A 56,488-nucleotide genomic window follows, 5' to 3' on the forward strand; every position below is an offset into this window, starting at 1 on the left:
GGTTTGAAATCTGACGGGGCTTGACGACAGTGGCGGGAAGTAGGCACCCTCCTATATGCTTAGCGGAAAGCATGGAGTGGACACAATGGCATCAGATATGCAAACTGAGCGTTTGTGGTCGAGGCTGGCAGCAATCCATCAGAGAGTGCAATGGATGGCCGACGAAGAGGCTAGGTCGGCGTGGGTAAACGGCCCTGCTGCGCAGGGCATGTACCTTGATGAGAAAGAACGCCTTATCGATGAGGCTGAGCGGGTTCTTGATGCCTTGGAGGCAATCCATACCTAAAGGCCCCAAAGGACAGAAGCGCCCCGCCGACGTGATCGGCGCAGCCATCATGGTGGCGAAGATCGCCACGGGTGAGATTGAGGAATCGACCGAACTGGATGACGGCGTCACGGATCGGCTGTGGAGCATGGAAGATATCGTTGCGCTGATCGATGCGCGGGCGGAGGCGCCGAAGCGGCCCTTATCTTATCGAAAATCCACCCTATCCGATTGATATCTTAGGTGGTTCGCCCATCGTTCTAATGTTGGCGTTGACTCTTCCGAGAACCTACAGCATGTTGTGGGTAGGTGATCGCCACCCCTTTTTCACCGAGTGCCCTTGTGCCCTGAAACGGGCGGGGTGCATCGGGCTCCTCGGAGTGACAGGCTCAGTCCTGTTCGCTGGAAAGAGGAGAAAGCGATGGTGGGGTATTTCCGCCAGAAGCTGGTGCACGTTCGTGCGTACACCAGGCTCCGGTTCGGGCACCTTGAGCATGTCAGTGCTCATTGGCGTTCGCTGCCGCAGCAGCTTCAGTTCAACTTCTAATCAGTAACGTTGGGCTAGGTGGCGATCACCACCATCACCGAAGTGATGGTGTGCATTAACACCACCTACTGTCAACCACATAAAGACATCTTTATGTATGAATGTCGCTCCTCGGCGAACCCGGTTCGTTTGGTGCCCTGGATTTCAAACTGAGACACTGCCCCCACAGCGCTCTCCTTGACTTGGGCTGGTTTCGCCGTAGAGTCTCCCCCCTTTTCGGTTTCGTTGCAAGAGAGTGCGCCATGGTCGCCATCACCCTGCCCGACGGGTCCGTCCGTCAGTATGATCACCCGGTGACGGGTCTGGACGTGGCCAAGTCCATCGGCCCCGGTCTGGCCAAGGCCGCCCTGGCCATCACCGTCGACGGCGAGATGAAGGACCTGGCCACCCTGCTGGACCGCGACGTCCGGCTGTCGATCATCACGGCCAAGAGCGGGGCCGAGGCGCTGGATCTGCTGCGCCACGACGCCGCCCACGTCATGGCCGAGGCGGTGAAGGAACTGTATCCCGAGACCCAGGTCACCATCGGCCCCAGCATCGAAAACGGCTTTTACTACGACTTCGCCCGCCCGACCCCCTTCGGTCCCGAGGACCTGGAGAAGATCGAGAAGCGCATGGCCGAGATCGTCGACCGCGACGAGGCCATCACCCGCGAGGAATGGGACCGCGACGAGGCGGTGAAATTCTTCCAGTCCATCGGCGAGGCGTACAAGGCCGAGATCATCGCCTCGATTCCCGCCGACCAGAAGATCGGGCTCTACCGCCAGGGCAAGTTCATCGACCTGTGCCGCGGCCCGCACCTGCCGTCGACGGGAAAGCTGGGCAAGGCGTTCAAGCTGATGAAGCTGGCCGGCGCCTATTGGCGTGGCGATTCCAGGAACGAGATGCTGCAACGCATCTACGGCACCGCCTGGTTCGACAAGAAGGAGCTGGACGCCTATCTCCACATGCTGGAAGAGGCGGAAAAGCGCGACCACCGCCGCCTCGGCCGCGAGATGGAGCTGTTCCACCAGCAGGAGGAAGCGGTCGGCAGCGTGTTCTGGCATCCCAAGGGCTGGCAGCTCTACCGCACCGTCGAGAGCTATATGCGCCGCCGGCTGGAAGCCAACGACTACCAGGAGGTCAAGACGCCGCAACTGGTGGATTTCTCGCTGTGGGAGGCCTCGGGCCACGCCGACAAGTTCTCGGAAAGCATGTTCACCATCAAGACCCAGGACGAGCGGCACCTGGCGGTCAAGCCGATGAACTGCCCCTGCCACGTCCAGATATTCCGCCAGGGCATCAAGAGCTACCGCGACCTGCCGCTACGCATGGCCGAATTCGGGTCCTGTCATCGCTATGAGCCGTCGGGCGCACTGCACGGCATCATGCGGGTGCGCGCCTTCACCCAGGACGACGCCCACATCTTTTGCACCGAGGACCAGATCACCTCGGAAACCATCGCCTTCTGCCAGTTGCTGAAGGAGATCTACACCGATTTCGGCTTCACCGACGTGCGGGTCAAGTTCTCCGACCGACCGGCCAAGCGGGCCGGCGCCGATGAGACCTGGGACAAGGCGGAATCGGCCCTGCTGGAAGCCTCCAGGGCCGCCGGGCTGGAAACCACGCTCAATCCCGGCGAGGGCGCCTTCTACGGCCCCAAGCTGGAATTCGTGCTCAGGGACGCCATCGGCCGCGACTGGCAATGCGGCACCTTGCAGGTGGATTTCGTGCTGCCCGAGCGGCTGGACGCCTCCTATGTGGGCGAGGACGGCGGCCGCCACCGGCCGGTGATGCTGCACCGCGCCGTGCTGGGCTCGTTCGAGCGCTTCCTCGGGATTCTCATCGAGAACTTCGCCGGCCGCTTCCCGGTATGGCTGGCGCCCGTCCAGGTGGTGGTCGCCACCATCGTCTCCGAGGCCGACGATTTCGCCCGCGAGGTCCAGGCCACCCTGAAGGCCGCCGGAATCCGCGCCGAACTCGACCTCCGCAACGAGAAAATCAATTACAAGGTTCGCGAGCATTCGGTCGCCAAAGTCCCGGTCATGCTGGTGGTCGGCAAGCGCGAGGCCGAAAATCGTTCGGTGGCCGTGCGCCGACTGGGCAGCCAGGACCAAGAAATTCTTGCGCTGGATCAGGCAGTGGTTAAACTCACAGCCGAAGCGACCCCTCCCGCCTGACGGGGCGGGTCGCCGCAATGATCGGATCGCCCCGGCCTGCCGCCCTGCCGCCAGGCCCATTCGGCATCCCTGGACCAAGGAGAGTGTTACATAGCTAGGCCACCGATGCAGACGCCGCCCAAGAACGACGGGCCCCGCGTCAACCGCGAGATCGACGTGCGTTCCATCCGCCTGGTGGGCGCCGATGGAGAAATGATCGGAGTCGTGACCCTGCGCGAGGGTCTGACCATGGCCGAGGAAGCCGGGCTCGATCTGGTCGAGGTTTCCCCCAACGCCGATCCGCCGGTCTGCAAGATTCTGGACTTCGGAAAGTTCAAGTACGAGGACCAGAAAAAGAAGAATGCCGCCCGCAAGAAGCAGAAGGTGATCGAGGTCAAGGAGATCAAGCTCCGCCCGAACATCGACGAGCACGACTACGACGTCAAGATGCGGAGCATGAAGAAATTCCTCGAGGAAGGCGACAAGGTGAAGGTCACCCTTCGCTTCCGCGGCCGCGAACTCGCCCACCAGGATCTCGGCATGAAGGTGCTGGAGAAGGTCAAGGACGACCTGGAAACCCTGGGCAAGATCGAACAGGTTCCCAAGATGGAAGGCCGGCAGATGGTCATGGTGATCGCGCCCCGCTGAACCGGCGGGCGCGATTGGTTCGACCCCGGCGTTCGCCGTCTACATCCCCCCTGCATCCAGGTGGTTGTCCACCCATGCCCGGAAATCGCGAGGGAAGCGATTGTCTTCGCCGCGACGGCTGCTATCATCGGAACGGGCTGGAGGGCCGTGAATGACCGATGACATTCCAACCACGACCATGTTTTTTTTCGGCACCCTGATGGACCCCGACATTCTGGCCATCATCCTGGGACGATCACCGCAAAAGGCGGAATGCGAGGCGGCGTTCCTGCGTGGCCGGCGGCGGGTGCATGTGGCCGGCCGCCCCTATCCCATGCTGGTCGAACACGCCGGCGGCCGGGTCGAGGGGGTGCTGGTCCACGGGTTGGGGGATCGGGACCGCGCCCGTCTGGCATATTACGAGGGCTGGGAATACGTCACCGAGCCGGTGACGGTTCGCACCCTGTCGGGAAAGACCGTCGCGACCGAGATGTTCACCTGTTCGTCCGGCATTCTTCCCGACACCCACGACTGGCGCCTTGACGTCTGGCAGCGCAAGCACAAGCCGGCGGCCGTCACCGCCGCCACCGAGACCATGACCCGCTTCGCCCGCGTCTCGGCCTGAAGCCGCCGCCGACGACCGGCCGCGATCAGTCCCCGGTGCTTTCGCGCACCAACCGGCGCAACGCCTCGATATCGGTGATCTCGACCTCGCGCCCATGGGTTTCCACCCCCACCGCCTTCAGGCGGTTCAAGGCCCGCGACAGGCTTTCCGGTGCGATGCCGATGCGGCTGGCCAGCACCGCCTTGGTCAGGGGCAGCCGGACCCGTTCCCCGCCACCGGCCTTGTCGGCCTTGGCGGCCAGGGCCAGCAGGAAGGTGGCCAAGCGCTGGCTGGGCGACTTGCTCTTCAACTCGCTGATCTCGTGGACCAGACCGGCCTGACGGCGCGACAAGCCGGCCAGCAGGGCAAGCCCCAGCGAGCGGTGGTCGGCCAGACGCTTGAGGAATTGCGGGGCCGGCACATGCACCAGCCGCGACCCGGCCGCCACCTCGCAATTGAGCGGAAACACCCCCGACGAGAAGATGGCGGCCTCGGCGAAGGAGCAGACCGGGTCGAACACCTCGATGATGGACTGGTCGCCGGTCTCGGTCAGGGCGAACAGGCTGACCCGCCCCTCCAGCATGACGAAGAAGCGGTCGGCCTTGTCGCCCTGGCTGAACAGCAATTCCGCCTCGGGATAGGAGACCATGTGGGCGCCGTCCAGCAGCATGGACAGGTCGGCGGGGGCAAGGCCGGCCAGCAGCGGCGCCAGGGACACCAGATCCAGATCGGAGGCGGCCAAGGTTCCCATGCGGATCATCCCGTTTCATCCTCGGCGCAGAAATCGCGCAGCCGCTCGATCCTGGCGATGACCACCAGATTGTCCGGCCGCGATTCCACCCCCAGCCTGCCCAGCTTGGCCAGGGCGCGGGACAGGCTTTCCGGCTTCATACCCAGTTGATCGGCCACCAGACGCTTGTCGTAGGGAAAGCGGAGTTCCGCCCGCCCGGTTTCCGCCTCGACCATGGTGAGGAGAAAACTGCCCAGCCGCTGGGCGGTGGTCTTCAGCTTCAATTCGGCGATCTGGCGGATCAGCATGCGCAGGCGCAGCGACATGGTGGCCAGCATGTGCAGCATGATGTCGAACCGCCCTTCCAGGCGGGCGCGGAACGCCACCGCCGGAATGGCCAGCAGGGAGGCCTGGGTCAGCACCCGCGCCGTCATGATGTAGCGGCCCGAGCCGAACATGGCGGCGTCGCCCAGCACCGCGTTGCGCCGCGCCACCTCGACCACGCTGCGCCGGCCGCCGGAATCCAGCGACAGCTCCACATGACCGTCCAGCACCACGTAGAAGAATTCGACGGGCTGGCCCTCGCGGTACAATTCGTGCTCGTGATCGAGGACAAGCAGCTCGGCGCCGTCCAGCAGCCCGCGCACATCCTTTTCCACCAGCCCCGTGAACAGGGGGACGAACTGCAATTGCAGCAGCACATCCCGTTCCAGCCCCTGCATCGCCACGCTTTCCATCGCCTCAGCCGGGCAAACCGTACGACGAAGACGCCCGGCGTTCCAGCGGTTTATGGCCCAACCGCCCGCAGGGATATTCCTCAGGCCACGACGCGGTTGCGGCCCTGGGCCTTGGCCCGGTAGAGGGCGGCATCGGCGCGGGCCAGCACCATGTCCACCGAGGTTTCCTCGGCGTTCCGCTCGGCGACCCCCAGGCTGGCGGTCAACCGCAACGCGGGCAGGTCGCCGCCCAGCGGCAAGGCGATGGCGGCAATGGCCTGGCGCAGGCGCTCGGCCACCTCGACAGCGCCGGCCAGCGGCGTTTCGGGCAGCAGGACGGCGAATTCCTCGCCGCCGATCCGCCCCAGCAGATCGACCTCGCGCAGCCTGGAGCGCATGGCCTCCGCCACCGCCCGCAAGGCGCGGTCGCCCATGGCATGGCCGTGACGGTCGTTGACCTGCTTGAACAGGTCGACGTCGAACATCACCAGCGAGACGAAGTTGCCATAGCGCACCGAACGTTCCATTTCCTGCTCGGCGACGGTGAAGAAGGCGCGACGGTTGAAGGTGCCGGTCAGGTCGTCGATGGTCGCCATCTGGCGCAGCTGGTGCTCCATGCGCTTGCGCTCGGTGATGTCGGTGATGATTCCGATGGTGCCGCCCTTGCCGGGGCAGACCTCGGCCAGCCGCCCCTTGCGGATCATCACGGTCAACGCCTCGTCGCCGATGTCCAGCCCGGCCTCCAGCGCCACCGTGGCCGCCTCCTCGCGCCCCAGCAGCGCATCGGTGCGGCGGTCCATCTCGTCCAGGGCCTCCGGCACGCGATCAGCGTTCCCCGACAGGCCGAACATGTCGCGGAATGCCCGGTTGCACATCCGCAGGGTGCCGTGGGAATCCTTGAACCAGACCGGCTGGGGCAGCATGTCCACAAGGTTCTCGGCGAACTGCCGGGCCTGATCCAGTTCGCAGGTCCGATCCTCCACCCTCTGCTCCAGGGTGGCGTTCAGCGTCTCGATGGTGGTGAGACTGCTCCAGGACCGCAGGCCGCCCACCAGGGCGGTGAACAGCTTCTGGGCGGTCAGTTCGGTCTTGCCGCGATAATCGTTGATGTCGTAGGCCAGCATGACGTCGCGCTCGGGCGCCTCGCCGGGCTGGCCGGTGCGCAACACGATGCTGATGCGCCGGTTGCCCAGATCCTCGCGGATGTGGCGAACCAGGGCGAGGCCGGCGTCCGGGGTCTCCATCACCACGTCCAGCAGAATCACCGGAATATCGTCGGCCGAGCTGTCCAGGATCTCGCGGGCCTCGGCGGCGGAATAGGCGCTGACCACCTGGAACGGCCTGTCCATGAACGACTGATCGCGCAGCAGCACCCGGGTCATGGCGTGGACGTCGGGTTCGTCGTCCACCACCAGTACCGTCCACGGCCTGGCGGCCGCGTCCTCGGCCCGGACCCGCCGTTCCCGGCGGAGCAACATCTTTCCCCTGGCGGGGGTCTTCGGTTCCCGGCTGGTGGGTGAGGCCAATTCAGGCATGACTGTCCGCCCCCTCTTCTTGGGCATCATCTCCCGTCCCACCTATGAATTTTGGCATAAGGGGCAGAGGCGCTCCACCCACCAGTTGCGCCGCTCGGTAACAAACATTCACATTTTTTAATGCAGGGGCGTCGTCACCAGCGGCAGGGTGATGACGAAGCGGATGCCGGATTCGGCGGAACCGCCCTCGACGGCCACCGATCCCTCCAGCGGCCCGGTGACCAGATTGTAGACGATGTGCAGACCCAGCCCCGACCCGCCGCTTCCCCGCCTGGTGGTGAAGAACGGATCGAAGATACGGCCGCGGTTCTCCTCGGAAATACCCTTGCCGTTGTCGGAATAGACGATCCGCACCCGTCCGGCCTCGGGCTGGTCCACCTGGATGGCGATGGCGCCGATGGTGCCGGGATCGAAGGCGTGGATCAGCGAATTCATCACGAAGTTGCCGAGAACCTGGGACAGGGCGCCGGGATAGCTGGTCATGGCGATACCGCCGGGACAGTCAATGGAAACCGCGTGCCCGGCCTGGCGCAGATGTGGTCCCAGGCTGGCCATGGTCTCACGGATATAGGCGCCCAGATCGAACTTGCGCCGTTCCGAGGTGGTGCGGTCCACCGCCACCTGCTTGAAGCTGCGGATCAGTTCGGCGGCGCGCTCGCAATTGGCAAGGATCAGGTTGGTGGTGTCGGTGGCGGTGGCCATGTAGCGTTCGAAATCGTCGACGCCGATATCGTCGGCCTCGAACAATTCGCGCATCCTGGCGGTGGAATCGGCCAGATGCGAGGCGCACGACAACGCGATGCCGACGGGAGTGTTGATTTCGTGGGCGACACCACCGACCAGGGCGCCGAGCGAGGCCAGCTTTTCGGCCTGGACCAGGGATTCCTGCGCCGCCGTCAGGCGGTCCAGCGCTTCCTCCGCCTCGGCCTTGCGCCGGCCCAACTCGTGATTGACGGCGGCCAACTGGGCCTGGAGACGGTCGCTGACCTTCACCAGCCGCCGCTGTTCGCGCACGCTGCGGCCATAAGCCTCAATCAGCGCGTCCAGGCCGTCGCGGACCGGCTGCGGCGATCCGGCGACATCGCGGCGAAGGGCCTCGGCCTGTTCGAGGGTCCTCTCCTCGGCATCGAACAGGTTGAACTCGGCCATCCTAGCCGACGGGGACCAGCTTGAACGAGACGTGCTCCAGATCCTCGCTGAAATCCTCGCCGAATTCCTTCATGGTGTCGTCGTCGGGGGCAAAAAACCAGGAAATGGTCACGGCGGCACCGGCGCCGGCGGCGTTGTCGAGCATCTGGAACATATTCATCAGCGCCTTGGCGCTGGAGCTGTTGAAATAGGTCAGGTCAAACTCGACCTCGATCGCCCGGCGGCCGGCATCGGCGAGGAACCCTTCCAGGGCGGCGAAGACGGGGCCGAACACGGTCGAGGCGTCCTCGGGATAGGATTCCCCCCTGAGGCGCAGGACCCCCCGCTCGAAATCAAAATCCACCTCGGGCGAGCGCTCGGTGGCGGCAACTTTCAGATTGTCCATGACCATCTCAGATGGAAACCTTCATGCAGAAAAAGAACAGATCGTCATCGATCGGTTCGAAATCAAATTCGATGGGCTCGCTGGCCCGCCGGGCGATCTCGATCAGTCCGATGGTGGCCCCTCGGCTCTGTTCCTCGGGCGCTTCGCGCAATTGCTCCTTGTAATAGGCCTTGATGGCGTCGCGATCCATCCCCCGCAGCCGTTCCAGACGCTCGCGCAGCCTGGGGACGTCGCCGGCCAGCACCACGTTGGCGCAGACGATGAAGAAGCGGTCGGCCTCGGTGCCGATGGTGACCATGCCCGACGAAAGCTCGACCGACTTTCCCACATGGCCGGCCAGACGATCGGCGGAATAGCGGATGATGTTCTGGGCTTGCTCGACGAACACCGAGAAGACCTTCTTGACGGTGGTGACGTCGGCATCCTCGATGGTCATTTTCTGGCGAAGCGCGTTGCCGAGCGAGTAGAGAATCTCCTCGGACATGTAGCCGGAGAACGAGAAGATGATGCCGCGCTGGTCGAGGTCCTGCTTGAACGATCGGTAATGCTTGGCCAGCATGATCAGCACCTATGCCATGTCGGGACGACGGTAACACCTGCGCGGGGGATGGCTCAAGCCGTCATCTTCGCCGCCGCCGGGACCGGACGCAGGCGGACGGTGAAGCACGACCCCCGCCGGACTTCGCTTTGCACGCTGACGCAGCCGCCATGCATCTCGACGATCTGGCGCACCATGTGCAGCCCGATTCCCGATCCCGGAATGCCGCTGGCGTTGGCGGCACGATGAAAACGTTCGAACACCCTGGCGATGTCGTCGTCGGGAATGCCGATGCCCTGGTCGGCGACGGCGAAGGCGATGTCGCCACCGTCGTGGCCGGCGGTGACCGTCACGCGGCTGCCTTCCGGCGAATACTTGACGGCGTTGCCGATCAGATTGTTGATGACCAGCGCCACCATGCCGGGATCGCCCCAGACCATCAGCGGCGCTTCCATCTCGGCGTGGTAGGCGTGGCTGGGCGAGGCGACGCGATGGTGAGCCAGGGCGACGTTGATCATGGAAGACAGGTCGAAGGCCTTTTCGTGCAGGATGATCCGCCCGCTGTCCAGCTGTTCGTCGGCGAGACAGGTATCGATCAGGCCCAGCAGCCGCTGGACGCCGCCCCGGATGGTGTCGATGCGGGCGACGCTGCCGGGATCGACCTTCTCGGTCCTGAGCCGGAGCATCTGCGCCGAGGAATCGATGATGGCGAGCGGCGTGCGAAATTCGTGGCTGACCATGGACAGGAACTGGCGCAGCTGGTCCTTGGCCTCGGTCTCGCGCTTCAGGGCGTTCTCGGTCCTCAGCTTGGAGCGAGACAGGGCCTCGGTGCTGTCTTGCAATTGACGGGTGCGTTCCGTCACCTTGCGTTCGAGCCCGGCATTCAGCTCGGCCATCTCGCGGTTGAGCGTCTCGATGGTGGTGATGTCGCGCCAGGCCCGGATGGCTCCCACCAGGGCGGTGAACAGTTTCTGCGCCGTCAGTTCCGATTTGCTCTTGTAGTCGTTGACGTCGTAGGACAGCACCACGTCGCGCTCGGGCGCGTCGCCGGGCTGGCCGGTGCGCAAGATGATGCGGATATGCCGGTTGCCCATCTCGTCGCGCAGGTGGCGAACCAGCCTGAGGCCGGCGTCGGGGGTCTCCATCACCACGTCCAGCAGCATCACCGGAATTTCGGGAGACAGATCGAGGATGGCCGCCGCCTCGGCCGCCGATTCGGCGGCGATGCACTTGAACGGGCGGCCCTCGAATTCCAGGTCGCGCAGCACCACCTGGGTCATCTCGTGAACCTGACGGTCGTCGTCGACCACCAGGATTTGCCAGGGGTCGCCACCGACCTTCCGCCCCCCCTTTGGAGCGCGGTCGCGCAGCACAAGCTTGCGGGAAGCGGCCATGGGGCTCAGCGCAATCCGACGGCGGCGGCGAAGGCGTAGCCGATGCTGTGAACCGATTCGATAGGCAGGACGCAGCCGAGCGCGGCCTCGCCCTTGGCCCGCAGGCGCCGCACCATGGAATCCACCGAACGGTCGGAAGGGTCCCAGCCGCGCTTGCCCAGCGCCTTGAATATCTCGTCGCGCGAGACGGGCTCGCCCGGACGGGTGACCAGCAGCGACATGAACACCCGTTCATTGCCGGTCAGCTTCACCGCCTTGCCCTCGGGCGAAATCAAGGTCCAGCTCAACTGGTCATAGATCCATTCGGTCGGGGCGGCGGCATCGGGGAAATCGGTCTCGACCGATCCGGTCGCGGCCACCGCCCCCACTCGCATGCGGCGGGCCAGGGTCCGGACCTGCGCCTCCAGTTCGCGAAGCTCAACCGGCTTGACCATGTAGACGTCGGCCCCGACCTCCAGCCCCACCACCCGGTCGACGTTGAGCCCGCGCGCCGTCAGCATGATGATGCCGATGTCGGAATGGGAGCGCAGCCGGCCGGCGATGGAAAAGCCGCCCTCGCCGGGCAGGTTGATGTCGAGGATGATGATGTCGATGGTCCGGCCGTCCAGGGCCTCGTCCAGTTCCTTGCCGTCGCCGCAGCCGACCACGTCATGCCCGCATGCCGACAGGTACTCGACCAAATCCGTACGCAGAGGCGCCTCATCTTCGACCACCGCGATCCGAGCCATGCCTCAACCTCCGCTGCGTATGGGTACGACATGAACCATAAACGATCCAAGGCGTATATTAACAAGTGGTGGCGGAGTGTGACGAGATGTATTCAGGGCGCGAAGCTGACGGTGGCGACGGCGCGCCCTATGCGGTCCTCGCCCCAGAACGACGGCGGCGTCGGCGCCGCGCCGGCGGCGGTTATGGCGGTGCCGGAGCCGGGCTGGTCCAAGACGACGCTGCCGGCCGGGCTGGCGACGACGATGGCGCCTTCCAGCAGCAAGACGTTGAGAAGACTGTCCAGAGGCCCGCCCCAGAAGCGGGTGCCGCGCACCCCCACCGAGGCCAACGGCGTACGCACCGCCAGCGGGTGGCCGGGCAGTCTGCCGACCATGCCGGTTTCCAGCAGGAACGATCCCCGGTCGAGATGCAGCGCCGCCTTGCCTTCGTTCCGGGCGGGAATCCAGGAGAAATCCTCCACCACCATCTCGGCCTCGTCGGACAGCGTCAGCTCCATGCCGTCGGCGAAGCGGACCAGCAGCCGGGCGGCGGGACCGGTGCGCAGCCGGTCGCCCGTCCGGATGACGCCGCCCGCCGCCAGGACGCGGCCGCCGCCGGCATCCACCGCCTCGGCCCGTCCCTGCACCCGGACGACGTTGCCGGCGGACTGGGCCTGGGCCATGGCGGGAAAAAGCAGCAACGCCACGACCACGGCCAGGACCGGAACTCTCATCGCCATCACTCCCGCCGGATTGGTTCCCGTCTTTATCTCGTGGGCGCGGTGACCGAGATCAAGATACGGGACGGCGGTTTCCGATCATGGCGGACATTGCGCGAATCGGGATTGGCAGAATTTGACTTAGGCCAACGAATTGGGGATGATGCGCACGGAGCAGGAATGCACATCCGGTCATCGCGGCGGGTGAACCACGGGGAGCATCATGGCGAAGTCTGTGCTGATCGTTGAAGACAATGAGTTGAACATGAAGCTGTTCAACGATCTGCTCCAGGCCAATGGCTATGCCACCCTTCAGACCAAGGATGGCCGCGAGGTGGTGGACATCGCCCGCAAGCACCGGCCAGACCTGATCCTGATGGACATCCAGCTGCCGGAGATTTCCGGACTGGAAATCACCAAGATGCTCAAGGATGACGCCGAGCTGAAATCGATCCCGGTCATCGCCGTCACCGCCTTCGCCATGAAGGGCGACGAGGAGAAGATTCGCGAGGGCGGCTGCGAAGGCTATATCGCCAAGCCGATCTCGGTCTCCAACTTCCTTCAGACCGTCGCCCGCTTCCTCGGCTGAGATCCCCGTCCGGGGCCACGGCCATCCCAGCGGAGTCGCCATGCGTGTGATCGCCACGGTTGGCCTGACGGCAAGGCTCGCCACCATGGCCCTGCTGGTGGCCGTTCTCGGCCTGGACGCCCACGCCTCTCCGGTCCACCATACGGACGCCCGCCCCGACGCCGCCTCGGCGCCGCTTCGGGTGCTGTCGCGCATCCAGGCCGACATGGAGCGGGTCGCGGCCGGCGCCTCGCCGCGGCGGTTGCCGCCCGGCACGGCGCGCGATCCGCTGGAACGGCTGGTGGACGCGGTCGACGCCCTCCGCCGCGACCGCCCATTGCTGCTGCGCGACCATGTGGCCGCCATTCGGGCGGAAGCCATGCGGCGACTGCCGGCGGAAAGCCCGCTGCTGGCCGCCGCCGGATCACCGGAACGCTTGCCGCCGCTGGCCGGCCTGATACAGGCGATGCGGCTGGCGGACGCGGCGCTGGCCGGCGAAACGTCCGCCATCTCCCGATTGCGGCTGCCCTGCCCCCTGGTGACGGGACGCGCCGCCCACTTCGCCGAGGCCGTCCGGCATCCGGAAACCGGGACCGGAGCGGTGCTGTCCTGCCCGGTGCCTGAGAGCGCGTCGAGGGATTTCGCCCTTATGGAACGGCTGGCGGGCCGGCCCGGCGGCTTCGCCGACCTGCCCCCGCCGCCCTCGCCGTCCCCGCCCGGCCATGACGACCGCCCGCCGCCGCCGCCCTGGGACCATGCCGCCGCCGTCCGCTTCATGGCCCAGAATCCCGAAGGAGCGGAAACGCCGCTGCGCCTCGCCATGCTGGAATCCCTGACCGCCCGCCTCGACCTTGCCCTGTTCCTGCATGCCTACCGCGAGCCCTCGCCGGCCCGCGACGACGAAATCCGCTCGCTGATCGGCGGCGTCGAGCGGGCCGCCAGCCCCAAGGCCAGTCCCGCCATGCTTCGCCTCGCCGGCGCGATCACGCCCTATGACGGCAGCGACGCCTCGCTGCTGCCGATCCTGCGGCTGGCCGCCTATACGCGGGTGGCCGACGTGGCGTCGGGCGATTACCGTTATCCCTATCCCATTCCCTGCGGCGTGCTCCAGCGCCGCCCCGCCCTGGCGGCGGCCCGCGGACATGGGGCGCCCCCGGCCGAAATCGACGAACGGCCCGACTTCATTCCGGCGCTGTCGGGATGCGCCGCCGGACGGGGCAAGGTGGACGGCTTCCCCGAGGCCGCCTTCGCCGCCTTCCTGGATGCCACCGCCGAGGCAGACGGCGGGCGCGGCGCCAGCCGCTCGAAATGGCCGCGCTACCCGATGCGCATCGACGATCTGGAACGCATGGAGCGGATCATCCTCGATCCCGCCGCCCTGCTGGCCGAGCCCGAGCCGCCGTTGGACCACCCCTATCAAACCTGGGCCTACGGATCGTTGGGCAATCATGCCGCGGCCGGGCGGCTGCGCCACCTGTACCAGTCCGCCCTGACCGCCCTGGCCGCCTATTACCGCTCGCTGGGGCTGGCCGAGGCCGAGGCCGCCGCCGCCGGCCGAAGGGCTCTGTTCGGCGCCGCCCGGGGCTCGGCTTGCGGAGCGGCGCCGCCGCCCCGTTCACTGCGGCGGCTGGTGATGGACGGCGCGCCAGTGGCGGAGATCGCCGCCATCCTCGACGGCGATGGCGTCGAGGATCTGAAGCCCTTCGCCGATTGCGCCGTCTTCGCCCCCTTCGATCCCCTGCTGCATGTGGCGGCGGGGCATCCGGCGGCGCTGGCGCTGCTGTGGGAAGCGGCGGACACGGTCTCGCCCGAGGCGGATCGCGAAGGATTACGCCACATCCGCCGGATCGACGCCGTCAATCATTTCGGCAAGACCGCCCTGATGGCGGCGGCCCAGGCCGGACGGATCAATTCGGTGCGGTTCCTGCTGGATCGCGGCGCCCGCCCCGACGCCGACACATGGCAGGAAACGGGGGATGGGCGCGGCCTGACGCACGGTTCCCGCACCGCCCTGATGTATGGGGCCGCCAACGGCTCGCTGCCCCTGATCCGGATGCTGGTTGAGGCCGGCGCCGACCGCTTCCAGGCCGACGCCAGGGGATTGCGGGCGGTTCATTACCTGCTGGGACTGGGGCCGGGACCGGCCAATCCCGTCCTGTCGCCGGCCGAACGGGCGGAAGCGGCAAGGTTGCTGTATTAGGGTGGATTCGCTTGCCGTCAGTGCTGGCCGGCGAAGGCGCAGCCGCCGCAGCCCATGGGGGTTCCGCAGGCCGGGGCCGGAGCAGGGGCCGGACGCGACTTGCCCACATTGGGGGCCATGATCGCCTTGGCCACATCCTTGTCGCCGCATTCCGGACAGGTCAGTTCGCCCGCCGCCTTGCGGGTGTCGTACTCGGCGCTGTTGGAGAACCATTCGTCGAAGTGGTGATCGTGCGAGCAGCGCAGGCTGTAGAGAATCATCGCCATCCTTCCCGAAGAGGAACCGCCCCGTTATAGCGGAGCGGTTCCCGCCGACGCAACGGCGTCAGAAATCACCACCGTCGAAACCGCCGTCGAAGCCGCCGTCATAGCCCATGTCGTCGGCGACGCCGGTGTCGAGCTGAGGATCGTGCCCCCCGCCGGTATCCGCGACCGGATCGACCGGGGGCGGCGCCGCGGCCGCCTGGCCGCCGCCACCGCCGAACATGCTGGAGATGCTGTTGGCCAGCAGCATGCCGCCGGCCACGCCCACCGCCGCTCCCGCCGCCGTGCGCAGGAAGCTGCCGCCAGCCGAGGGCTGACCGCCGCCGCCCCAGGGCGATTGCTGCTGTTGCTGCGGCCGCTGCTGCGGCACCGAGGGAACCGAGCCGCGTCCCCAGGGATTGTTGCCCGGCTGCCGCCCGAAAGCGGCCGGCTGGGACTGGGCCTGGGGCTGGGGCGCCGGGCGGCGTTCCAGCTCGACGATGCGGGCGTCGCGCTCCTTGATGGCCATCTCCTGGACCACCACCGCCTCCACCAGATTGTAGGCGGAATCGGGAATCGAGCGCATGCGCTCGGCGATGAGCGCCTCGGCCTCCGGGTCCTTGGGACCGCCGGCCAGCCGGGAGAGGCGGTCGAACACGCTTTCGATCAGTTCACGTTCCTGGGGTGTCATGGTCAGCCTTCATGGGTTGGCGAAACGCGATCAGGATGTAGGGCGGTTTCCGGCAAAGTCCAAGGCCTCGGAAAAAATCGGCGATGCCGCTTGACAGAACCGCCGCCGCCGCCTAGATGGTTGGCACTCATCGACGGAGAGTGCTAACAACTCGCCGTCCGATATGAAATCGTTTTACGGAGGTTGTAAGGAATGAAGTTCAGACCGCTCCACGATCGCGTGCTGGTGAAGCGCCTCGACGCGGAAGAGAAGACCGCCGGCGGCATCATCATCCCCGACACCGCCAAGGAAAAGCCGATGCAGGGCGAAGTGATCGCCGTCGGTTCCGGCACCCGCGGCGACGACGGCAAGCTCGTCGCGCTGGACGTCAAGGCCGGCGACCGCATCCTGTTCGGCAAGTGGTCCGGCACCGAAGTCAAGATCGACGGCGACGAGCTGCTGATCATGAAGGAATCCGACATTCTCGGCATTCTCGCCTAATCCAATCAGAGGTTCAGACACATGGCTGCCAAGGAAGTCAAATTCTCCACCGACGCCCGCACCCGCATGCTGCGCGGCGTCGACATCCTCGCCGACGCGGTGAAGGTCACCCTCGGCCCGAAGGGTCGCAACGTCGTCATCGAGAAGTCGTTCGGCGCTCCGCGCATCACCAAGGACGGCGTCACCGTCGCCAAGGAGATCGAGCTGGCCGACAAGTTCGAGAACATGGGCGCCCAGATGGTGCGCGAAGTGGCCTCGAAGACCGCCGATCTGGCGGGCGACGGCACCACCACCGCCACCGTGCTGGCCCAGGCCATCGTCCGTGAAGGCGTCAAGGCGGTTGCCGCCGGCCTCAACCCGATGGACCTGAAGCGCGGCATCGATATCGCCGTCGCCGCCGTCGTCGCCGACGTCAAGAGCCGGTCGCGCAAGGTCGCCACCAACGCCGAGATCGCCCAGGTCGGCACCATCTCCGCCAATGGCGAGAAGGAAATCGGCGACATGATCGCCAGGGCCATGGAAAAGGTCGGCAACGAGGGTGTCATCACCGTCGAGGAGGCCAAGGGCCTGGACACCGAGTTGGACGTGGTCGAGGGCATGCAGTTCGACCGTGGCTACACCAGCCCGTATTTCGTCACCAACGCCGAGAAGATGACCTGCGAGCTGGATAACCCCTACATCCTGCTGCACGAGAAGAAGCTGTCCGGCCTCCAGCCGCTGCTGCCGGTGCTGGAGCAGGTGGTTCAGTCCGGCCGTCCGCTGGTCATCGTCGCCGAGGACATCGAGGGCGAGGCCCTGGCCACCCTGGTGGTCAACAAGCTGCGCGGCGGCCTGAAGGTCGCCGCGGTGAAGGCGCCGGGCTTCGGCGACCGCCGCAAGGCCATGCTGGAAGACATCGCCATCCTGACCGGTGGCCAGGTGATCTCCGAAGACCTGGGCATCAAGCTGGAAAGCGTCAACCTGGAGATGCTGGGCACCGCCAAGCGCATCACCATCACCAAGGAAGACACCACCATCGTCGACGGTTCCGGCGAGAAGAGCGGCATCGAGGCCCGCTGCAAGCAGATCCGGGCGCAGATCGAGGAAACCACCTCGGACTACGACCGCGAGAAGCTTCAGGAGCGTCTCGCCAAGCTGGCCGGCGGCGTGGCCGTCATCAAGGTCGGCGGCGGCTCCGAGATCGAGGTGAAGGAGCGTAAGGATCGCGTCGACGACGCCCTGCATGCCACCCGCGCCGCGGTCGAGGAAGGCATCGTCGCCGGCGGCGGCGTCGCCCTGCTCCATGCCGTCAAGGCCCTGGAAGGCCTGAAGTCGGGCAACGACGACCAGAAGGTCGGCATCGAGATCGTGCGGCGCGCCCTTCAGTCGCCGGTGCGTCAGATCGCCGAAAACGCCGGTCATGACGGTGCCGTGGTCGCCGGCAAGATCGGCGAGTCCAAGGACCTCACCTTCGGCTTCGACGCCCAGAACGGCGTCTACACCGACATGATCAAGGCCGGCATCATCGACCCGACCAAGGTCGTGCGCACCGCCTTGCAGGACGCCGCCTCGGTGGCCGGCCTGCTGATCACCACCGAAGCCATGATCGCCGAGCGTCCGAAGAAGGACGCCGGCGGCATGCCCGGTGGCGACATGGGCGGCATGGGCGGCATGGGCGGCATGGGCGGCATGGACTTCTAGGTCCGCGCCGGGCATCGGCCCGTTACGGCATCCCCCTCCCGGAAACGGGAGGGGCGAGCGGATGGGGAGGGCGTTCCGTTTCGGCGGAGCGCCCTCCCTTTCTGTTTCCGAAAGGCTGGCGGGATGATCGAATCAGAACGTTCGCGGCTTGATTCCAAGAAGGTCGTCGATCCCCGACCATGACCGGCCGATATCGACCGGAGCGCCGACGATCTTGCCCCATTCATACTGATTGCCCATGGACCGGATGCTCGGCATCAGCCCCGCCACCATGCGCAGCACGTCCACCTGATCCTGGGTCTGGTACAGCAGGCTGGCCAGCGCGACGAACCGTTCGTGGAAACCGGCGTTGCTGAACACCACGGCGGCCTCGCCCCGTTCGGGAGCGAAGTAGCGGCAGCCGTTGAGCAGCAGGATCATGGCCGAGGCGGCTGCGCGATAGCCGTCGAGCAGCCGGGAATCGGCGGCCAGCCCGCCGCAGGCCATCACGCCGCCGGCAAGGTGGAAATCGACGCACCGCAAGGCGTCCGCCGCCGCCGGGCGGGCCGTAGCCCAGCATGGCGCAGACCGAACGCACCGGCTCGGCCGAGGTCAGCTGCGCCCACTCCTGCGTCGACATGTGCTCGCGCCACTCGCCGGCCATCCCGTGCCGGGCCATCTTGAAGGTGGGATCGTTCGCGTGGGCCTTGATCAACCCGCCCACGTCCGAGGCGACGACGCTGTCCCTGATCCGCCCCTCGTCGCGCTGGAGCCCGAGAAAGTCGAGGATGCCGCCCACGACCTCGACCGGCCTCTGCTTGATGTCTTCGAACCGGACGACCAGAATCGGCTTGCGGCGGCCCGCCAGCCAATAGGCGGCGAACAGGGCATAGATCAGAAGCGGCCTCGCCCCCAGGACGACGGGCATGTGATTGGCCGACATGACGGTGCGGTCGAGATAGTCCCGGAAGTCATGCCCGCCGCCGACATAGCGACGGTGCCACGAATACAGGCTCGTCGATTCTGCCCTGGTCCTGACGGACACGGGCGAGATTGGTAAGGGCGTCCACATGGCCGGGCTCCAGGTCGAGAACGCGGCGGAAGCACGCCTCGGCCTCGTCCATCCGGCTGGTGTCATAGAGCAGGCAGCCCAGATTGAATTGCGCCGCGACATTGCCGGAATCGATCTCGACGGCGCGGCGGGCATGGCCTTCGGCCTCCTTGAACCGGCCGAGGGTTGTCAGGGCGATGCCGAGATTGGCCTGGGCGGCAACATCGGCGGGGGCAAGGTCCAGCACCCGCCGGTACCCCGACGCCGCCTCGGTCAACCGCCCGGCACCGTGATGCTCCAGCGCCGCCGCCATGCACGCCCTGGCCGTGACGGCGTCGACGACGTCTCCGGACAATCCATGCCGCCGCCCCTCGTCCAGGACCTCCAGAGCGGTTCCGGCCTGCCCCATGTGCAGCAGCAATTCGGCATGGCTGAGCCAGAACTGCCCCTGGGAGGCGTCAGCCTCCAGCGCCGCCTTGAAGTGGGGGAGCGCCGCCTCGGCCCGGCCGGTCACCGCCAGCACGATGCCCAGATTGTGATGGGCCTGAGGCTGGTTCTGCACCGCATCGAGAGCGGCGCGGTACAAGACCTCGGCCTCGGCGAGCCGGCCGGCCTGATGATGGGCGATGGCCTGGGTGAGGGCGTCGGCCAATGGCACTGACTCGGACACGAGGCGGCTCCCCACACGTTCTCCAGGTCTTATCCGTTTCGGGCGAAAGTCCAGAAACGCACGGGGAGTCCATAGCTGATTCCATGCTCGAATCCCATCTCCGTGAAGCCGGCGGAATGGGCAAGCCCGCACAAAAATTCCGGGTCACGGCAATAACGCCGGGTTCCGCCGATGGTCGCCATGGTTCCGGCGCCATCCGGCGCGGGAAACTCGGAGAACAGGACAAATCCTCCCGGCTTGAGGGCGGCGGCCGCCCCAGCCAGAAACGGCGACAGATCGGGGCGATAATAGACGGCGCCGCCGCAGACCACCGCGTCGGCCACGGGGCCGAGGGCGGCCAACGATTCGGACATGTCGCCGACGATCATCCGGTCATAGCGGCGTTCGGCCCGTCCCGCCATCGCCGGCGACAGGTCCATGCCGATGAGATGGCGAGCGTGGGACCGAAGTCCCGAGGCGAGCGCTCCCGTCCCGCAGGCGGCATCCACCACGGTAAGTCCGGACAGCCCTGCCATCCGATGCCCGACCGCAACCAGGAAATGCCGGGCGGTGTCCAGGTGGAGCGCCCCGGCGTCGTAATCGTCGGAGATCTCGTCGTATTTGATCCGGACGGATTTTTCCCGCCAATCGTCGTCGGGAGCCGGTTCAAGACAGTTGAAGAACAGGTTTTCCGCCAGATCGATCCGGTCAAGACGCATGGCCAGGTTGGCGGCGGCGGCGAACAGCTCGTAGCGTTCGGGATCGTCGCGGAACGCCTCGATCAGGAATTCCAGGGCGCCGCCGAGGGTAAGGCCGGGCCGGGTCGCCGAAGCCCACAATTCCCCCAGATGCCCCAGTTGATCGTCATTGACCCGCCAGAGGAATCTGAATGCCAGACGATGCGCCTCGAAACAGTAGCTGTCCTCGGACAGGGCGCGCAGCAATGCCTGAAAGCCGAGTATCGCCTCGTTCCGCGCCATCAGCGCTTCGCTGATATGGCACAGGCGCAATGCCTTGTCCGTCCGAGATGGATTACCAGCCTCGGCATCGGCTTTGCCTGGAATCATGTATCTCCGTTTCGGTGTCAGGATGTGATGGGTGTTCCTCCGGCATTGTTGCCATAATCACCAGTTCGTGACCACACTTCCCCGCCCCCCTCCCACACTTCGGCCTTGCATTTTTCGGCCGCCGGGGTCAGACCGGAAGCCATGAGCATCCGCAACCTTCCCTCCCTGTTCGAACCCACCTCGATAGCGGTGATCGGCGCGTCGGACCGTCCGCGTTCCGCCGGGGCCGTGGTCATGCGCAACCTGCTGGCCGGCGGCTTCAAGGGGCCGATCATGCCGGTTCACCCGAAGCATCGGGCGGTGGCCGGCGTGCTGGCCTATCGCGACGTCGACTCGCTGCCGCTGGCCCCCGATCTGGCGGTGCTCTGCACCCCCGGCCCGTCGGTTCCGGCGATGCTGGAGGCCTTGGGCCGCAAAGGGGCGCGGGCGGCGGTGATCATCGCCGCCGATGTCGACCGGGCCGCCATGCTGGATGCCGCCCGCCGCCACGACCTGCGGGTACTGGGGGCGGGCAGCCTGGGCGTGCTGGTGCCGCGCATCGGCCTGGACGCCAGTTTTTCCCACATCTCCGCCCTGCCCGGCAAGGTGGCGCTGGTGTCGCAATCGGGGGCGGTGTGCAGCGCCGTTCTCGACTGGGCCAGACCGCGCGGCATCGGCTTTTCCCACTTCGTCAGCCTGGGCGAGGGCGACGACATCGACTTCGCCGACGTGACGGATTATCTGGCCAACGACGACCAGACCCGGGCGATCCTGCTCTACATCGAAACCATCCGCGAGCGCGGCAACTTCATGGCCGCCGCCCGTGCCGCCGCCCGCAACAAGCCGGTCCTGCTGGTCCGCGCCGGCGGCGTTCCCGAGGACCGCCGGGTCGGCCCGTTCATCGCCGAGGCCCTGGCCCGGCAGGAGGATTCCTTCAACGCCGCAGTCCGCCGGGCCGGCGCGCTCAGGGTCAACGACATCAACGAGCTGTTCGGCGCGGTGGAGACCCTGGCGCGGGCCAAGCCCATGAAGGGCAACCGGCTGGCCATCGTCACCAATGGCGGCGGCACCGCCATGATGGCCAAGGCCGAGATGGGCGACCCCGGCGGCGGACAGGTGGCGGAGCTGGATGCCGAGACCCTGCGCAAGCTGATCGCCCTGATGCCGCGCGGCTGGACCGCCGACAACCCGGTCGACCTGGGGGTCGACGCCTCCGGCAAGCGCTATGCCGAGGCGGTACGGGTCCTGGCCGAGGCCGAGGAGGTCGACGCCATCCTGGTCATCCACGCCCCCAACGCCATGGCCGATCCGATCGAGGCCGCCCAGGCGGTGATCGATACCCAGCGCCGCTTCGGCGGTGCGGTGCTGACCTCCTGGGTCGGCGAGGAGGCGGTGGCCCCGGCCCGCAAGCTGTTCGCCGAGGCCGGCCTGCCCACCTACGACACCCCCGGCCGCGCCGTCCGCGCCTTCCGCCATCAGGTCAACTATCAGCGCAACCAGGACATGCTGATGGAGACACCGCCGGCCCATCAGGGCGGCTTTCGCGCCGCCAAGGGCACGGCCCGGCTGATCGTCGCCCGCGGCCTCGCCTCGCCGGGCGGCCTGCTGAACGAACCCGATTCCAAGGCCATGCTGGCCGCCTACGGCATTCCGGTGCAGCAATCCACCCTGGCCGCCACCGTCGACGACGCCGTCGCGGCGGCGGAAAGCCTGGGATACCCCGTGGCGCTGACCCTGGCCGCCGCCGATCTGGCCCGCAAGTGGGACATCGGCGGCGTCGCCCTCAACCTGGAAACCCCCGAGGCGATCCGCAGTTCCGCCGACGGCATCTTGCGCCGGGTCGAGCGCACCCGTCCCGGAACCAGGGTCGAGGGCTTCACCGTCCAGCGCATGGCCTTCCGCCCCCATGCCCGCCAACTGGTTCTGGGCATCGCCTGCGATCCCCTGTTCGGCCCCATGCTGGTGTTCGGCGAGGGCGGGCGCGCCGTCGAGGTCATCCGCGACCACACCGTGGGCCTGCCGCCGCTCAACCTGCCGCTGGCCCGCGGCGTCATCGCCCGCACCCGGGTGTCGCGCCTGCTGGAGGCCTCCGGCAGCCGTCCCGCCGCCAACCGCGACGCCATCGCCGAGGCGCTGGTGCGGCTGTCCTCCATGCTGGTGGACAACCCCGAGATCGTCGCCTGCGACATCAATCCCCTGTTCGCCGACGAGGCCGGCGTGCTGGCGCTGGACGTCCGCATGCGGGTCGCGCCGCTGGACGATTCCGATCTTCGCCGGTTCTCGGTCCTGCCCTATCCCGCCGAACTGGAGGAACCCGCCGACCTCCACGACGGCTCGACGGTCATGCTGCGCCCGATCCGGCCCGAGGACCTGCCCGCCCACGCCGAACTGATGAACCGGATGACGCCCCAGGATTTACGGCTGCGTTTCTTTGGCCAGGTGCGCCAGATTCACCACCACCAGATGGCGCGCCTGACCCAGATCGACTACGACCGCGAGATGGCCTTCATCGCCAGCCGGCCGGGCAAGGACGGCCAGCCCGAGACCCTGGGGGTGGTGCGTACGGTCACCGACCCCGACAACCAGCGGGCCGAACTGGCGGTGCTGGTCCGGTCCGACATGAAGGGAACCGGCCTGGGCACCATCTTGATGGACAAGATCATCCGCTATCAAAGATCGCGCGGGACCAGGGCGGTCTACGCCCAGATCATGGCCGAGAACGCCGCCATGCTGCGCCTTGCCCTGAAGAGCGGCTTCAAGCGCCAGCGCTCGGAAGACCCCGACGTCATCGAGACGGTGCTGGAACTGGGGTAGCCGACGAAAAAAGGCGCCCCCGGCCAAGGCGCCCCTTGCCGATGCGGGTGCGGAAGGCTCAGCCCTCGACGCGGACGATGACGTCGACCCGGCTGATGTTCAGGCCTTCCGGCGCGTTGGGCACCTTGGTCACCGCGATCAGGTCGGCGGGGATGTCGCACAGCTTGCCGGTCTTCTCGTAGAAGAAGTGATGATGGTCGGTGGTGTTGGTGTCGAAATACGACCGGCCGGCATCGACCACGATCTCGCGCAGCAGCCCAGATTCGGTGAACTGGTGCAAGGTGTTGTAGACGGTGGCCAGCGAGACGCGGATGTTGCTGGACAAAGCCTCGGTGTGCAGCTGCTCGGCCGAGATATGGCGGTCGCCGCCATCGAACAGCAGACGGGCCAGGGCGAGGCGCTGGCGGGTCGGACGCAGGCCGACGGCACGCAACTGGTCGAGAGCCTGACTGTAAGGACGAACGGAAATCATCGTCATGGGGGCCGCCCTTTCAGGGTGGGTGAATTGATCTATCTCAACGGTATCATAGAGCCATTCGAAAAAGAAAGGTCTATAATGCCTACAATTCCAGGGATAAGCCCCTGCTATCCCACATGGCGAATGGATACCACCGTCAGATCATCCGGAGGCTGCCCCGGCAACTTCCGGTGAAAGCGCTCCAGCAAAGCCGCCACCGGATCGTCCATCCGCCCCGCCTCCTCTCCCCAGGACAGCAAGGAGGTCTCGTCCACCACCGGCTGGTCGCCAGCCAGGCTCTCCACCAGGGCGTCGCTGTAGGCCAGCAGGCAATCCCCCGGTTCCAGCGTCGTTCCGGCCTCCTCGTACGTGGCGTCGAGAAAGGCCCCCAGCGGCGGCCCCGCCACCGGCAGGTAGGTGGCGCATCCCCGATGCAGCAGAATCGGCGGAGGCGTCAGGGCGCCGGCCATGCTCACCACACCGCCGCCGGGCGACACCTCGCAGGCGAGGGCGGCGGCAAACTGGCCCGGCGGCAGCAATCCCCGCAATTCATGATTGAGGAATTCAAGAAGCTCTCCCGGCCCCGTCAGTGCCGACGGACGCCGGGCCATCAGGGCATGCAGGCGAACCGCGTTGAACGCCGCCGCGACGCCGTGACCGGTGAAGTCGGCCACCAGAATCCCGATGGTGCCGCGATGGGTCTCGAACACCGTCCAGAAATCGCCGCCCAGTTCCGAGCAGGTCTCGATGGTTCCACGCACGTCAAGGCCGGTACGATGGCGGATATCGTCCAGCAGCGCCGGAGAGGGCAGCAATTCCGCCTGGGTGGTCCGTGCCAGATCCAGTTCGTCGCGCACCCGTTCGCGGTAGGCCTTGAGGCCGGCCAGAAGAATCCGGTTCTCCAGGTGAACGCTCAGCCTGGCGGTGATCTCGGCGGCGTTGATGGGCTTGCTGACCATGTCGGTGGCGCCGGCGGCAAAGCACGCCGCCCGCTCCGGCGGGTGGTCCAGGGCGGTGACGAACAGGACCGGCAGCTCGTCGTGGCCGTATTGCCTCCGCAGACGCCGGCACATCTCGTAGCCGTCCATCCCCGGCATCATGACGTCGAGCAGCACCAGATCCGGCTTGCGCCGCGAAATCAGGCTCAGCCCCTCCTCGCCGTTGCCGGCCAGATGAATCCGGCCGACGCCGATGGCGTTGACAATGGCGGCCAGCACCCGCTGATTGGCCAGATTGTCATCGACGATCAGGACGCTGACGTCATCCAGCGTCATGGCGCACCCGAACGGATGCGGAGAATGACGCAACGCCCGCCATCCTCGATGGACAGTTCGCCCAGCGAGGCGGCGATGGACAGGCCGTGCTGGCGCGACGGCGCCGCCTGACCGGCGGTGGCCGCGGGGTCGAAGCCATGCCCCTGGTCGGCGATGGCGACCTCGACCCAATCCGCCGTCCCGACGGCGGAAATATCCACATGCCGGCCCAGCTTCGCCGGGTCGGCCAGGGCAGCATCCAGTGCCTTGCAATAGGCGTCGAACCCCTCCAGCCCCGCCGCCGGGCTGGCGACCTCCAGATTGCCGTGAACCAGGGCGTTGGCCATCAATTCGTGGATGGCGCGGTCCAGGTCCCCGCCCCGGCCGGCCAGTTGGGGAAAGCGCTGGCACAATGCCCGCGAGAAGGCCAGGGCCAGATCGTACTGATAGGCGGTGCCGGTGCCCACCGAGACCCCCAGCCCGCCTTCCGAGACATGGCGCAGGAAGCGTTCGCCGGGGGGAAGCCACCCCGTCTCCTCCACCTCGCAACCGCCGACATGCGGAGCGACCAGACAGGCCTGGATGGAATCGACGCCAAAGCAGCGCGACAGAACCATCCGGCGGGGACGGGGATCGGTCGTCCAGCGGGCAGCCGTCGCCGCGTGCAGGACGTCGATGGGGGACAGGTCATCGGATATGGCCTGAATCATGGCGCCCTCGATCATCGGGTCTGAGACCCTTGCATATTTCACACATCGATTTTGGGGTAAAGTTGTGACATATGGAATGGGTATCAGCTCCGTTCAGACCGATTTCAGGGGGACCGACATGGATTATGCCTTCGAGGCGAAGGGCGGCACTCTGGCAGTGCGGCTGAACGGCCGGATGACCCACGCCGACTACAAGGGATTCCGGGAGATCCTGGCCCGCATCAACCAGGACAGGCCCCAACGGGTCACCTTCGACCTGACCACCGTGTCCTTCATCGATTCCTCCGCCCTCGGCATGCTGCTGATCGTCCGCGACGCGGCGGTGCAGGACAAGCGCGACGTGGTGCTGAAGGGGGCTTCCGGTCAGGCCGAGACCCTGATCAACGTGGGCAAGCTGCACAACTACTTCATCATCGAATAGCGAAACGACGCGGGCCATCCCCGGGGCGGCCGCGCCACAATACCAATGCCCGCATGTGGAATGGCGGCGGCGCGTGTTAGATTGGTTGCGACCATCGCCTCCGGCAGGATGACCATGCCCGACAAACGCCCTCCCACGGATTCCGATATCGGCGAGCGACGCCGCTACCCCCGTTTCCAGGGATTGAATCTGATGGCCAACATCGGGGGCCGGCTGGTCCATGTCGCAGGCATCTCGGCCGTCGGGATGAAACTGGAAAAGGGCTTCGCCCTGTCGGCCACCCCCGTCCGCTTCACCCTTTATCCCTGCGGCGACGGCAAGGTCGACATCAACCGGGGAATCGGCGGCACCTGCCGGCTGGTCCGGGAAGAGGACGGCTTCGTCGCCATGCGGTTCGAACCGGCCAGTTATCGCCTGGTCAAGTTCGTCGCCGAATGCACCAACGTGGCGGAAGACATCGAATCCTGATCACCCGGCATTATCTGCCGCCCCATCCCAGCCATCGATCCGGCCCGGCCCGGCATTTCCTGCCGACACCCACGGATAACCGCTTGAAATAACTTAATTTGCAACCTGGCATCATGTTTGCTTCCATGTTGAACGGATAAATGTCCGCCGTGCGATGGAGGCGACGATGCTGTGGGGCGCGTTCAATAACGCCAGTCAGGCGATGATGACCATGGACTACGCGATGGGGGGAATCTCCCAGAACATAGCCAACGTCAACACCAACGGCTACAAGCGCAAGGATACCCTGTTCAAGACGATGCTGTCGGAATCCCATGCCGCGCCGGGTACGTCGCAGAACAGCCCGACGACGGCGACCGCCACCACCGGCCTCGACATCTTCGCGGTGCGGGCGGTGGACCGCACCTTCATCACCCAGCAGGGCATCATCACTCCCAGCAACACCTGGACCGATCTGGGCATCAACGGCCGCGGCTTCTTCGTCATCACCCAACCCGACAGTTCGGGCAATCCCACCGGCACCGCCTCGGAGACCGACGCGCAGGGCACGCTGTACACCCGCGCCGGCAATTTCCAGACCAAGGCCATCGATACCCGGGCCTATTTCACCACCGCCGGCGGCCAGTACCTGATGGGATGGATGGCCGACGCGCAGGGCCGCATCGACGGCGTCACCACCACCGCCAGTTCGCCGGTCAGCGCCACCACGACCACCACCACGGCCGGGGGCGGGGGGGCGTCCCTGGCCCCGATCTACTACCAGCCCGGCCAATTGATCGACGGCATCTCGACCACCATCATCCAGCCGGTGATGAACCTGCCGGCCAACGCGCCCCTGACCGCCAGCCCCCAGACCTTCACCGACAGCACCAGCGTCACCGACGGGTTTGGCGTCGCCCAGGACCTGACCATGCACTGGAGCCGGGTCGACGGCGACAACTGGACCGTCACCTTCTCGCTGCCCACCGCCCCGGCCAACGGCAGCATCGGCACCATCGATCCCCTGTCCTCGCCGCTGACGGTCAAGCTGGACGCCGACGGCGACATCGTGTCCTACACCAATTCGGCGGGAACCGTCACCGCCGGCAGCGTGCCGACCCTCGACATCACCTGGGCGGCGGGCGGCACCCTCGCCACCTCGCCCAGCGTCAATCTGGCCGGCAGCAAGCCCACCTTCGAGGAAGTGCCGCTGACCCTGACGGCCTATGACGAAGCCTTCAATCCCCAATCCCTGCCGGTGGCGTTCGAACGCGCCGGCAACGGCCAGTGGTACATGCGCGTCAAGCTGCCGGCTTCCGGCGGAAGCGTCGACGAGTTCAGCAGCGACAGCGGCGGCGGCGGCACCGACACCTATTCGGTTCCCGTCACCTTTGACGGCGCCGGCAAGATCCTCACCCCCGCCTCCATCACCATGGGCGTCAGTTGGACGCCGTCGGTCACCGCCACCACGCCCGAGGCTGTGCAAATTCCGGCGGTCCTGGCATCCTACGCCTCGCAGATATCGGCGGCGGTGAATGGCGTGACCAAGCCCACGCTGCCGGCCACGGCGGCCGATCTGGCCACCTACGAGGCCGACCTGGTCGCGGCGCTGACCGCCATCGTCGTGGCCGCCCCGGCCACCGCGGCCGATCTCACCACCTATGGCGAGGACGTGGCCGCGGCCTATTCGGACGCCTCCGACGCCACCCAGACCGCCATGGACGAGGCCGCCGCCGCCGCCGGCTCCAACACCATCACCTTCAAGACCGACAAGATCACCCAGTTCTCGGCCGAGGCCCCCGACAAGATCGGCATCAAGGTGATCGACCAGGACGGCTATGCCTCCGGCGTCATGGACAGCGCCTCGTTCATCTCGACCGGCGAACTGATCGGCCATTTCAGCAACGGCCGCACCCGAACCCTGGCCATGGTGCCGGTGGCCAGCTTCGTGGCGGCGGACCAGTTGGACGCCATCTCGGGCACCTTGTTCCGCCGCACCGAGCGGGCCGGCGACATGGAGGTCGCCTCCATCGCCTCGCAGGGCAGCGGGGCCCAGATCGTCGCCTCGGCGGTGGAAACCTCCAATGTCGATCTCGCCGACGAGTTCACCCGGATGATCATCACCCAGAAGGCCTATTCCATGAACGCCACCGTGTTCCGGACCGCCGACGAGATGACGTCCACCGCCAGGGACCTGTTCTGAGCCATGGCCCCTGCGCGCCGTGAGTGGTCATGTTTGACCGCTCACGTCAAATGGGCCCAGCGATGGCGGCGGACATTGTAATCGTATTCAGCCCGTATCTGGTGGAAACGCTCCAACAGCACGTTGTCGCGGCATTGGTGGAACATCAGGCGCACGTCGGATCGGCCAAGAAGCTCCGGCTGGCGGGCAATCTCGAAGTCACGGAATTCAGTCCAGCGGATCCTGTCTCGATACGTATTATAGATTTCCGTCCCCGGAATCGGCGTCATCATCAGGATACCGGCGTAATCGGGGTCGGCACGGCGGAGAAAGGCGATGGATTCATCCAGATCCGCCTCAGTCTCAGTCGGATTGCCGAGCAGCAACGTCCCCTGGATTACCAGACCAAGGCTGCGGGCCCCATCATAGGCAGCTAAAATCTGCTCGTTGGAAATGCTCTTGCCCAGCACCATCCGGCGTATCCGTTCGCTACCCGATTCTATGGTGATGGTGACAACCCGGCAGCCGGCCGCGTACATCAGTTTCATAAGCTCGTGGTCGTAAAGATCGGCCCGCACCTGAGCCCACCAGCTTATCCGCGGGCCACGGGAGATCAGGTTTTCACAAATTCCCGCCGCCCATTTTTTATTTATAGTAAAGTTATCATCAAGGAACGACACACTTTTCAGACCATACTTTGCTGTTATAACTGTCAAGTGATCGACGATAGTGTCAGCGTCATAAAATTTTACCTTACTCCTGAAGCCATTATCACCATCGAGCTGACAGAACTTGCATGTATAAGGGCAACCGCGCGAGTACAGCACGTAACGCGACGGTACGGGCAGAATCCCATGCCCCGATATTCGGGCGGGATCGTAATAGGATCGATCGATGGCTTCCTCATCCCAAAGCGGAACACGACTCGCGTCCATATGCTTCCCGTCGAGGGATTGGATTGCGGCAGCGCCAACTTGGCCTCGGGCGGTGACGCCCACAGGCATTGGCCCGCCGCCAGCGGAAAGCATTTCAATCAACGCGGGGAGTGCAACATCTGCATCACCGTGGACGATGTAATCCAAGTCGGGGTGGAAGGAAAATAATTCAGAGGCTGAAAATACGGTAGAGTGATACCCGCCAAGGATGATAGGAACCGACCATCTCCAAGCTCGACACAACTGTGACACCCTGTTTACCCAATCGGCATGAGGTGTCATGACCGACAGGCCGATGGCATTTGGCTCAAGTCGCGTCAAAGCATCGAATAGTTTCTCCTTGTCCTCCATAACCTCGGAAATACTGCTTCCGGCGATGACATGAGCCTGATGACCACGCTTGCGCAGTAACTGGACCAAGCCCATCGTGCCGAATCCGCCAGACCGAATATCCTGAAAGTCGATGAGAACAAAATTCATGTCCAGCGCCATCTCCCGTCCAGCAATCCAGTCGACAGACCATGTCAACGCTTGCTTGCGAATTTTATCACGATTCATCGCATGGCACAAAATCCAACACTACGGACACAGTTCTCATCATAGAATTGAGAGGGTCAAGGAGGCCGGGAATCCACGACCTGATTCGGGACGCTACCGCATCCAGCTCTTGAGGCGGCGCGCCGCCTCGACCATGTCGGCCTCGGCGCCGGCATAGGAAAAGCGCAGGGTCCGCCGCCCCCGGACGGGATCGAAATCCAGCCCCGGCGTGACGGCCACGCCGGTCTCGGCCAGTATGCGGGCGGCGAAGGCGGCGCTGTCGTCGGTCAAGTCGCCGATATCGGCGTAAAGGTAGAACGCCCCGTCCGACGGTGCCAGCCGCCCGAACCCCGCCGCCGGCAATTCCTCCAGCAAAATGTCGCGATTGGCCCGGTAGCGGGCGACCCGGGCATCCAGTTCGTCCCGGCAATCGAACACCACCTCGGCCGCCAGTTGCGACAGGGTCGGCGGTGAGATGAACAGGTTCTGCTGGAGGCATTCCACGGCGCGGATCAGGTCGTCGGGCACCACCATCCAGCCCAGCCGCCAGCCGGTCATGGCGTAATACTTGGAAAAACTGTTGATGACCACCGCATGGGGAGCGGCGTCCAGCCCGGCGACGGTGGCGGCCGGCGCGCCGAAGGCGATGCCGTGATAGATTTCGTCCGAGATCAGGCGTATTCCCCGGCTCTCGCACCAGAGCGCCAGTTCGGCGACCTCGGCCGCCGACAGCATCGAGCCGGTGGGGTTGGACGGCGACGCCACCACCACGCCGTCCAGCCGTCCATCCAGGCCGGACAGGACCGCCGCCGACACTTGCCAGCGGCTGGCCGGCCCCACCGGAACGTCGACGCATTCGATGCCCAGGGCGGTCAGGATGTTGCGATAGGCGGGATAGCCCGGCGCCGCCACCGCCACCCGGTCGCCGGGGTCGAAGGCGGCCAGGAACGACAGCAGGAAGCCGGCGGACGAACCGGTGGTGACGCAGATCCGTTCGGCTGGAACGCAGACGCCGCAGGCCTCTGAGTAATGGCGGGCGATGCGGGTTCTCAGCGCGTCGGTGCCCAGCGCCAGGGTATAGCCCAGCGGCTGGCTGGCCAGCGCGCGGGCGGCGGCGGCGAGCACCCGGGCCGGCGCCTGCCCCGAGGGCTGTCCGACCTCCAGGTGGATGACGTCGGCGCCCTGGGCCTCGCGCCGGGCGGCGGCGCGCATCACGTCCATCACGATGAACGGCGAGACGCCCCCCCGCCCGGCGACCTTGAACACCATGGCTCCGGTCTATTCCTTGCGCAGGTCGTCGTGGCAGGACTTGCAGGTCTTGCCAACCGCCGGAACCTGGGCCTTGATGGCGTCGGGGCCGGCCTTGACGGCCTCGGCCAGCTTGGCGGATTCCACCGCCATGGCCTTCCAGCCGTCCATGAACTGGGCCGACTTGGCGGCGAAGGCCTCGGGCTTGGTGTTGGCGTTGGGCAGCACCTCGGTGCCCTTGGCCCAGCCGATGGGGGCCAGCCGGGCCAGCATCTCCAGATTGAGGGCGCGCTGGGCGGCGTCGGCCGGCAGGTCGCCCTTGCCCTGGGCGAAGGCGGCGATGGGGCCGAACTGCGACTTGACCGCCTGCATCAGGCCCTGGCGCAGCTTCAACAACTCTTCCGGCTTGGCCGCCTGGGCCAGGACGGGAGCGGCCGAAGCCAGGACGAAAACCGACAAGGCCGAGGCGACGACGGCGATCTTGGCAATGAGACGCATGGCTGTTTCCCCTATGAGGTGAATTACCGTGCTCATAAGGTATGGCGGCAACCCCCTGGTTTCCAGCGGGAATATGCCGGCCCGCCCGTTTCCCATCCCAAGGTGTGGGATTCCGGCTTGCGTTCGCCGTTCCTGGTGCTATCGTCCCCCGCTGTCCGGGTGCGGGGACAGATTACCCGACCATGCGCGCCACCCGGCGCGCGTCGGGCATGCCCGCGAGAGGGCTTGGCATGGCTTCAGGCGAGGGTTAAGCAAGATGACGACCGCGAAAATCATATGGACCAAGGTTGACGAGGCACCGGCGCTGGCGACCTATTCCCTGCTGCCGATCGTCGAGGCGTTCACCAAGGCGGCGGGCGTCGCCGTCGAGACCCGCGACATCTCGCTGGCCGGGCGCATCATCGCCAACTTTCCCGAGAACCTGACCCCGGCCCAGCGCATCAACGACGAACTGACCGAACTGGGCGAACTGACCCTGAAGCCCGAAGCCAACATCATCAAGCTGCCCAATGTCAGCGCCTCGGTGCCGCAGTTGAAGGCCGCCATCAAGGAGCTCCAGTCCCAGGGCTACAAGATTCCCGACTATCCCGAGGACCCCAAGACGGACGCCGAGAAGGAACTGCGCGCCCGTTTTGGCCGTGTGCTGGGCAGCGCCGTCAATCCCGTGCTGCGCGAGGGCAATTCCGACCGCCGCGCCGCCGCCTCGGTCAAGCAATACGCCCGCAACAACCCGCACAAGATGGGCGCCTGGAGCACCGAGTCGAAGTCGCATGTGGCGCACATGACCGCCGGCGACTTCTATGGCAGCGAGACCTCGACCACCGTCGCCGAGGCCACCACGGTCCGCATCGAGTTCGTCGCCACGGACGGCGCCACCACCGTTCTCAAGGAAAAGACCGCGCTGAAGGCCGGCGAGGTGATCGACGCGGCGGTGATGAGCACCCGCGCCTTGCGCGCCTTCTACGCCGCCCAGATCGACGACGCCAAGGCCAAGGGCGTGCTGCTGTCGCTGCATCTCAAGGCCACCATGATGAAGGTCTCGGACCCCATCATGTTCGGCCACGCCGTCACCGTCTTCTTCAAGGACGTGTTCGAGAAGCACGCCGCGGCGATCAAGGACCTGGGCGTCAACGTCAACAACGGCTTCGGCGATCTGGTCGCCAAGCTGGACAGGCTGCCCGCCGCCAAGAAGGCCGAGATCGAGGCCGACATCGCCGCCGTCTACAAGGCCCGGCCGGAACTGGCCATGGTCAATTCCGACAAGGGCATCACCAACCTGCATGTGCCGTCCGACATCATCGTCGACGCCTCCATGCCCGCCATGATCCGTGATTCCGGCCGCATGTGGGGCACCGACGGCAAGCTGCACGACACCAAGGCCATGATCCCCGACCGCTGCTATGCCGGCGTCTACCAGGTGGTGATCGACGATTGCCGCAAGAACGGCGCCTTCGATCCCAAGACCATGGGCAGCGTTCCCAATGTCGGCCTGATGGCCCAGAAGGCCGAGGAATACGGCAGCCACGACAAGACCTTCGAGATCGCCGGCGACGGCGTAGTCCGCGTCGTCGACGCCGCCGGCAAGGTGCTGCTGGAACAGAAGGTCGAGGCCGGCGACATCTTCCGCGCCTGCCAGACCAAGGACGCGCCGATTCAGGATTGGGTCAAGCTGGCGGTCAGCCGGGCGCGCCTGTCCAACACCCCCGCCATCTTCTGGCTGGACAAGAACCGCGCCCACGACGCCCAGATCATCGCCAAGGTGGAAAAGTACCTGAAGGACCACGACACCAATGGCCTCGACATCAAGATCATGTCGCCGGAGGAGGCCACCAAGGTGTCGCTGGAGCGTATCCGCAAGGGCCAGGACACCATCTCGGTGACCGGCAACGTGCTGCGCGACTACCTGACCGACCTGTTCCCCATCCTGGAACTGGGCACCAGCGCCAAGATGCTGTCCATCGTTCCGCTGATGGCGGGCGGCGGCCTGTTCGAGACCGGCGCCGGCGGCTCGGCCCCCAAGCATGTCCAGCAGTTCCAGGAGGAAGGCTATCTCCGCTGGGACTCGCTGGGCGAGTTCCTGGCGCTGGCGGTGTCGCTGGAGCATCTGGCCCAGACCTTCAAGAACCCCAAGGCGCAGGTGCTGGCCGACACCCTGGACCAGGCCAACGGCAAGATCCTGGAAAACAACCGCTCGCCGGCGCGGCGGGTGGGCGAGCTGGACAATCGCGGCAGCCACTTCTATCTCACCCTCTACTGGGCCCAGGCCCTGGCCGGGCAGTCCAAGGACAAGGAATTGCAGGCCCGCTTCGCGCCGCTGGCCAAGGCTCTGGCCGACAACGAGGCCAAGATCAACGCCGAACTGATCGCGGCGCAGGGCAAGCCGGTGGACATGGGGGGCTATTACCACCCCGACTTCGACAAGACCTCGAAGGCCATGCGTCCCAGCGCCACCCTCAACGCGGCCCTGGCCGCCATCTGACGCGACTTGCCGCGGGGGCGGGGGACCTGATGGTCCCCCGCCCCCGCGGATGCTTTTTGACCTTCGCGAACCGGGAACCCGTCAATGAACAAGATCAAGGTCGTAAATCCGATTGTCGAGCTGGACGGCGACGAGATGACGCGGATCATCTGGCAGTTCATCAAGGACAAGCTGATCCTTCCCTATCTCGACATCGACCTGAAATACTACGACCTGAGCATCGAGAACCGGGACCGGACCGACGACAGGGTGACGACCGAATCGGCCGAGGCCATCAAGCGGCACGGCGTCGGCGTCAAGTGCGCCACCATCACTCCCGACGAGGCGCGGGTGACGGAATTCAACCTCAAGAAGATGTGGAAGTCTCCCAACGGCACCATCCGCAACATTCTCGACGGCACCGTGTTCCGCGAACCCATCATCTGCAAGAATGTGCCGCGGCTGGTGCCCGGCTGGACCAAGCCCATCGTCATCGGCCGCCATGCCTTCGGCGATCAGTACAAGGCCACCGATTTCACGGTGCCCGGCCCCGGCAAGCTGACCATCCGGTTCGAAGGCGCCGACGGCGAGACCATCGAGCACGAGGTGTTCGACTTCCCCGGCGCCGGCGTCGCCATGGGCATGTACAACCTGGACGAATCCATCTACGGCTTCGCCCGCGCCTGCCTGAACTACGGCCAGCAGAAGAAATGGCCGGTCTACCTGTCCACCAAGAACACCATCCTCAAGGCCTATGACGGCCGCTTCAAGGACATCTTCCAGGAGGTCTACGAGAAGGAGTTCAAGGCCGAGTACGACACGCTGGGCATCACCTACGAGCACCGGCTGATCGACGACATGGTGGCTTCGGCGCTGAAGTGGTCGGGCGAATTCGTCTGGGCCTGCAAGAACTACGACGGCGACGTCCAGTCCGACACCGTGGCGCAGGGCTTCGGCTCGCTCGGCCTGATGACCTCGGTGTTGATGAGCCCGGACGGCAAGGTGGTGGAGGCCGAGGCCGCCCACGGCACCGTCACCCGCCATTACCGCGAGCACCAGAAGGGCAAGGAGACCTCGACCAACCCCATCGCCTCGATCTTCGCCTGGACCAGGGGGCTGTTCTACCGCGCCCAGTTCGACAACACCCCCGAGGTCGCCCGCTTCGCCGAGGCGCTGGAGCAGGTCTGCGTCGAGACGGTGGAATCCGGCTTCATGACCAAGGATCTCGCCATCCTGATCGGACCCAGCCAATCCTGGCTGACCACCGGCCAGTTCCTGGACAAGCTGGACGAGAACCTGAGGAAGAAGATGGCGGCCTGAGGCCGCCATCGGCCGGCCCCGGCCCTATTCCGCCTTGAAATCCGGCCGGCGCTTGGCGCGGAAGGCGGCCAGCCCCTCGGCATAATCGGCGGTGGCGAGAAAGCGGTAGCACTCGTCCATCTCCGCGTCCGAGACCGGGGTGGAATCGTCCAGGCGGGTGATGAAGGCCTTGTGCCAACGATTGGCCAGCGGCGCCCCGGCGGCGATGCGCTTGGCGGTGGCGGCAATCTCCGCCTCCATGTCGGCATCGTCGACCACCCGGTTGACCAGCCGCTTGGCCAGCGCCTCGCCGGCGTCGAACACCCGGCCCTCCAGCAGGATTTCCAGTGTCGTCGCCGGCCCCACCACCCGGCGGATGGCGGCCAGTTCGGGATAGGCCATCACCACCGATATCTTGTTGATGGGCACGCCGAACTTGCCGGATCTGGCGGAAATGCGCATGTCGCAGCAACACGCCAGTTCCAGGGCGCCGCCGACGCAGGGACCGTAGATGGCGGCGACCACCGGCTGCGGGCAGGACCGCACCGCGTCGAGCGCCCGGCGCATCACCAGATCATAGGCCTTGGTCTGCTCGGCGTTGGCGCGATGGGTATCGAACTCGTCGATATCGGCCCCTGGCGCGAACACGGCGGTTCCCGAACCGCGCAGCACCACGACATGGATGGAACGGTCGGCGGCGATGGTCTCGAAGGCCTCGGCCAGTCCACGCCACATGGGCAGGTTAAGGGCGTTCATGCGATCCGGCCGGTTCAGCGCCACGGTGACGACGCTTCCGGCACGGCTCAGTTCGATCACATCGGACATCTCGTTGCGAATCCTTGTTCTGTCTTCTTGCAGGAAAGCGCGATTGTGCCTATAGACCCCTCGGGAATGAACTGTTTTGTGGCCTTCGGCCACGGGTGACAAGGCAAGAGGGCTCTCACCATGGCACAATCCGTATCGCGTACCCACGAGCAGAAGCAGGCGGCCCTGACCACGGCGCGCATCCTGCTGGAGATCAAGGCGGTCAACTTCCGCCCCGAGGAGCCCTACATCCTGACTTCGGGCTGGGCCAGCCCGGTCTATGTGGACTGCCGCAAGGTCATCTCGTTCCCCCGGGCGCGGTCGCGGATTTCCGAACTGATGGGCAACGCCATCCTGCGCGAGGTCGGCTACGAGACGGCCGACGCCATCGCCGGCGGCGAGACCGCCGGCATTCCCTATGCCGCCTGGATTTCCGACCGGCTGAACCTGCCCATGCTGTATGTGCGCAAGAAGCCCAAGGGCTTTGGCCGCAACGCCCAGATCGAGGGCGATTTCAAGGACGGCGACCGGGTGGTGCTGGTGGAGGATCTGGCCTCGGACGGCGCGTCCAAGGTCAATTTCGTCAACGCCCTGCGCCAGGCCGGCGCCCGGGTCGACCATTCCTTCGTGGTGTTCTTCTACGGCGTGTTCCCCGGCGCCCTGAAGAACCTGGAGGAGATCGGCGTCAGCATGGGCTATCTCGCCAACTGGTGGGACGTGCTGGAAGTGGTCGAGCAGGAAGGCCAGTTCGACCGGCGCGCCATCGAGGAGGTCCGCTCGTTCCTCCACGATCCGGTGCAGTGGTCGGCGCTGCACGGCGGCCGCAAGGAATAGCGCCGGCTATTCGTTCTTGAGGTTGCGCAGCTTGACCACCAGGATCGTCCCCGCCAGAGCCAGGGTGGGGACATTGGTGATCACCACCGGCCACGCCTCGATCAGAAAGCCGTAGACCGTCCACAGCAGCACCCCGGCGCAGAACGCCAGCCACATGACCAGCGAAATGTCGCGGGTCTGGCGGGTGCGCAGGGTCTTGAGCACCTGAGGCACGAACGAGGCGGTGGTCAGCAGGCCGGCGGCGGCGCCCAGCAGGTCGATCGGCGATGGCCAGTCCAACGCGCGGCCTCCTCGTGGTGGGAACCTCCCGGCTCTTAGAGCCTTGATCACCCCGCGTCAATAAGCGGGTTTGCCAAGGGGCGCGACGCGGACTATCTTACGGCACGGCAGGGCCGCGCCCGAACCGCCCGGAACGGAGACCAGAGTCTTGAGCAGATCCAACGATGACGCCGCAACCGACCTTCTGATCAAGGAAGTGGACGAGGACCTCCGGCAAGAGGAACTCACCCGGGTCTGGAAGAAGCATGGCGGGCTGCTGCTGGCCGGCGCCATCGCCGTGGTGCTGGGGGTGGCCGGTTGGCAGGGCTGGACCAGCTGGGAACTGAAGCAGCGCCAGGATTCGTCGCTGCGCTTCGCCGAGGCCGCCGCCCTGATCGACCAGGGGCGCCGCGACGAGGCCGCGGAGATGCTGGGCAAGCAGGCCGTCACCGCCGAGAAGGGCTACCGCATCCTGGCCGAGATGCGGCTGGCCGACCTGCGCCTGCAACAAGGCGACGCCGCCGGGGCCGTCACCATTTTCCAGCGGATCGCCGGCGACGACGCGGTGGACAGGGTCTACCGCGACATGGCCGCCATCCGCGCCGCCTATCTGAGCCTCGATTCCGCCGATCCCGCCGCCATCGAGAAGGCCATGGAGCCCCTGGCGGTGGAATCCAGCTCGTGGCGTCATTCCGCCCGCGAGATTCAGGCGCTGGCCGCGCTGCGCCGCGGCGACGCCGCCCGCGCCGGAGAACTGTTCGCCAAGGTGGCCGAGGATGCCGCCGCGCCCCAGGGGCTGCGGACGCGCGCCGCCGAGATGCAGGCCGTCACCGGCCAGCGACCCAGGAGCTGACCGTCATGAAAGCAGGCGCCATGCCGCGCAGGATCGCGGGACTGTTGATCGCCGTCATGTCGCTGACCGCCTGCGGAGAGTCCTGGCTGGGCGACAGGTCGTCGCCGCCGCTGCCGGGCAAGCGGATATCGATCCTGTCGCGCGAACGCCTGGTCGAACCCGATCCCGCCGGAGCGGCCGAGATCATCCTGCCGCCGCCCGAGATCAACGAGGACTGGCCCCAGGTCGGCGGCTATTCCAATCACGCCATGCACCACCTGGAAATCGGCGATGCCCCGCAATACCTGTGGTACGGCAACGCCGGCGTCGGCTCGGGGGCACGCAGCAAGCTGCTGGGCCAGCCCATCATCGCCGACAACACCGTCTTCACCATCGATTCCCGGTCCAACGTCACCGCCTTCGTCGCCGACAAGGGCAAGCGGCTGTGGCGCACCGACCTGACCCCAGACGGGGCCGCCTCGTCCCATACCAGCGGCGGACTGGCCTACGAGGACGGCATGGTGTTCGCCGCCACCGGCTTCGCCCAGGTGGTGGGGATGAACGCCCAGACCGGCGAGATCGTCTGGCGCCAGACCCTGCCCGCCCCCATGCGCGGCGCACCCACCGTGCGCGGCGGCCGGGTTCTGGTGGTGACGGTCGAGAACCAGACCCATGCCCTGGCCGCCGAGGACGGCGCCCCGCTGTGGACCCACACCGGCACCCCCGAACCGACCGGATTGCTGGCCGGCAACTCGCCGGCGGTGGACGGCAATACCGTGGTGGTCGCCTATACCTCGGGCGAACTGTTCGCCCTGAAGATCGAATCCGGCGCCCCCATCTGGCAGGATTCCCTGATCACGGCGCGCCGCACCGAGAACATAGGCTCGCTGATGGATATCCGCGGGCTGCCCGCCATCGATCGCGGCCGGGTCTATGTCATCGGCAACGGCGACCTGATGGTCTGCCTCGACCTCAAGACCGGCCGGCGGCTGTGGGAAAAGGAGATCGGCGGCATCCAGGGACCGTGGGTGGCCGGCGACTTCCTCTATCAGCTCACCAACGGCAACGAGGTCGTCGCCCTGGACGCCAAGACCGGCCGCATCATCTGGGTGACCCAGATGCAAAGCTGGGAGGACCCGGAGGACAAGGAAGGCCGCATCACCTGGGCCGGCCCGATCCTGGCCTCGGACCGCCTGATCCTGACCAGTTCGGAAGGCAAGATGGTGACGCTGTCGCCCTATACCGGCGACATGCTGGGGTGGGAACCGTCGACCCAGGGCATCAGCATCGCGCCTTCGGTGGCCAACGGCATGCTCTATTTCCTCACCGATCTGGCCGACCTCGTCGTATACCGCTGAAGGCTTTCCCTTTCGGGGGTTGGAACAAGGTCACTCATGTCGTTCACCGTCGCCATCATCGGCCGTCCCAATGTCGGCAAGTCCACCTTGTTCAACCGCTTGGTCGGCAAGAGGCTGGCCATCGTCCATGACCTGCCCGGTGTCACCCGCGACCGCCGCGAGGGCCGCGCCAGCCTGCTTGGCTTCGACTTCACGGTGATCGACACCGCCGGCTTCGAGGATCATGGCGGCGATTCGGTCGAGGCCCGCATGCGCCGCCAGACCGACCTGGCGGTGTCCGAGGCCGATGTCGCCCTGCTGCTGATCGATTCCCGCGCCGGCGTCACCCCGTTGGACCGCCACTTCGCCGATCACCTCCGCCGCCTGCCGACGCCGGTCATCCTGGTGGCCAACAAGTGCGAGGGCAAGGCCGGCTCGCCGGGGCTGTACGAATCCTACGGCCTCGGCATGGGCGAGCCGGTGCCGGTCTCGGCCGAGCACGGCGAGGGCATGTACGAACTGTTCGAAGCGCTGCGCCCCTTCGCCGAGAAGGCCGGGGCGCTGGTCGACGACGACGAGGCCGACGAATTCGCCGATCCGGCCGATGCCAACGCCGAGGATGATCCCGCCCGCCCGCTGACCATGGTCATCGTCGGCCGTCCCAACGTGGGCAAGTCGACCCTGGGCAACCAGCTGCTGGGCCGGGACCGCCTGCTGACCGGACCGGAAGCGGGCCTGACGCGCGACGCCATCGCGGTGGAATGGCTGCATCGCGGCCGGCCGGTCAAGCTGGTCGACACCGCCGGCCTGCGCAAGAAGGCTCAGATCAGCGACGCCATCGAGAAGATGTCGGTGAGCAACACCATCGAATCCATCCGTCGTGCCGAGGTGGTGGTGCTGGTGATGGATGCCGCCGCCATCCTGGACAAGCAGGATCTGACCATCGCCCGGCTGGTGGTCGAGGAAGGCCGCGCCCTGGTGATCGCCATCAACAAGTGGGACATGGTCGACGATCCCCAGACCGCGATGAAGCGGCTGCGAGACCGGCTGGAGACCTCTTTGCCCCAGGCCAAGGGAGTGGCGACGGTGACCCTGTCGGCGCTGACCGGCAAGGGGGTCGAGCGGCTGATGGACGCGGTGCTGGAGACCTGGGACGTGTGGAACCGCCGAGTTCCCACCGCCCAGCTCAACCGCTGGCTGGAAGAGATGATCGAACGCCACCCGCCGCCGGCCCTGCCCGGCGGACGCCGCTACAAGATCCGCTACATGACCCAGGCCAAGGCGCGGCCGCCGACCTTCGCCCTGTTCGCCACCAAGCCCGACGAATTGCCGGAATCCTACGTCCGCTATCTGATCAACGGATTGCGCGAGGCGTTCCGCATGCCGGGAGTGCCGATCCGCCTGTACGTGCGCGGCGGCAAGAACCCCTACGCCGACAAGGACGCCTGAGGCCGGAACGCCGCCTGAACCGGCCTTGCCTGTCCATCATGCCGCCAGCCGTCCCAAGGTGGCTTCCAGGCGGTCGCGGGGCGTCGTATCCAGGGAAAACTGCAACCGGGTGCCGTCGCCGTCCACCGCCACGATGCGGGCGCGGACCGGCATGCTGTCGATGGTGATTTCGACCGAGGTTCCGGCCGGCTGGGGCAACGCCGCCGAGAGACGGCCGCCATCGGTGGAAACATCCACCAAGGTGGCGCTGGCGCGGGCGGCTCCCGCCTGCACCACCACCGGCAGATGGCACTGGCGGCGCTGACTGTGGCGGCGCTCGCCGGCGGTCTTGATGGCCGCGAGGAAGTCGGCGACCTCGGTCGCCAGCACGTCGAATTTCCCGGACAGTTCGTCGGCGGTTCCCAGCACCTGATGAGCGGCGCTGCCGGTGGTGCTGGCCCCCTGATTGACCAGGGTGATGCTCGACGTCACCTCGCGGGTGCCGCTGGACGCCTGCTGGACGTTGCGGGCGATCTCGCCGGTGGCGGCGGTCTGCTCCTCCACCGCCGAGGCGATGGCCTGGGCGTTCTCGGTGATGGCCTCGATGGTGCGGCCGATGCCGCGGATAGCGTCGACGGCGTCGCGGGTGACCGACTGCACCGAATTGATCTGCGAGCCGATCTCCTCGGTGGCCTTGGTGGTCTGGTTGGCGAGGTTCTTGACCTCGTTGGCGACCACGGCGAAGCCCTTGCCGGCATCGCCGGCCCGCGCCGCCTCGATGGTTGCGTTCAGGGCGAGAAGGTTGGTCTGGCTGGCGATGTCGGTGATCAGGGTGACCACCTCGCCGATGCGGCCGGTGGCGTCGGACAGGGTCGCGACGATGGAATTGACGCGGTTGGCCTCCTCGGCGGCACGGCTCGCGATCTCGCTGGAATTGCTGATCTGGCGGGCGATCTCGGATTCCGACGCCGCCAGTTCCTCGGCGGCGGCGGCGACGGTCTCGACGTTGACCGAAGCCTGCTCGGCGGCGGCGGCCACCACGGTGGACTGGCGCGAGGTGTCCTCGGCGATCGAGGTCATCGAGATGGCGGAATCGCGCAGCTGATGCGCCGAGGCGGTGACGGTCTTCAGCACGCCCAGCACGCTGGTGTTGAAGTCGCGGGTCAGGCGCTCGATGGCTTCCTGGCGGCGGTTGCGGGCCTCCTGTTCGCCACGCTGGATGGCCTCCAGCCGCTGACGCTCCAGGCCGTTGGCCTTGAACACCGCCAGCGCCCGGATCATCTCGCCGATCTCGTCCACCCGCCGGGTTTCGGGAATAATCACGTCCAGACGGCCATCGGCCAGATCGCGCATGGCCGTGATGCTGGACTTCAGCGGCAGGGCGATGCTGCGCCGGGCGATCAGCCAGCTCATGAGGATGGTGATCAGGCTGATGACGACGGTGGCGACGATCACCGAGACCAGGGTGTCGTTGGCGGTCTTGAGGAAATCCGCCTTCTTGATGCCGACATACAGCACGCCGATGACGGTGCCGTCCTTGTCCAGGATGGGGTCGTAGGCGGTCATGTAGGGCTCGCCCAGGATGCCGACCTCGCCCCTGAAGCCGGTCTTGCGGTTGAACACCGCCTCATAGGCCGCCGTGCGGGCCAGTTGGGTCCCGACGGCGCGCGAACCATCCGCCTTCATCACGTTGGTCGAAATCCGGGTGTCGCCCATGAACACGGTGGCGGTGCCGCCCACCAGGGCCTTGACCTTGTCGACCACCTCGTAATTGCCGTTGATGACGTGGTCTCCGGCCAGGATCTTGCCGTCCTTGAGGCTGAATTCGCTTCCCTTGGCCCTAAGGGCGTCCCAGGCCACCCTCATGTTGGTGTCGACCCGCTCCATGGCGGTATCGGCGGCGCCGGAATAAAGCAGGACGCGGGTCAGCAGGGTGACGCACACCCCCAGGACGAGAACCCCGAAAACCGCCAGGGCCATGATCCGCGGCACCATGCCGATTTGACGCAGACGTTCGACCGCACCGCCCATCACCGCGCTCCTTCTCACTGACGATATTAAACCGTAGCAATAGTGTGCAGTGCGGCATATAGGTCTAATGGTATATTGTTACAATTTAGAACAATCACAGTGGGCTTACCCCGCCGCCGGAACCGGCGCCGGCTGCTCCGGAGGCTTCTTGGACGGCATCACGCTGATCAGCGAGGTCACCAGCGCCGCCAGGAACGGCATCGACTGGACGAACAGCACCATCGACCACAGCCTTATGTCGGAATCGTGAAAGTTGTTCTTGGGGATCAGCACGATGATGGCGGCGAACCATTGCGCCAGCATCAGGGTGGCCTCTTCCGACGCCATCAGGAATCCCTGGGTGAAGGCCGCCTTGTTGGCCATCTTGGGAGTACGCATGAACGGCGTCGACTTGGTGAAGATGCCCTGCCACATGGCCCAGGCGATGGAATAGGTCAGCCCCATGCCGGCGATGGCGGCCAGCGAGCGCTGGCGCAGCGTGCATTTCACCCGGGTTCCGTAAAGGAAGTAGTGGTGGAATATCTTGGCGACGAACACGCCCACCGTCGGCAGGGTGAACACCGCCAGCGGCGTTCCGAAATAGCGGGGTGCCAGCACCATGCCGATCGACCACGCCACGCTGGCCACCACGAACAGAAGATAGAGGCCATCGACGATCCAGGGCAGCCAGCCGGAGATGAAGTGATATTTCTGGCCGGTGGTCAGGCCGCTCTTGGAGAACGGCGCCAGCGAGCGCCAGTGCGCCTTCAGGATCTGGATGGCGCCGTAGGCCCAGCGGAAGCGCTGCTTCTTGTAGGCCATGAAGGAATCGGGCACCAGTCCATGGCCCAGACGATCCTGGACATAGACCGATTCATACCCCTCCTTCATGAAGCGCAGCCCCAGCTCGGCGTCCTCGACGATACACCATTCGCCCCAGCGGCCGGCCTTTTCCAGCGTCTCCTTGCGGATCAGGGTCATGGTGCCGTGCTGGATGATGGCGTTGGCCTCGTTGCGGTAGACCATGCCGATGTCGAAGAACCCGGCATATTCCCAGTTGATCATCTCCTTGAACAGGTCGTGTTCCCATTCGCGGTGATCCTGCGGCGCCTGGACGTGGCCGACCTTGGGATTCTCGAAATAGGGCACCAGCCCCCTCAGCCAGTTCCTGTCGACGATATAGTCGGAATCGACCACCCCGATGATCTCGGCATCCTCGGCGGTGACGGACAGGCCAAAATTCAGCGCGCCGGCCTTGGCGCCGGGCCACGGCGCCAGGTGATAGAAGCGGATGCGCGGGTCGTTCAACTGCTCGCAATACTCCTTCACCGCACCCCAGACGGCGGGGTCCTTGGTGTTGTTGTCGAGCACGATCACTTCCAGATTGGGGTAATCCAGCCTCAGCAGCGAGTCGATGGTGAGCTTCACCATGTCGGGCGGCTCGTTGTAGCAGGGCAGATGGATCGACACCTTGGGGAAGCGCTTGCACTGATCGGGCGGCAGGGCGGTGTGACGGCGCTTGAACCGGCTGGCCCAGGTCAGTTCGGTGACCTCGATGCCGGCGATCAGCACCACGAACAGCAGCAGCAGTTGCGCCGGCAGCAGCAGCCCCAGCATCAGCCCGGTTCCGGGCGCCACGTCCTTGATCACCGGCGTCGACATGGTCCAGATCACCAGCGACGAGGCGAACTGGACCAGCACGCCGAAGAATATCTTGCCGGGCAGGCGCAGCGTGCTCCACTTGAACAGGAAGAACGCCACCGGCAGCAGGGCGATGATGGTGGCGGCCCCGGCCTGGACCGGCCATTCCTCGAACTCCAGCACCGGGCCGATCCAGCTGAACTTGGGTTTACGCTCGACGGTGTAGATGCCCCAGTGCTTTTCCGACGCGGTGTTGTCCAGGTTGACCTTCCAGGGCTGGTCGAAGGCCTCGACGATGTTGTAGTCCAGCTTCTCCTCGTGCGCCCAGTTGACGAAGTGGCGCAGGAACAGGGCCTGGTTGATCAGCGACGGCTCGGCCAGGCCGTAATTGCGCCCGGCCGACGGCCAGCCGACCTCGCCGATGAACAGGGGCTTGCCGGGATAGGCCTTCTGGACGTCGCCCACCATGCGCCGGGTGAAGGCCATGGCGTTGTCGATGTGGACGCCGCCCGGTTCCCAGAACGGCAGGGTGTGGATGGTGATGAAGTCCACCTCCTGCACCAGATCGGGATAATCCAGCCAGATCGCCCAGGCCTCGGCGGTGCTGATCTTGACCCGTTCGGGCAGGGCGGCGCGGACGCGGCGCAGATAGCGGATCATCTGCTCCGGTGACAGGCGGTGCAGGGTCAGGTTCTCGTTTCCGATAATCACCCGGTCCACATTGGGATTGTCGCGGGCGATGCGGATGATGTTGGCGAGTTCGACCTCGTTGCGGCCCAGGCGCTCGTCCAGCCAGGCGCCCGGCAGGGCCTTGATGCCGTACTTGGCCGCCAGTTCCGGCACTTGGTCGAGACCTTCCAGGGTGGAATAGGTCCGCACCTGCTGCACCTTGCCGGCCAGCAGCGCCATGTCCTCGTCCATCTCCTGGCGGGTGGGCAGCATGGTCTCGTCGAGATAGGGCAGCTTGCGGACGACGGTGGGATCGTCGTCGGCGCGCCCCGGGCTGAACGAAACGCTGTTGAGGGTCCCTTCCCAGGGAAGGCCCGTCTGGGGGCGGTTCATAGCCGCCCAGAAGCCCAGGTTGCCCAGTACGACCAGGAGCAGAACCACGAAGCCGGAGAGACGCATGAAGGTGCGATGTCCGTATGACAGGGTGAAGGGGGGATTCCGCCCGGCTCGAACCGGTGGAGGCGGGAAACCCTTGAAGATGTGTGGCGAAGCTTAGCCGAAGCCCGGTGGACTGTCCAGACGGGCCCACCGCAAGCCAGGGGTCCGAATCCGGACGGGCGGACCCGCCCCTTGCGTATTGACCGCCGCCGCCCGGCGGCTAAGCTGTCCCGGCTTCCGTCCCGAAAGGCCCCGTCATGAAATTCTTCATCGATACCGCCGAGGTTTCCGAAATCCGCGACTTGGCCGCCACCGGCATGGTGGACGGCGTCACCACCAATCCAAGCCTGATCGCCAGGAGCGGGCGCCGGATTCTCGACGTCATCGCCGAAATCTGCGACATCGTGCCGGGGCCAGTCTCGGCCGAGGTGGCGGCCACCGATTTCGACGCCATGCTGACCGAAGGCCGCAAGCTGGCCGGATTGCGTTCCAACGTGGCGGTCAAGGTGCCGCTGACCCCAGCCGGTCTCAGGACCTGCAAGGCGCTGTCCGACGACGGCGTCAAGGTGAACGTCACCTTGTGCTTTTCCACCAATCAGGCGATCCTGGCCGCCAAGGCCGGCGCCGCCTTCGTCTCGCCGTTTGTCGGCAGGCTGGACGACATCGGCCAGGACGGCATCGACCTGATCGCCGACATCGTCAACGTCTACCGCGAATATCCGCTGTTCCGCACCGAGGTGCTGGCCGCCTCGATCCGCCACCCCATGCACATCACCGAGGCCGCCCGCGTCGGCGCCCATGTGGCGACCATGCCGCCCGCCGTGCTGCGCCAGATGTACCAGCACCCGCTGACCGACAAGGGACTGGCCGCCTTCCTGGCGGACTGGGCCAAGACCGGCCAATCCATAGTGTGATGGCCGCTTCGCCGACAAGCGCCGATTGCCTTCCCCGCCGGGAAGTGGAATCATGCGCGCCCATCCCTTGCCTCTCGGAAAGCTGGACGTCATGAGGACCGCCGCATTCGTCGCCGTGCTGTTGGCTTTCGGGGTACCACTGGCCGCCCTGGCCGAACCCGCCAAGGCCACCCGGGCCAAGCCGCCCGCCAAGACGGCCAGATCCGCCGAGAAGGCCAGGGTCGAGGCCCTGGTCGCCTCGGCCGCCCAGGGCGATGCCGAGGCCCAGTTTCAATTGGGCCTCGGCTATCGCGACGGCCGCGGCGTCAAGGCCGATCCGGCCGCCGCGCTGGGCTGGTTCGGACTGGCGGGCGCCAACGGCAACGCCGCCGCCGCCGTCGAGGCGGCCAAGGCGTTCGAGACCGGCCGCGGCGTCCGCCGCAACCTCGCCCAGGCGGGACGGTGGTGGTATCGGGCAGGCGTGCTGGGCGACGTCGCCGCCCGCCAGCGCTGGACCCGGCTGATGCTCGACGGCGAATTGCCGGCCATCGGCGGCAGGGACGGCCTCGACTGGCTGAGCGAACTGGCCGGACAGGGTAATGTCCGCGCCATGCTGATCCTGGCCGAGGCCTATGAGGGCGGCATGGGCACCCCCCCCAACCCCGAGGAGGCCGAGCGCTGGTACCTGCTGGCGGCCCGCCTGCACGGCAGCGTCGAGGCCGAATATCGGCTTGGCCGCATCAATCTCGGTCGCGAGGCCGCCTGGCGCATTCCCTCGGAGGAAGAGTGGAATCCCAAGGAATCCGAGCGCAAGGGCCGTCCCTACGGTCCGGTATGGTATCCCGCCAAGCCGGCGCAGGCCGAGGACAAGGCGGTGCAGTTGCGCCCCGGCATCGTCGATGCCGGCCGCTTCCTGGAGACCGCTGCCCGTCGCGGCCACGCCGATGCCCAGTTCCTGCTGGGCAAGTCCATGGTCGGCGGCATCGAGCTGCCGCTCGATCTGACCGGAGGCATCGTCTGGCTGGAAGCCGCCGCCGCCCAGGGACATTCCGGAGCCATGGCGCTGCTGGCCGAATTCGCCGCCAAGGGCCTGGGATTGTTCGACAAGGACCCGATCCGCGCCTATGTCCTCTACGACCTCGCCCGCATCCACGGCGAGAACGGAATCGCCGCCGCCCGCGACGCCGCGGGCAAGGCGCTGACGCAACGGCAGATGGCCCGCGCCCGTCAGATCATCCAGGAATTCAAGATATTGCAGGGTCCATGACCCCGCTCGCCGTGAACCGGGAATAGAGCGAGGGGGCGCCGGCTTTCACCGGCGCCCCCTCGTCGTATCCAGAAAGCGGAAACGCCGCACTGTGCGGCGGCGTTTCCTGCCAAGGGGGGTGGGGATGGGCGGGAAGGCCCCCCTCAGCGGCTTTCGGGGCCGGTCGTCCGGGGTTGCCCCCTATCCGGCTCACAAGAAAGATAATACACAAGTATTCATCGAAATGAAACAGGAAGATCACCCGCTCAATTTTACAAAAATCAAGGATAAAGTATGATTTTATTTAACGACTAATTTTCTTAAAATTTTATCGAAATCCCGTTGATATAGGAATTCAGGGGGCTTGGCTGAGGTAAATCATGACAGACATGGCGAGCGCCGCCCCAAGCCTGACCAGAGAGATGGCGGAAACACACACAATCTCTACGGAGTTAATTCCTATGCATGCGACATCACCACATCAGGCACCCACCCAGGACACCACAAGACCATCCGGAAGGAATGGTCAAATCATACTCTTCAGAGTCTTTCTAACGGCTATGCTGGCCTTGACGCTGTCTTGCGGCGGCGCGCTGGCCGAAAGTCCGGGGTTTGCCCGATCCTCTCTGGAGGTGGTGGCCGGCGATGGCCGCCGCCATCCTTTTACGGTGGAGATGGCAATCAGCGATTCCGAGAAGGCGCGGGGACTGATGTTCCGCGAAACCCTGGCCGGCGATGCCGGCATGCTGTTCGATTTCGGCCGGCCGCGTCAGGTCGCCATGTGGATGAAGAATACGCTGATTCCGCTGGACATGCTGTTCATCGAGGCCGGCGGGACGGTGATCCATATCGAGGAGGGGGCCGTTCCCGGTTCGCTGGAACCGCGCGGCCCGACCCGGCCGGTCCTGGGAGTGCTGGAACTGGCCGGCGGCACCGCCCGCCGGCTGGGATTGCGGCCGGGCGACCGGGTCGAGCATCCCATGTTCTCGCGCCCACGATAGGACCGCCCGATTTTCCGTAGTTTCCGGAGGGCCTCCCCGCCATTCAATACCCGAGGCGACGGATTGGCTTGCTCCGTCCGGGAAGGCTACATCTCCCCCCGCAGCGGGATCGGCATCCGACTCCGCGCCGATTCGGCCGATCCGGTGGCCAGCAGCCACGTCAGCTTGGCCAGCGCCGCCTCGACGGTCAGGCGGCCGCCGTCGACGACGCCGGCTTCCAGCAGCCCGTGGCCGGCCTGATAGAGCCCCATTTCCACTCCGCCTTCCAGGCATTGGGTGATGTTGACGATGACCTTGCCGGCGGCGGTGGCCCCGGCGATGGCGGCGATGACGCCTCGGTCGGTGGGGGCGTTGCCGCTGCCGAAGCTGCGCAGGACATAGCCGTCCACCCCATCCAGGTCGAGCATGCGGCCGAGGTCGGCCCCGGTCACGCCGGGGTAAAGGCTGACGACGGCGACGGTCCCCGACAGAATGGCATGGGCGGAAAACGCCCGTTCCGGCGGGGAAAGCACAAGCGAACGGTCGATGTCGATGCGCCCGCCGAGGCGACCCAGACGCGGATAATTGGGACTATCGAATCCCCGCGCCGCCGTGGTGCTGACCTTGGTGGCGCGGTTGGCCCGCAGCAGCACGTCGCCGAAGCAGATGACGACCTCCGGAACCAGGGGCAGGCCGGTGGCACGATGGCCGGCGATGGCCAGGGCATTGCCGAAATTCGCCGCCGCGTCGCCGTCCTTGGCCGAGATGGGACGTTGCGATCCGGTCAGGACAACCGGCTTGGCCAGATTGTCCAGCAGGAACGACAGGGCCGAACCGGTATAGGCCATGGTGTCGGTGCCATGCAGGATGACGAAGCCGTCATGGGAGTCATAGGCCTGGGCGATGGCCCGCGCCATCAGGCACCAGTGCCGGGGGCCGATGTCCGAGGAATCCAGCGGCCCCACCGGATCGCCGTTCCCATCCGTCAGTTCCGCGACATCCCAGGCGATTCCGGCCGGCGGATTGGGCGCGAAGCGGAGCAGATGATCCCGGCCGGCGGGAACCAGCGGACTGGCCGGGTCGCCCGGGTCGCACGGCGCCATGCCGATGGTGCCGCCGGTATAGAGGACGAGGACCCTGGTCTGGGCGGCGGCCAGGGCGATCCCCCTACCCCGCCTGGGCCACCCGTCCCACTTCCAGGACGGTGGCCTCGTCGAACGGCTTGCCGATGACCTGAAGGCCCAGCGGCAGACCGTCGTCGGCAAGGCCGCCGGGGACGGACATGGCGGGTAGGCCGGCCAGGTTGACGGTGATGGTGTAGATGTCCACCAGCCACATGGCCACCGGGTCCTCGGAATGCTCGCCGAATGGAAAGGCAGAGACCGGCGAGGTGGGAACCAGCAGGGCGTCCACCGACTTGAAGGCTTCGAGGAAGTCGTCCCTGATCAGCGAGCGCACCTTCTGCGCCTTGGCGTAATAGGCGTCGTAATAGCCGGCCGACAGCACGAAGGTGCCGATCAGGATACGGCGCCTGACCTCGGCGCCAAAGCCCTCGGCGCGGGTCCTGGCGTACATCTCGTCCAGCGTCTTGCCCGGCACCCTGAGGCCGAAGCGCAGGCCGTCGTAGCGCGCCAGATTGGACGAGGCCTCGGCCATGGCGATGATGTAATAGGCGGCCAGGGCGTATTTGGTGTGGGGCAGGCTGACGTCGACGACGACGGCTCCGGCGTCTTCCAGGCGGCGGATACCGTCCCGCCAGACCCGGTCCACGTCGGCCGGCATGCCCTCCACCCGATATTCCCTGGGAATGCCGATGCGCAGCCCCTTGACGCCCTTGCCCAGCAATGCCTCGAAATCCGGAACCGCCATGGGCACGGAGGTCGAATCCCTGGGATCATGGCCGCAGATGGCGTTCAGCATGATGGCGGCGTCGCGCACGCTGCGGGTGATCGGGCCGGCCTGATCCAGCGACGAGGCATAGGCGACGATGCCGAAGCGCGAGCAGCGGCCATAGGTCGGCTTGATCCCGACCACGCCGCACAGCGAGGCGGGCTGGCGGATCGAACCGCCGGTATCCGAACCGATGGCGGCGGCGCAGGTCTTGGCGGCGACGGCGGCGGCGGACCCGCCGGACGAGCCGCCCGGCACCACCTCGGCGCCATCGGACGGACGGCGCAGCGGATTCTTGGGGGCGCCGTAATAGCTGGTGGCGCTGGTCGAGCCCATGGCGAACTCGTCCATGTTGGCCTTGCCGAGCAGAATGGCGCCGGCATTCCACAGCTTCTGGGTGACGGTGGATTCATAGGGCGGCACGAAACCGTCCAGAATGTGCGACGCCGCCGTGGTCGGAACGCCCCGGGTGCAGAAATTGTCCTTCACCGCCAGGGGGACCCCTTCCAGCGGCCGGGCCGTGCCGGCCTGCCAGCGCAGATCCGCCTCCTTGGCCGCCGCCAGGGCCTGGTCCGGCACCTCGGTGATATAAGCCTTCAGATCGCGGCATTCCGCCATCCGGCCGAGATAGGCCGAGGTCAGTTCGGTGGCCGTGAACTCGCCCTTGGCGAGGCCGGTGCGGATATCGGCAAGGGTCAGGTCGATCAGAGCAGCCATTCTCTCCACATTCGTCGGTCGGTGGCGGGAACGGGGCGTCGGCGCCGCTCCCCAGCCGGTGGAATCGGGACAGCGACTTATAGCACAGCCGCCCGGAATGCCAACGCCTCCCTTGCCCGCTCCGCCCCGCCTCAACCGGCGCGGATTTTCTGGATGAAGCCCACCACCTCGTGCTCCAGCATGGCCGATTCCCGCGACAGGTTGGCGGATTCCGCCAGAACCTCCTCCGAGGTCTCGCCGGCCTGCCGGGCGGCGGCGCTGACGCCGACGATGTTCTCGGCGACGATCTCGGTTCCCTGGGCGGCCTGTTCGACATTGCGGGCGATCTCGGCGGTGGCGGCCTGCTGTTCCTGTACCGCCGAAGCGATGGAAGAGGTGACCTGCGACAGATCGCTGATGGTGCCCAGAATGTCCTTGATGGCCGAGACCGCCTGACCGGTGGCGCCCTGAATGGCCGAAATCTGCTGGCTGATGTCGTCGGTGGCCCGCGCGGTCTGGTTGGCCAGGGTCTTGACCTCGTTGGCGACCACGGCGAAGCCCTTGCCGGCGTCGCCGGCGCGGGCGGCCTCGATGGTGGCGTTAAGGGCGAGAAGGTTGGTCTGGCTGGCGATGTCGGTGATCATGTTGACCACCTCACCGATCTTCTGGGCGGCGTCGGCCAGGCTCTGGACGATGGCGCCGGTCTGTTCGGCCTTGGCGACGGCATGGTTGGTGGTGGTCGACGAGGTGTCGACCTGCCGGGCGATCTCGGCGATGGAGGCCGCCAGTTCCTCGGCGGCCGAGGCCACGGTCTGGACATTGGCGGAGGCCTCCTCGGCCGCCGCCGCCGCCGCTCCGGCCTGGGACGAGGCCTGGGATGCCGCCGCCGACATGGAGGACGAGGTGGAACTCATCTTGGTCGCCGCCCCGGCCACATGCTGAACCACGGCGTTGACATGGGTTTCGAATTCATCGGCCAGCACCATCATGGCGGCGCGGCGTTCCGCCTCCACCCGCTGCTTGGCCGCGACCTGCTCGGCCTCCAGCCGCTTGACGGCAAGGCCGTTATCCTTGAACACCTCGACCGTGTTGGCCATGGCGCCGACCTCGTCGCCGCGGTCGCGCCCAGGGACGACGACGGAGTAATCGCCGCCGGCCATGCGGTCCATGACAGCCCGCAGGGATTCCAGCGGCCCGGTGATGCCGCGGGTGATCAGCGTGGCGATCGCGATGGAAAACGCCGCCAGCAGGCCGATCACCACCAAGGTGGTGGTCCGGGCCGAAGCGTGATCGGCCTTGGCGACCTCGACGAAGGAAACCGCCTTGGAGCGGGAGAACGCCACCATCTCGTCCATGCGCTCCGAGATCAGCTTGACCTGGACGGCCCCCTCGCCCCGGGTGATGTCGGCGGCCTGGGGCCGCTCGCCGGCCCGCATATGGGCGATCACCCGGTCGCGGATCGGCTTCCAGTCGGCGACCGCCTTGCGCAGTTCGGCGAATTTGGCCTTGTCGCCGAGAAACTGCCGGCCGGCCGCGTCCAGATTCCCGAACACCGCGGCCTCGGCCTTGTCCACCGCCGCCGTCGCCGCGTCCAACTGGGTCGCGTCCTGGGCCAGGGCGACATCCTTCATGCTGCGGTGCATGGCGATGATGCCCGCATTGGCTTCCAGCAGATTGGTGGTGACGGTGTAGGGATGGTCATAGAGCTTGGTGGTAAGGCCGGCGACCTCGTCGATCATCGAGATGGCGTACCAGCCGAAACCGCAGGTCATCGCCAGAATCAGCACGAAAGCGGCTTGGAGACGGGCTCCGATCTTCAGGGTGCTCATGCTTGACCTCTCCGGCGCATAACCATGGGTTTAAACTTTAGTATAAGTATAGAGCATGGAAGGCCGGACGGGAAGCCGAACATCTGATTCCATCCCGCCCGGCTTCTGCTAAGCTTTGCCGGAACCTGATGGAGGAGGCCCCGTTGAGCGACTTTCCCGCCTTGATGCTGGACGAGGAGGCCGGCAAGGTCCGCGCCTCGATTCGCCGCCTGACCGAATCCGACCTGCCCGCCGGCGACGTGACCGTCAGGGTCGAGCACTCGACCTTGAATTACAAGGACGGCCTGATCCTCAACGGCCTGGGGCGGCTGGTGCGGACCTATCCCCATGTCCCCGGCATCGATTTCGCCGGCACGGTGGAACGTTCGGATTCCGCCGAATACAAGCCGGGCGACAAGGTCATCCTGACCGGATGGCGGGTCGGCGAAACCCATTGGGGCGGCTTTTCGGGCAAGGCCCGCGTCAAGGCGGACTGGCTGGTGCCGCTGCCGGCCGGATTGACGACGCGCCGCGCCATGGCCATCGGCACCGCCGGCTTCACCGCCATGCTGGCGGTGATGGCGTTGGAAGAACACGGCCTCGCCCCCTCGGGCGACGGCGAGGTGCTGGTGACCGGCGCCGCCGGCGGGCTGGGCAGCGTCGCCGTGGCCCTGCTGTCGCGGCTGGGCTACCGGGTCTGCGCCTCCACCGGCCGGGCCAGCCAGCACGATTACCTGCGCTCACTCGGCGCCGCCACCATCATCGACCGGGCCGAGATCGGCTCGCCGCCGGCCAAGCCGCTGCTGAGCGAACGCTGGGCCGGCGTGGTCGACAGCGTCGGCGGCGCCACCTTGGCCAATTGCGTCGCCTCGCTGCGCATGCGTTCGGCGGTGGCGTCGTGCGGCAATGCCGGCGGCGTCGAGTTCGCCTGCACCGTGCTGCCGTTCCTGCTGCGCGGCGCCTCGATCCTCGGCATCGATTCGGTGATGTGTCCCAAGCCGCGCCGGCTGGATGCATGGGCGCGCCTGACCGAATTGCTGCCGGCCGAAATGCTGGATTCCATGACCACCGAGGCCGGACTGGCCGACCTGCCCGAACTGGGCGCGCGGATTCTCAAGGGCGAGATCAGGGGGCGGCTGGTGGTGGCCCCGAACAGGTAGCCGCCGTCCTCCGCCTTACCGCCCAGATGAAGGCGATGGCGGTCAGGTTCATGACGAAGGCATAGACGATGCTGGGCACCATCATGGCGTGATTGCCCAGCAGCGTCACCGCCACGAAGATGCCCAGGGCGGCGTTCTGAAGGCCGTTTTCCATCACCACGGCGATGCGGTCGGCGAGATCGAGCCGCAGCCCCCCGCCCAACGCCCAGGCCCCGGCCATGGCCAGCAGGTTGAGCGCCAGCGACGCCGGCACCACGTCGCCCACGTGGTCGATCAGCGCCTGACGCTGGCTGAAAAAGGCGCCGACCACGATCACGGCGAACAGCAAGGTGGCGAGCGGCCGGGCAATGCGCCCCATCCTCGCCGCCGCCACCGGCCACAGGCGCTGCGCCAGCAGGCCCAACGCCAGCGGCACCGCGTCGACCAGGAAGATGCCGAGCGTCATCCGACCCACCGGAATCTCGACGGCCTGCTGATAGCCGGCGAAGACGGCCAGGCCCAGATTGACCAGCAACGGCACCGTCAGGGTCGCCGCCAGACTGGTCAGGGCGGTAATGGTGGCGGCCAGGGCGATGCGGCCGCCGGCCATGTGGGTCAGCAGCGCCGAGGTCACTCCGGCCGGACAGGCGGCCAGCAGGATCATCCCCACGGCGAAGTCGGCCGACGGCCGCCAGACCAGCACGATGGCCAGGCCGGCCAGCGGCACCAGCATCAGCTTGGCAGCCAGGCCGACGAGCATGGCCTTGGGGCGGGTCGCGATCAGGCGGAAATCGCCGGGATTCATGGTCAGGCCCATGGCGAACATAATGAACGCCAGCGCCGCCGGCAGGGCCGCTTGCGTGATCACCTTACCATCGCCAGTCCGACCGCCAGCAGTACGGCCAGCACCAGTTGCAGCCGGGCCGTGGATGCCAGGATGGCGTTGAACGCCGCCCCCCTGGGCTCGGAGACGAAGCGGCGGAACAGCATCAGGGCCAGCGGCGCCGCCCCCAGGGTGATGATGCCGCCCGGCGGCCCCCAGGGCGAGGCCAGCAGCGCCATCGGCACCACCAGCAGGGTTCCAAAGATCAGCTTGCTGGTCTCGGCGCCGGCCACGATCGCCAGGGTGCGGCGGCCCGCCAGACGGTCCGGCTCCATGTCGCGGTAATTGTTGGCCAGCAGAACCGCCGCCGCCACCAGGCCGACGGCAAGGCCGGTGACCAGGGCCGGCGACGTCAGCGTCATGGTCTGGAGGTAGTAAGCCCCCCCCACCGCGCCGAGCCCGAAGAAGGCGATGACGAACACCTCGCCCAGCGCCGTATAGGCGATGGGACGCGGACCGCCGGAATAGCCCCAGCCGGCCGCCAACGAGGCCCCCCCAAGGACGGCGATGGGCCAGCCGCCCAGCCAGACCAGATAGAGCCCCACCACCGCCGCCAGGACGAAGCACGCCAGGGCGGCGCGGCGCACCCGCCCGGGCGAGGCCCAGCCCAGTGCCGTCACCCGTGGGGGTCCCTGCCGCATGGGCTGGTCTCCGCCCCGCAGGGCGTCGCCGACATCGTTGAACAGATTGGTGCCGGCCTGGACAGCCAGGGCTCCGGCCAGCGCGGCGAGAAACGGCCGGGGGTCGACTCCGCCCGTGTCATGCCAGGCCAGCGCGGTTCCCGCCACCACCGGCGCCACCGA

General features: G+C 66.4%; 51 protein-coding genes and 1 pseudogene (1 of these 52 cut by a window edge). 22 read left to right on the plus strand and 30 right to left on the minus strand.

What is annotated here, in order from left to right; all coding sequences use genetic code 11:
- Positions 1–218: 218 nt before the first annotated feature.
- The 4 genes from MTBSS4_RS22085 to MTBSS4_RS04670 all read left to right on the plus strand — a co-directional run bounded on the left by MTBSS4_RS22085 (position 219) and on the right by MTBSS4_RS04670 (position 4,202).
- Positions 219–500 carry a hypothetical protein gene (locus tag MTBSS4_RS22085; RefSeq protein ID WP_217425501.1) on the plus strand — a complete coding sequence of 94 codons (282 nt, stop codon included), beginning with the start codon at positions 219–221 and terminating at the stop codon, positions 498–500.
- Between the two features lie 554 nt (positions 501–1,054).
- Complete coding sequence (thrS, locus tag MTBSS4_RS04660; RefSeq protein ID WP_173982234.1) at positions 1,055–2,971, plus strand: threonine--tRNA ligase; 1,917 nt, start codon at positions 1,055–1,057, stop codon at positions 2,969–2,971.
- A 105-nt stretch (positions 2,972–3,076) separates the two neighbouring features.
- Positions 3,077–3,598: a translation initiation factor IF-3 gene (gene infC / locus MTBSS4_RS04665; protein ID WP_173982235.1), complete on the plus strand. Its 522-nt coding sequence runs from the start codon at positions 3,077–3,079 to the stop codon at positions 3,596–3,598.
- Positions 3,599–3,749: 151 nt separating this feature from the next.
- The gene (locus tag MTBSS4_RS04670) at positions 3,750–4,202 is read left to right on the plus strand and encodes a gamma-glutamylcyclotransferase family protein (protein ID WP_173982236.1); all 453 of its coding nucleotides are present in this window, start codon (positions 3,750–3,752) and stop codon (positions 4,200–4,202) included.
- A gap of 25 nt (positions 4,203–4,227) precedes the next feature.
- On the opposite strand, the gene MTBSS4_RS04675 is transcribed toward MTBSS4_RS04670, so the two are convergent.
- From MTBSS4_RS04675 to MTBSS4_RS04715, 9 genes are all read right to left on the minus strand, one after another.
- The gene (locus MTBSS4_RS04675) at positions 4,228–4,932 is read right to left on the minus strand and encodes a Crp/Fnr family transcriptional regulator (RefSeq protein WP_173982237.1); all 705 of its coding nucleotides are present in this window, start codon (positions 4,930–4,932) and stop codon (positions 4,228–4,230) included.
- A 5-nt stretch (positions 4,933–4,937) separates the two neighbouring features.
- Entirely contained in the window at positions 4,938–5,648 is a 711-nt protein-coding gene (locus tag MTBSS4_RS04680) for a cyclic nucleotide-binding domain-containing protein (RefSeq protein WP_254432378.1), read from the minus strand.
- Positions 5,649–5,728: 80 nt separating this feature from the next.
- Complete coding sequence (locus tag MTBSS4_RS04685; protein ID WP_173982238.1) at positions 5,729–7,162, minus strand: diguanylate cyclase; 1,434 nt, start codon at positions 7,160–7,162, stop codon at positions 5,729–5,731.
- Positions 7,163–7,279: 117 nt separating this feature from the next.
- Positions 7,280–8,311 (minus strand): sensor histidine kinase, encoded by a 1,032-nt coding sequence (locus MTBSS4_RS04690; RefSeq protein WP_173982239.1) that lies wholly within the window; start codon positions 8,309–8,311, stop codon positions 7,280–7,282.
- Position 8,312: 1 nt separating this feature from the next.
- The gene (locus MTBSS4_RS04695) at positions 8,313–8,696 is read right to left on the minus strand and encodes a DUF1987 domain-containing protein (RefSeq protein WP_217425502.1); all 384 of its coding nucleotides are present in this window, start codon (positions 8,694–8,696) and stop codon (positions 8,313–8,315) included.
- A 7-nt stretch (positions 8,697–8,703) separates the two neighbouring features.
- Positions 8,704–9,255, minus strand: a complete 552-nt coding sequence (locus MTBSS4_RS04700) for a SiaB family protein kinase (RefSeq protein WP_173982241.1) — start codon at positions 9,253–9,255, stop codon at positions 8,704–8,706.
- 53 nt (positions 9,256–9,308) lie between these two features.
- Positions 9,309–10,628, minus strand: coding sequence for a hybrid sensor histidine kinase/response regulator (locus tag MTBSS4_RS04705; RefSeq protein ID WP_173982242.1), 1,320 nt, complete (start codon positions 10,626–10,628; stop codon positions 9,309–9,311).
- A gap of 5 nt (positions 10,629–10,633) precedes the next feature.
- On the minus strand, positions 10,634–11,356 hold the full coding sequence (locus MTBSS4_RS04710) for a response regulator transcription factor (RefSeq protein ID WP_173982243.1): 723 nt from the start codon (positions 11,354–11,356) through the stop codon (positions 10,634–10,636).
- 92 nt (positions 11,357–11,448) lie between these two features.
- On the minus strand, positions 11,449–12,069 hold the full coding sequence (locus MTBSS4_RS04715; protein ID WP_173982244.1) for a FecR domain-containing protein: 621 nt from the start codon (positions 12,067–12,069) through the stop codon (positions 11,449–11,451).
- Between the two features lie 208 nt (positions 12,070–12,277).
- Between MTBSS4_RS04715 and MTBSS4_RS04720 the strand changes: the two genes are divergently transcribed.
- Entirely contained in the window at positions 12,278–12,643 is a 366-nt protein-coding gene (locus MTBSS4_RS04720; RefSeq protein WP_173982245.1) for a response regulator, read from the plus strand.
- A 40-nt stretch (positions 12,644–12,683) separates the two neighbouring features.
- Positions 12,684–14,822 carry an ankyrin repeat domain-containing protein gene (locus MTBSS4_RS04725; protein ID WP_173982246.1) on the plus strand — a complete coding sequence of 713 codons (2,139 nt, stop codon included), beginning with the start codon at positions 12,684–12,686 and terminating at the stop codon, positions 14,820–14,822.
- A 17-nt stretch (positions 14,823–14,839) separates the two neighbouring features.
- Here MTBSS4_RS04725 and MTBSS4_RS04730 read toward each other — a convergent pair whose 3' ends face one another.
- Both MTBSS4_RS04730 and MTBSS4_RS04735 read right to left on the minus strand, forming a co-directional pair.
- Positions 14,840–15,082 (minus strand): DUF1178 family protein, encoded by a 243-nt coding sequence (locus MTBSS4_RS04730; protein WP_173982247.1) that lies wholly within the window; start codon positions 15,080–15,082, stop codon positions 14,840–14,842.
- Between the two features lie 64 nt (positions 15,083–15,146).
- Positions 15,147–15,755 (minus strand): DUF2076 domain-containing protein, encoded by a 609-nt coding sequence (locus tag MTBSS4_RS04735; RefSeq protein ID WP_173982248.1) that lies wholly within the window; start codon positions 15,753–15,755, stop codon positions 15,147–15,149.
- A 192-nt stretch (positions 15,756–15,947) separates the two neighbouring features.
- Between MTBSS4_RS04735 and groES the strand changes: the two genes are divergently transcribed.
- Together groES and groL are read left to right on the plus strand one after the other, a co-directional pair.
- Complete coding sequence (groES, locus tag MTBSS4_RS04740) at positions 15,948–16,235, plus strand: co-chaperone GroES (protein ID WP_173982249.1); 288 nt, start codon at positions 15,948–15,950, stop codon at positions 16,233–16,235.
- Between the two features lie 21 nt (positions 16,236–16,256).
- Positions 16,257–17,915 (plus strand): chaperonin GroEL, encoded by a 1,659-nt coding sequence (gene groL, locus MTBSS4_RS04745; RefSeq protein ID WP_173982250.1) that lies wholly within the window; start codon positions 16,257–16,259, stop codon positions 17,913–17,915.
- A gap of 132 nt (positions 17,916–18,047) precedes the next feature.
- Here the strand turns inward: groL and MTBSS4_RS22275 are convergent, their stop codons facing one another.
- The 4 genes and pseudogenes from MTBSS4_RS22275 to MTBSS4_RS04760 form a co-directional block, all read right to left on the minus strand.
- Positions 18,048–18,437: a hypothetical protein gene (locus MTBSS4_RS22275; protein WP_254432379.1), complete on the minus strand. Its 390-nt coding sequence runs from the start codon at positions 18,435–18,437 to the stop codon at positions 18,048–18,050.
- 142 nt (positions 18,438–18,579) lie between these two features.
- Positions 18,580–18,966: pseudogene (locus MTBSS4_RS22755) on the minus strand (sulfotransferase domain-containing protein); the annotation flags it as partial.
- Entirely contained in the window at positions 18,866–19,615 is a 750-nt protein-coding gene (locus MTBSS4_RS04755; RefSeq protein WP_173982252.1) for a tetratricopeptide repeat protein, read from the minus strand. The pseudogene MTBSS4_RS22755 and the gene MTBSS4_RS04755, both read right to left, overlap by 101 nt.
- A gap of 29 nt (positions 19,616–19,644) precedes the next feature.
- A complete protein-coding gene (locus MTBSS4_RS04760; RefSeq protein ID WP_173982253.1) occupies positions 19,645–20,661 on the minus strand; it encodes a class I SAM-dependent methyltransferase in 1,017 nt (338 codons plus the stop codon).
- Positions 20,662–20,802: 141 nt separating this feature from the next.
- Here MTBSS4_RS04760 and MTBSS4_RS04765 point away from each other — a divergent pair, with 141 nt between their 5' ends.
- Positions 20,803–23,454, plus strand: coding sequence for a bifunctional acetate--CoA ligase family protein/GNAT family N-acetyltransferase (locus MTBSS4_RS04765; protein ID WP_173982254.1), 2,652 nt, complete (start codon positions 20,803–20,805; stop codon positions 23,452–23,454).
- A 58-nt stretch (positions 23,455–23,512) separates the two neighbouring features.
- Here MTBSS4_RS04765 and irrA read toward each other — a convergent pair whose 3' ends face one another.
- From irrA to MTBSS4_RS04780, 3 genes are all read right to left on the minus strand, one after another.
- Complete coding sequence (gene irrA / locus MTBSS4_RS04770; RefSeq protein WP_173982255.1) at positions 23,513–23,932, minus strand: iron response transcriptional regulator IrrA; 420 nt, start codon at positions 23,930–23,932, stop codon at positions 23,513–23,515.
- Positions 23,933–24,039: 107 nt separating this feature from the next.
- On the minus strand, positions 24,040–25,185 hold the full coding sequence (locus tag MTBSS4_RS04775) for a PP2C family protein-serine/threonine phosphatase (RefSeq protein ID WP_173982256.1): 1,146 nt from the start codon (positions 25,183–25,185) through the stop codon (positions 24,040–24,042).
- On the minus strand, positions 25,182–25,874 hold the full coding sequence (locus MTBSS4_RS04780; protein WP_173982257.1) for a hypothetical protein: 693 nt from the start codon (positions 25,872–25,874) through the stop codon (positions 25,182–25,184). Before MTBSS4_RS04780 ends, MTBSS4_RS04775 begins: the two co-directional genes overlap by 4 nt.
- Positions 25,875–25,950: 76 nt before the next feature.
- On the opposite strand from MTBSS4_RS04780, the gene MTBSS4_RS04785 reads away from it, so the two are divergent.
- The 3 genes from MTBSS4_RS04785 (at position 25,951) to MTBSS4_RS04795 (ending at position 28,945) form a co-directional block, all read left to right on the plus strand.
- On the plus strand, positions 25,951–26,295 hold the full coding sequence (locus MTBSS4_RS04785) for an STAS domain-containing protein (RefSeq protein WP_173982258.1): 345 nt from the start codon (positions 25,951–25,953) through the stop codon (positions 26,293–26,295).
- A gap of 114 nt (positions 26,296–26,409) precedes the next feature.
- On the plus strand, positions 26,410–26,763 hold the full coding sequence (locus MTBSS4_RS04790; protein ID WP_173982259.1) for a PilZ domain-containing protein: 354 nt from the start codon (positions 26,410–26,412) through the stop codon (positions 26,761–26,763).
- 166 nt (positions 26,764–26,929) lie between these two features.
- Entirely contained in the window at positions 26,930–28,945 is a 2,016-nt protein-coding gene (locus MTBSS4_RS04795) for a flagellar hook-basal body complex protein (RefSeq protein WP_173982260.1), read from the plus strand.
- A gap of 41 nt (positions 28,946–28,986) precedes the next feature.
- On the opposite strand, the gene MTBSS4_RS04800 is transcribed toward MTBSS4_RS04795, so the two are convergent.
- From MTBSS4_RS04800 to MTBSS4_RS04810, 3 genes are all read right to left on the minus strand, one after another.
- Positions 28,987–30,417: a radical SAM protein gene (locus tag MTBSS4_RS04800; RefSeq protein ID WP_173982261.1), complete on the minus strand. Its 1,431-nt coding sequence runs from the start codon at positions 30,415–30,417 to the stop codon at positions 28,987–28,989.
- Positions 30,418–30,510: 93 nt separating this feature from the next.
- On the minus strand, positions 30,511–31,665 hold the full coding sequence (locus MTBSS4_RS04805; RefSeq protein ID WP_173982262.1) for a pyridoxal phosphate-dependent aminotransferase: 1,155 nt from the start codon (positions 31,663–31,665) through the stop codon (positions 30,511–30,513).
- A 9-nt stretch (positions 31,666–31,674) separates the two neighbouring features.
- Positions 31,675–32,142: a cytochrome c gene (locus tag MTBSS4_RS04810; protein ID WP_173982263.1), complete on the minus strand. Its 468-nt coding sequence runs from the start codon at positions 32,140–32,142 to the stop codon at positions 31,675–31,677.
- 256 nt (positions 32,143–32,398) lie between these two features.
- On the opposite strand from MTBSS4_RS04810, the gene MTBSS4_RS04815 reads away from it, so the two are divergent.
- Positions 32,399–34,621: an NADP-dependent isocitrate dehydrogenase gene (locus tag MTBSS4_RS04815; RefSeq protein WP_173982264.1), complete on the plus strand. Its 2,223-nt coding sequence runs from the start codon at positions 32,399–32,401 to the stop codon at positions 34,619–34,621.
- 84 nt (positions 34,622–34,705) lie between these two features.
- Positions 34,706–35,920: an NADP-dependent isocitrate dehydrogenase gene (locus MTBSS4_RS04820; protein WP_173982265.1), complete on the plus strand. Its 1,215-nt coding sequence runs from the start codon at positions 34,706–34,708 to the stop codon at positions 35,918–35,920.
- Between the two features lie 24 nt (positions 35,921–35,944).
- Here MTBSS4_RS04820 and MTBSS4_RS04825 read toward each other — a convergent pair whose 3' ends face one another.
- Positions 35,945–36,724 (minus strand): enoyl-CoA hydratase/isomerase family protein, encoded by a 780-nt coding sequence (locus MTBSS4_RS04825; RefSeq protein ID WP_173982266.1) that lies wholly within the window; start codon positions 36,722–36,724, stop codon positions 35,945–35,947.
- Between the two features lie 120 nt (positions 36,725–36,844).
- Between MTBSS4_RS04825 and MTBSS4_RS04830 the strand changes: the two genes are divergently transcribed.
- A complete protein-coding gene (locus MTBSS4_RS04830) occupies positions 36,845–37,537 on the plus strand; it encodes an orotate phosphoribosyltransferase (protein ID WP_173982267.1) in 693 nt (230 codons plus the stop codon).
- Between the two features lie 6 nt (positions 37,538–37,543).
- Here MTBSS4_RS04830 and MTBSS4_RS04835 read toward each other — a convergent pair whose 3' ends face one another.
- Positions 37,544–37,816 (minus strand): SemiSWEET family sugar transporter, encoded by a 273-nt coding sequence (locus MTBSS4_RS04835; protein WP_173982268.1) that lies wholly within the window; start codon positions 37,814–37,816, stop codon positions 37,544–37,546.
- 148 nt (positions 37,817–37,964) lie between these two features.
- Here MTBSS4_RS04835 and MTBSS4_RS04840 point away from each other — a divergent pair, with 148 nt between their 5' ends.
- Genes MTBSS4_RS04840 through der form a run of 3 tightly spaced genes read left to right on the plus strand, consistent with a single transcriptional unit; the run spans position 37,965 to position 41,413 of the window.
- Positions 37,965–38,648 carry a tetratricopeptide repeat protein gene (locus tag MTBSS4_RS04840; protein ID WP_173982269.1) on the plus strand — a complete coding sequence of 228 codons (684 nt, stop codon included), beginning with the start codon at positions 37,965–37,967 and terminating at the stop codon, positions 38,646–38,648.
- Positions 38,649–38,653: 5 nt separating this feature from the next.
- Positions 38,654–39,985, plus strand: a complete 1,332-nt coding sequence (locus MTBSS4_RS04845; RefSeq protein ID WP_173982270.1) for a PQQ-binding-like beta-propeller repeat protein — start codon at positions 38,654–38,656, stop codon at positions 39,983–39,985.
- A 36-nt stretch (positions 39,986–40,021) separates the two neighbouring features.
- Positions 40,022–41,413 carry a ribosome biogenesis GTPase Der gene (gene der, locus MTBSS4_RS04850; protein WP_173982271.1) on the plus strand — a complete coding sequence of 464 codons (1,392 nt, stop codon included), beginning with the start codon at positions 40,022–40,024 and terminating at the stop codon, positions 41,411–41,413.
- A 36-nt stretch (positions 41,414–41,449) separates the two neighbouring features.
- On the opposite strand, the gene MTBSS4_RS04855 is transcribed toward der, so the two are convergent.
- Together MTBSS4_RS04855 and MTBSS4_RS04860 are read right to left on the minus strand one after the other, a co-directional pair.
- Positions 41,450–43,423, minus strand: coding sequence for a methyl-accepting chemotaxis protein (locus tag MTBSS4_RS04855; RefSeq protein WP_173982272.1), 1,974 nt, complete (start codon positions 43,421–43,423; stop codon positions 41,450–41,452).
- A gap of 105 nt (positions 43,424–43,528) precedes the next feature.
- Complete coding sequence (locus MTBSS4_RS04860) at positions 43,529–46,171, minus strand: glycosyltransferase (RefSeq protein WP_173982273.1); 2,643 nt, start codon at positions 46,169–46,171, stop codon at positions 43,529–43,531.
- A gap of 236 nt (positions 46,172–46,407) precedes the next feature.
- Between MTBSS4_RS04860 and fsa the strand changes: the two genes are divergently transcribed.
- The 3 genes from fsa to MTBSS4_RS04875 all read left to right on the plus strand — a co-directional run bounded on the left by fsa (position 46,408) and on the right by MTBSS4_RS04875 (position 49,290).
- A complete protein-coding gene (fsa, locus tag MTBSS4_RS04865) occupies positions 46,408–47,064 on the plus strand; it encodes a fructose-6-phosphate aldolase (RefSeq protein ID WP_173982274.1) in 657 nt (218 codons plus the stop codon).
- 91 nt (positions 47,065–47,155) lie between these two features.
- The gene (locus MTBSS4_RS04870; RefSeq protein WP_173982275.1) at positions 47,156–48,310 is read left to right on the plus strand and encodes a tetratricopeptide repeat protein; all 1,155 of its coding nucleotides are present in this window, start codon (positions 47,156–47,158) and stop codon (positions 48,308–48,310) included.
- Positions 48,311–48,849: 539 nt separating this feature from the next.
- Positions 48,850–49,290, plus strand: coding sequence for a DUF192 domain-containing protein (locus MTBSS4_RS04875; RefSeq protein ID WP_173982276.1), 441 nt, complete (start codon positions 48,850–48,852; stop codon positions 49,288–49,290).
- An 86-nt stretch (positions 49,291–49,376) separates the two neighbouring features.
- On the opposite strand, the gene MTBSS4_RS04880 is transcribed toward MTBSS4_RS04875, so the two are convergent.
- The 3 genes from MTBSS4_RS04880 to MTBSS4_RS04890 all read right to left on the minus strand — a co-directional run bounded on the left by MTBSS4_RS04880 (position 49,377) and on the right by MTBSS4_RS04890 (position 53,684).
- The gene (locus MTBSS4_RS04880; RefSeq protein ID WP_256367401.1) at positions 49,377–50,534 is read right to left on the minus strand and encodes an asparaginase; all 1,158 of its coding nucleotides are present in this window, start codon (positions 50,532–50,534) and stop codon (positions 49,377–49,379) included.
- Positions 50,437–51,876, minus strand: coding sequence for an Asp-tRNA(Asn)/Glu-tRNA(Gln) amidotransferase subunit GatA (gatA, locus tag MTBSS4_RS04885; protein WP_173982278.1), 1,440 nt, complete (start codon positions 51,874–51,876; stop codon positions 50,437–50,439). Before gatA ends, MTBSS4_RS04880 begins: the two co-directional genes overlap by 98 nt.
- Before the next feature lie 131 nt (positions 51,877–52,007).
- Positions 52,008–53,684 carry a methyl-accepting chemotaxis protein gene (locus MTBSS4_RS04890; protein WP_173982279.1) on the minus strand — a complete coding sequence of 559 codons (1,677 nt, stop codon included), beginning with the start codon at positions 53,682–53,684 and terminating at the stop codon, positions 52,008–52,010.
- A gap of 143 nt (positions 53,685–53,827) precedes the next feature.
- Between MTBSS4_RS04890 and MTBSS4_RS04895 the strand changes: the two genes are divergently transcribed.
- On the plus strand, positions 53,828–54,823 hold the full coding sequence (locus MTBSS4_RS04895) for an MDR family oxidoreductase (RefSeq protein ID WP_305792022.1): 996 nt from the start codon (positions 53,828–53,830) through the stop codon (positions 54,821–54,823).
- On the opposite strand, the gene MTBSS4_RS04900 is transcribed toward MTBSS4_RS04895, so the two are convergent.
- Together MTBSS4_RS04900 and menA are read right to left on the minus strand one after the other, a co-directional pair.
- The gene (locus MTBSS4_RS04900) at positions 54,789–55,670 is read right to left on the minus strand and encodes a bile acid:sodium symporter family protein (RefSeq protein ID WP_173982281.1); all 882 of its coding nucleotides are present in this window, start codon (positions 55,668–55,670) and stop codon (positions 54,789–54,791) included. The genes MTBSS4_RS04895 and MTBSS4_RS04900 overlap by 35 nt on opposite strands.
- Positions 55,667–56,488: the 3' portion of a 1,4-dihydroxy-2-naphthoate octaprenyltransferase gene (gene menA / locus MTBSS4_RS04905; protein WP_173982282.1), read on the minus strand. Its footprint extends 132 nt past the window's final position; only the last 822 of its 954 coding nucleotides appear in the window; the start codon falls outside the window, past its right edge; the stop codon is at positions 55,667–55,669. Before menA ends, MTBSS4_RS04900 begins: the two co-directional genes overlap by 4 nt.

Source organism: Magnetospirillum sp. SS-4, assembly GCF_902729425.1.
Taxonomy (GTDB): Bacteria; Pseudomonadota; Alphaproteobacteria; order Rhodospirillales; family Magnetospirillaceae; genus Phaeospirillum.

Coding starts and splice junctions, on each gene's coding strand:
- MTBSS4_RS04760 (WP_173982253.1), bottom strand. CDS start 20,661: ATGATTCCAGGCAAAGCCGATGCCGAGGCTGGTAATCCATCTCGGACG.
- MTBSS4_RS04790 (WP_173982259.1), top strand. CDS start 26,410: ATGCCCGACAAACGCCCTCCCACGGATTCCGATATCGGCGAGCGACGC.
- MTBSS4_RS04700 (WP_173982241.1), bottom strand. CDS start 9,255: ATGCTGGCCAAGCATTACCGATCGTTCAAGCAGGACCTCGACCAGCGC.
- infC (WP_173982235.1), top strand. CDS start 3,077: ATGCAGACGCCGCCCAAGAACGACGGGCCCCGCGTCAACCGCGAGATC.
- MTBSS4_RS04705 (WP_173982242.1), bottom strand. CDS start 10,628: ATGGCCGCTTCCCGCAAGCTTGTGCTGCGCGACCGCGCTCCAAAGGGG.
- MTBSS4_RS04810 (WP_173982263.1), bottom strand. CDS start 32,142: ATGCGTCTCATTGCCAAGATCGCCGTCGTCGCCTCGGCCTTGTCGGTT.
- MTBSS4_RS04785 (WP_173982258.1), top strand. CDS start 25,951: ATGGGTATCAGCTCCGTTCAGACCGATTTCAGGGGGACCGACATGGAT.
- irrA (WP_173982255.1), bottom strand. CDS start 23,932: ATGACGATGATTTCCGTTCGTCCTTACAGTCAGGCTCTCGACCAGTTG.
- MTBSS4_RS04695 (WP_217425502.1), bottom strand. CDS start 8,696: ATGGACAATCTGAAAGTTGCCGCCACCGAGCGCTCGCCCGAGGTGGAT.
- MTBSS4_RS04710 (WP_173982243.1), bottom strand. CDS start 11,356: ATGGCTCGGATCGCGGTGGTCGAAGATGAGGCGCCTCTGCGTACGGAT.
- MTBSS4_RS04775 (WP_173982256.1), bottom strand. CDS start 25,185: ATGACGCTGGATGACGTCAGCGTCCTGATCGTCGATGACAATCTGGCC.
- der (WP_173982271.1), top strand. CDS start 40,022: ATGTCGTTCACCGTCGCCATCATCGGCCGTCCCAATGTCGGCAAGTCC.
- MTBSS4_RS04780 (WP_173982257.1), bottom strand. CDS start 25,874: ATGATTCAGGCCATATCCGATGACCTGTCCCCCATCGACGTCCTGCAC.
- MTBSS4_RS04720 (WP_173982245.1), top strand. CDS start 12,278: ATGGCGAAGTCTGTGCTGATCGTTGAAGACAATGAGTTGAACATGAAG.
- groES (WP_173982249.1), top strand. CDS start 15,948: ATGAAGTTCAGACCGCTCCACGATCGCGTGCTGGTGAAGCGCCTCGAC.
- MTBSS4_RS04765 (WP_173982254.1), top strand. CDS start 20,803: ATGAGCATCCGCAACCTTCCCTCCCTGTTCGAACCCACCTCGATAGCG.
- MTBSS4_RS04715 (WP_173982244.1), bottom strand. CDS start 12,069: ATGAGAGTTCCGGTCCTGGCCGTGGTCGTGGCGTTGCTGCTTTTTCCC.
- thrS (WP_173982234.1), top strand. CDS start 1,055: ATGGTCGCCATCACCCTGCCCGACGGGTCCGTCCGTCAGTATGATCAC.
- MTBSS4_RS04875 (WP_173982276.1), top strand. CDS start 48,850: ATGCTGGCCTTGACGCTGTCTTGCGGCGGCGCGCTGGCCGAAAGTCCG.
- MTBSS4_RS04685 (WP_173982238.1), bottom strand. CDS start 7,162: ATGCCTGAATTGGCCTCACCCACCAGCCGGGAACCGAAGACCCCCGCC.
- MTBSS4_RS04870 (WP_173982275.1), top strand. CDS start 47,156: ATGAGGACCGCCGCATTCGTCGCCGTGCTGTTGGCTTTCGGGGTACCA.
- MTBSS4_RS04670 (WP_173982236.1), top strand. CDS start 3,750: ATGACCGATGACATTCCAACCACGACCATGTTTTTTTTCGGCACCCTG.
- MTBSS4_RS04855 (WP_173982272.1), bottom strand. CDS start 43,423: ATGGGCGGTGCGGTCGAACGTCTGCGTCAAATCGGCATGGTGCCGCGG.
- MTBSS4_RS04795 (WP_173982260.1), top strand. CDS start 26,930: ATGCTGTGGGGCGCGTTCAATAACGCCAGTCAGGCGATGATGACCATG.
- MTBSS4_RS04805 (WP_173982262.1), bottom strand. CDS start 31,665: ATGGTGTTCAAGGTCGCCGGGCGGGGGGGCGTCTCGCCGTTCATCGTG.
- gatA (WP_173982278.1), bottom strand. CDS start 51,876: ATGGCTGCTCTGATCGACCTGACCCTTGCCGATATCCGCACCGGCCTC.
- MTBSS4_RS04845 (WP_173982270.1), top strand. CDS start 38,654: ATGAAAGCAGGCGCCATGCCGCGCAGGATCGCGGGACTGTTGATCGCC.
- MTBSS4_RS04735 (WP_173982248.1), bottom strand. CDS start 15,755: ATGACACCCCAGGAACGTGAACTGATCGAAAGCGTGTTCGACCGCCTC.
- MTBSS4_RS04800 (WP_173982261.1), bottom strand. CDS start 30,417: ATGAATCGTGATAAAATTCGCAAGCAAGCGTTGACATGGTCTGTCGAC.
- MTBSS4_RS04730 (WP_173982247.1), bottom strand. CDS start 15,082: ATGATTCTCTACAGCCTGCGCTGCTCGCACGATCACCACTTCGACGAA.
- groL (WP_173982250.1), top strand. CDS start 16,257: ATGGCTGCCAAGGAAGTCAAATTCTCCACCGACGCCCGCACCCGCATG.
- MTBSS4_RS04830 (WP_173982267.1), top strand. CDS start 36,845: ATGGCACAATCCGTATCGCGTACCCACGAGCAGAAGCAGGCGGCCCTG.
- MTBSS4_RS04820 (WP_173982265.1), top strand. CDS start 34,706: ATGAACAAGATCAAGGTCGTAAATCCGATTGTCGAGCTGGACGGCGAC.
- MTBSS4_RS04860 (WP_173982273.1), bottom strand. CDS start 46,171: ATGCGTCTCTCCGGCTTCGTGGTTCTGCTCCTGGTCGTACTGGGCAAC.
- MTBSS4_RS04725 (WP_173982246.1), top strand. CDS start 12,684: ATGCGTGTGATCGCCACGGTTGGCCTGACGGCAAGGCTCGCCACCATG.
- MTBSS4_RS04690 (WP_173982239.1), bottom strand. CDS start 8,311: ATGGCCGAGTTCAACCTGTTCGATGCCGAGGAGAGGACCCTCGAACAG.
- MTBSS4_RS04825 (WP_173982266.1), bottom strand. CDS start 36,724: ATGTCCGATGTGATCGAACTGAGCCGTGCCGGAAGCGTCGTCACCGTG.
- MTBSS4_RS22085 (WP_217425501.1), top strand. CDS start 219: ATGAGAAAGAACGCCTTATCGATGAGGCTGAGCGGGTTCTTGATGCCT.
- MTBSS4_RS04890 (WP_173982279.1), bottom strand. CDS start 53,684: ATGAGCACCCTGAAGATCGGAGCCCGTCTCCAAGCCGCTTTCGTGCTG.
- MTBSS4_RS04815 (WP_173982264.1), top strand. CDS start 32,399: ATGACGACCGCGAAAATCATATGGACCAAGGTTGACGAGGCACCGGCG.
- fsa (WP_173982274.1), top strand. CDS start 46,408: ATGAAATTCTTCATCGATACCGCCGAGGTTTCCGAAATCCGCGACTTG.
- MTBSS4_RS04680 (WP_254432378.1), bottom strand. CDS start 5,648: ATGGAAAGCGTGGCGATGCAGGGGCTGGAACGGGATGTGCTGCTGCAA.
- MTBSS4_RS04675 (WP_173982237.1), bottom strand. CDS start 4,932: ATGGGAACCTTGGCCGCCTCCGATCTGGATCTGGTGTCCCTGGCGCCG.